Source organism: Pseudomonas sp. TE36184 (genome assembly GCF_054060055.1).
In genome coordinates this window covers 3,582,558-3,639,481 of the sequence record NZ_JBSSCU010000001.1, presented here as the reverse complement: position 1 = coordinate 3,639,481, position 56,924 = coordinate 3,582,558, and the positions used below count along the sequence as shown (strand labels likewise).

50 protein-coding genes, 5 tRNA genes and 1 pseudogene (2 of these 56 cut by a window edge) are annotated in these 56,924 nt (G+C 61.5%); 32 read left to right on the top strand and 24 right to left on the bottom strand.

Going from position 1 to position 56,924, the window contains the following annotated elements; all coding sequences use genetic code 11:
- From rluD to ACVWZP_RS16310, 7 genes are all read left to right on the top strand, one after another.
- Window positions 1–495, top strand: the 3' portion of a protein-coding gene (gene rluD / locus ACVWZP_RS16340; protein ID WP_017845479.1) for a 23S rRNA pseudouridine(1911/1915/1917) synthase RluD. It extends 468 nt beyond the left edge of the window; only the last 495 of its 963 coding nucleotides appear in the window; its start codon lies off the left edge, out of view; its stop codon occupies window positions 493–495.
- Window positions 492–1,217 (top strand): peptidoglycan editing factor PgeF, encoded by a 726-nt coding sequence (gene pgeF / locus ACVWZP_RS16335; RefSeq protein ID WP_017845478.1) that lies wholly within the window; start codon window positions 492–494, stop codon window positions 1,215–1,217. Before rluD ends, pgeF begins: the two co-directional genes overlap by 4 nt.
- 131 nt (window positions 1,218–1,348) lie before the next feature.
- Entirely contained in the window at window positions 1,349–3,913 is a 2,565-nt protein-coding gene (clpB, locus tag ACVWZP_RS16330; RefSeq protein ID WP_017845477.1) for an ATP-dependent chaperone ClpB, read from the top strand.
- 304 nt (window positions 3,914–4,217) lie between these two features.
- Window positions 4,218–4,293 (top strand) — tRNA-Asn (locus ACVWZP_RS16325).
- Between the two features lie 10 nt (window positions 4,294–4,303).
- Window positions 4,304–4,380, top strand: a tRNA-Pro gene (locus ACVWZP_RS16320).
- Window positions 4,381–4,385: 5 nt separating this feature from the next.
- A tRNA-Lys gene (locus ACVWZP_RS16315) sits at window positions 4,386–4,461 on the top strand.
- Between the two features lie 94 nt (window positions 4,462–4,555).
- Window positions 4,556–4,632: transfer RNA gene (locus ACVWZP_RS16310), tRNA-Pro, on the top strand.
- A gap of 176 nt (window positions 4,633–4,808) precedes the next feature.
- Here ACVWZP_RS16310 and ACVWZP_RS16305 read toward each other — a convergent pair.
- The 4 genes from ACVWZP_RS16305 to ACVWZP_RS16290 all read right to left on the bottom strand — a co-directional run bounded on the left by ACVWZP_RS16305 (window position 4,809) and on the right by ACVWZP_RS16290 (window position 8,128).
- Window positions 4,809–6,107: an NAD(P)/FAD-dependent oxidoreductase gene (locus ACVWZP_RS16305; RefSeq protein ID WP_017845476.1), complete on the bottom strand. Its 1,299-nt coding sequence runs from the start codon at window positions 6,105–6,107 to the stop codon at window positions 4,809–4,811.
- 60 nt (window positions 6,108–6,167) lie between these two features.
- Window positions 6,168–6,341: a DUF3094 family protein gene (locus ACVWZP_RS16300; RefSeq protein WP_016976295.1), complete on the bottom strand. Its 174-nt coding sequence runs from the start codon at window positions 6,339–6,341 to the stop codon at window positions 6,168–6,170.
- 90 nt (window positions 6,342–6,431) lie between these two features.
- The gene (locus ACVWZP_RS16295) at window positions 6,432–7,061 is read right to left on the bottom strand and encodes a DUF1780 domain-containing protein (protein WP_017845475.1); all 630 of its coding nucleotides are present in this window, start codon (window positions 7,059–7,061) and stop codon (window positions 6,432–6,434) included.
- Between the two features lie 164 nt (window positions 7,062–7,225).
- Entirely contained in the window at window positions 7,226–8,128 is a 903-nt protein-coding gene (locus ACVWZP_RS16290; protein ID WP_457369938.1) for a GntR family transcriptional regulator, read from the bottom strand.
- A 167-nt stretch (window positions 8,129–8,295) separates the two neighbouring features.
- Between ACVWZP_RS16290 and ACVWZP_RS16285 the strand changes: the two genes are divergently transcribed.
- From ACVWZP_RS16285 to ACVWZP_RS16270, 4 genes are all read left to right on the top strand, one after another.
- A complete protein-coding gene (locus tag ACVWZP_RS16285) occupies window positions 8,296–9,045 on the top strand; it encodes a hydroxypyruvate isomerase family protein (protein ID WP_102617159.1) in 750 nt (249 codons plus the stop codon).
- Between the two features lie 172 nt (window positions 9,046–9,217).
- Window positions 9,218–9,685 (top strand): hypothetical protein, encoded by a 468-nt coding sequence (locus ACVWZP_RS16280; protein ID WP_057005137.1) that lies wholly within the window; start codon window positions 9,218–9,220, stop codon window positions 9,683–9,685.
- On the top strand, window positions 9,682–10,371 hold the full coding sequence (locus tag ACVWZP_RS16275) for an energy-coupling factor ABC transporter permease (protein ID WP_126587498.1): 690 nt from the start codon (window positions 9,682–9,684) through the stop codon (window positions 10,369–10,371). The genes ACVWZP_RS16280 and ACVWZP_RS16275 overlap by 4 nt, the downstream gene beginning before the upstream one ends.
- Window positions 10,372–10,447: 76 nt before the next feature.
- Window positions 10,448–10,663 carry a hypothetical protein gene (locus ACVWZP_RS16270; RefSeq protein ID WP_003171680.1) on the top strand — a complete coding sequence of 72 codons (216 nt, stop codon included), beginning with the start codon at window positions 10,448–10,450 and terminating at the stop codon, window positions 10,661–10,663.
- Here ACVWZP_RS16270 and yacG read toward each other — a convergent pair.
- The 4 genes from yacG to ACVWZP_RS16250 are packed head-to-tail and all read right to left on the bottom strand — an operon-like array spanning window position 10,660 to window position 13,548.
- Complete coding sequence (yacG, locus tag ACVWZP_RS16265; RefSeq protein WP_017845472.1) at window positions 10,660–10,860, bottom strand: DNA gyrase inhibitor YacG; 201 nt, start codon at window positions 10,858–10,860, stop codon at window positions 10,660–10,662. The two genes, ACVWZP_RS16270 and yacG, sit on opposite strands and share 4 nt — an antisense overlap.
- Window positions 10,857–11,480, bottom strand: a complete 624-nt coding sequence (coaE, locus tag ACVWZP_RS16260) for a dephospho-CoA kinase (protein ID WP_046384731.1) — start codon at window positions 11,478–11,480, stop codon at window positions 10,857–10,859. The genes yacG and coaE overlap by 4 nt, the downstream gene beginning before the upstream one ends.
- Window positions 11,477–12,343, bottom strand: a complete 867-nt coding sequence (locus ACVWZP_RS16255; RefSeq protein ID WP_457369937.1) for a prepilin peptidase — start codon at window positions 12,341–12,343, stop codon at window positions 11,477–11,479. The genes coaE and ACVWZP_RS16255 overlap by 4 nt, the downstream gene beginning before the upstream one ends.
- Complete coding sequence (locus ACVWZP_RS16250) at window positions 12,340–13,548, bottom strand: type II secretion system F family protein (protein ID WP_457369936.1); 1,209 nt, start codon at window positions 13,546–13,548, stop codon at window positions 12,340–12,342. Before ACVWZP_RS16250 ends, ACVWZP_RS16255 begins: the two co-directional genes overlap by 4 nt.
- A gap of 201 nt (window positions 13,549–13,749) precedes the next feature.
- Between ACVWZP_RS16250 and ACVWZP_RS16245 the strand changes: the two genes are divergently transcribed.
- The 4 genes from ACVWZP_RS16245 (at window position 13,750) to ACVWZP_RS16230 (ending at window position 16,162) form a co-directional block, all read left to right on the top strand.
- Window positions 13,750–14,163 (top strand): pilin, encoded by a 414-nt coding sequence (locus ACVWZP_RS16245; RefSeq protein WP_017845468.1) that lies wholly within the window; start codon window positions 13,750–13,752, stop codon window positions 14,161–14,163.
- 35 nt (window positions 14,164–14,198) lie between these two features.
- Window positions 14,199–15,608 (top strand): O-antigen ligase family protein, encoded by a 1,410-nt coding sequence (locus tag ACVWZP_RS16240; protein WP_288077151.1) that lies wholly within the window; start codon window positions 14,199–14,201, stop codon window positions 15,606–15,608.
- A 39-nt stretch (window positions 15,609–15,647) separates the two neighbouring features.
- Window positions 15,648–15,723 (top strand) — tRNA-Thr (locus ACVWZP_RS16235).
- A gap of 133 nt (window positions 15,724–15,856) precedes the next feature.
- The gene (locus ACVWZP_RS16230; RefSeq protein WP_017845466.1) at window positions 15,857–16,162 is read left to right on the top strand and encodes a DUF6388 family protein; all 306 of its coding nucleotides are present in this window, start codon (window positions 15,857–15,859) and stop codon (window positions 16,160–16,162) included.
- Window positions 16,163–16,205: 43 nt separating this feature from the next.
- Here ACVWZP_RS16230 and nadC read toward each other — a convergent pair whose 3' ends face one another.
- Window positions 16,206–17,054 carry a carboxylating nicotinate-nucleotide diphosphorylase gene (gene nadC / locus ACVWZP_RS16225; protein ID WP_046384727.1) on the bottom strand — a complete coding sequence of 283 codons (849 nt, stop codon included), beginning with the start codon at window positions 17,052–17,054 and terminating at the stop codon, window positions 16,206–16,208.
- A gap of 242 nt (window positions 17,055–17,296) precedes the next feature.
- Here nadC and ACVWZP_RS16220 point away from each other — a divergent pair, with 242 nt between their 5' ends.
- The 6 genes and pseudogenes from ACVWZP_RS16220 (at window position 17,297) to ACVWZP_RS16195 (ending at window position 23,654) form a co-directional block, all read left to right on the top strand.
- Window positions 17,297–19,447 (top strand): DUF1631 domain-containing protein, encoded by a 2,151-nt coding sequence (locus tag ACVWZP_RS16220; RefSeq protein WP_256823454.1) that lies wholly within the window; start codon window positions 17,297–17,299, stop codon window positions 19,445–19,447.
- A gap of 61 nt (window positions 19,448–19,508) precedes the next feature.
- On the top strand, window positions 19,509–20,072 hold the full coding sequence (ampD, locus tag ACVWZP_RS16215) for a 1,6-anhydro-N-acetylmuramyl-L-alanine amidase AmpD (protein ID WP_017845463.1): 564 nt from the start codon (window positions 19,509–19,511) through the stop codon (window positions 20,070–20,072).
- Complete coding sequence (ampE, locus tag ACVWZP_RS16210; RefSeq protein WP_457369935.1) at window positions 20,069–20,905, top strand: regulatory signaling modulator protein AmpE; 837 nt, start codon at window positions 20,069–20,071, stop codon at window positions 20,903–20,905. The genes ampD and ampE overlap by 4 nt, the downstream gene beginning before the upstream one ends.
- A gap of 196 nt (window positions 20,906–21,101) precedes the next feature.
- Window positions 21,102–22,241: pseudogene (locus ACVWZP_RS16205) on the top strand (HAMP domain-containing protein); the annotation flags it as partial.
- Window positions 22,242–22,385: 144 nt separating this feature from the next.
- Complete coding sequence (locus ACVWZP_RS16200) at window positions 22,386–23,099, top strand: methyl-accepting chemotaxis protein (protein ID WP_371918421.1); 714 nt, start codon at window positions 22,386–22,388, stop codon at window positions 23,097–23,099.
- A 126-nt stretch (window positions 23,100–23,225) separates the two neighbouring features.
- Window positions 23,226–23,654, top strand: a complete 429-nt coding sequence (locus tag ACVWZP_RS16195; RefSeq protein WP_017845460.1) for a hypothetical protein — start codon at window positions 23,226–23,228, stop codon at window positions 23,652–23,654.
- Here the strand turns inward: ACVWZP_RS16195 and ACVWZP_RS16190 are convergent.
- Together ACVWZP_RS16190 and cra are read right to left on the bottom strand one after the other, a co-directional pair.
- Window positions 23,601–24,377 (bottom strand): TatD family hydrolase, encoded by a 777-nt coding sequence (locus ACVWZP_RS16190; RefSeq protein WP_046384722.1) that lies wholly within the window; start codon window positions 24,375–24,377, stop codon window positions 23,601–23,603. The genes ACVWZP_RS16195 and ACVWZP_RS16190 overlap by 54 nt on opposite strands.
- Before the next feature lie 2 nt (window positions 24,378–24,379).
- On the bottom strand, window positions 24,380–25,375 hold the full coding sequence (gene cra / locus ACVWZP_RS16185; protein WP_017845458.1) for a catabolite repressor/activator: 996 nt from the start codon (window positions 25,373–25,375) through the stop codon (window positions 24,380–24,382).
- A gap of 295 nt (window positions 25,376–25,670) precedes the next feature.
- Between cra and ptsP the strand changes: the two genes are divergently transcribed.
- From ptsP to ACVWZP_RS16165, 4 genes are all read left to right on the top strand, one after another.
- The gene (gene ptsP, locus ACVWZP_RS16180) at window positions 25,671–28,529 is read left to right on the top strand and encodes a phosphoenolpyruvate--protein phosphotransferase (RefSeq protein WP_193058802.1); all 2,859 of its coding nucleotides are present in this window, start codon (window positions 25,671–25,673) and stop codon (window positions 28,527–28,529) included.
- A complete protein-coding gene (pfkB, locus tag ACVWZP_RS16175; RefSeq protein ID WP_457369934.1) occupies window positions 28,530–29,471 on the top strand; it encodes a 1-phosphofructokinase in 942 nt (313 codons plus the stop codon).
- Window positions 29,472–29,482: 11 nt separating this feature from the next.
- On the top strand, window positions 29,483–31,201 hold the full coding sequence (locus tag ACVWZP_RS16170; RefSeq protein ID WP_017845455.1) for a PTS fructose-like transporter subunit IIB: 1,719 nt from the start codon (window positions 29,483–29,485) through the stop codon (window positions 31,199–31,201).
- A 191-nt stretch (window positions 31,202–31,392) separates the two neighbouring features.
- Window positions 31,393–32,934 carry an alkaline phosphatase D family protein gene (locus tag ACVWZP_RS16165; protein WP_457369933.1) on the top strand — a complete coding sequence of 514 codons (1,542 nt, stop codon included), beginning with the start codon at window positions 31,393–31,395 and terminating at the stop codon, window positions 32,932–32,934.
- 156 nt (window positions 32,935–33,090) lie between these two features.
- Here ACVWZP_RS16165 and ACVWZP_RS16160 read toward each other — a convergent pair whose 3' ends face one another.
- Entirely contained in the window at window positions 33,091–35,616 is a 2,526-nt protein-coding gene (locus ACVWZP_RS16160) for a PepSY domain-containing protein (RefSeq protein ID WP_457369932.1), read from the bottom strand.
- Window positions 35,617–35,750: 134 nt separating this feature from the next.
- Window positions 35,751–38,036: a TonB-dependent receptor gene (locus ACVWZP_RS16155; protein ID WP_017845452.1), complete on the bottom strand. Its 2,286-nt coding sequence runs from the start codon at window positions 38,034–38,036 to the stop codon at window positions 35,751–35,753.
- A gap of 204 nt (window positions 38,037–38,240) precedes the next feature.
- Between ACVWZP_RS16155 and ACVWZP_RS16150 the strand changes: the two genes are divergently transcribed.
- Together ACVWZP_RS16150 and ACVWZP_RS16145 are read left to right on the top strand one after the other, a co-directional pair.
- The gene (locus ACVWZP_RS16150; protein ID WP_017845451.1) at window positions 38,241–38,921 is read left to right on the top strand and encodes a Fe2+-dependent dioxygenase; all 681 of its coding nucleotides are present in this window, start codon (window positions 38,241–38,243) and stop codon (window positions 38,919–38,921) included.
- 2 nt (window positions 38,922–38,923) lie between these two features.
- Window positions 38,924–39,673 carry a tetratricopeptide repeat protein gene (locus ACVWZP_RS16145; RefSeq protein ID WP_457369931.1) on the top strand — a complete coding sequence of 250 codons (750 nt, stop codon included), beginning with the start codon at window positions 38,924–38,926 and terminating at the stop codon, window positions 39,671–39,673.
- 49 nt (window positions 39,674–39,722) lie between these two features.
- Here the strand turns inward: ACVWZP_RS16145 and ACVWZP_RS16140 are convergent, their stop codons facing one another.
- The 5 genes from ACVWZP_RS16140 to ACVWZP_RS16120 all read right to left on the bottom strand — a co-directional run bounded on the left by ACVWZP_RS16140 (window position 39,723) and on the right by ACVWZP_RS16120 (window position 44,846).
- Entirely contained in the window at window positions 39,723–40,886 is a 1,164-nt protein-coding gene (locus ACVWZP_RS16140) for a type III PLP-dependent enzyme (protein ID WP_017845449.1), read from the bottom strand.
- A 474-nt stretch (window positions 40,887–41,360) separates the two neighbouring features.
- On the bottom strand, window positions 41,361–42,518 hold the full coding sequence (locus ACVWZP_RS16135) for an osmoprotectant ABC transporter ATP-binding protein OsmV (protein ID WP_017845448.1): 1,158 nt from the start codon (window positions 42,516–42,518) through the stop codon (window positions 41,361–41,363).
- Complete coding sequence (locus ACVWZP_RS16130) at window positions 42,515–43,168, bottom strand: ABC transporter permease (RefSeq protein ID WP_017845447.1); 654 nt, start codon at window positions 43,166–43,168, stop codon at window positions 42,515–42,517. Before ACVWZP_RS16130 ends, ACVWZP_RS16135 begins: the two co-directional genes overlap by 4 nt.
- An 11-nt stretch (window positions 43,169–43,179) precedes the next feature.
- Window positions 43,180–44,073: a glycine betaine ABC transporter substrate-binding protein gene (locus ACVWZP_RS16125; protein ID WP_079442845.1), complete on the bottom strand. Its 894-nt coding sequence runs from the start codon at window positions 44,071–44,073 to the stop codon at window positions 43,180–43,182.
- A 20-nt stretch (window positions 44,074–44,093) separates the two neighbouring features.
- Window positions 44,094–44,846: an ABC transporter permease gene (locus ACVWZP_RS16120; protein ID WP_226926039.1), complete on the bottom strand. Its 753-nt coding sequence runs from the start codon at window positions 44,844–44,846 to the stop codon at window positions 44,094–44,096.
- Window positions 44,847–45,141: 295 nt separating this feature from the next.
- On the opposite strand from ACVWZP_RS16120, the gene ACVWZP_RS16115 reads away from it, so the two are divergent.
- The 5 genes from ACVWZP_RS16115 to ACVWZP_RS16095 all read left to right on the top strand — a co-directional run bounded on the left by ACVWZP_RS16115 (window position 45,142) and on the right by ACVWZP_RS16095 (window position 50,295).
- Entirely contained in the window at window positions 45,142–46,725 is a 1,584-nt protein-coding gene (locus ACVWZP_RS16115; RefSeq protein ID WP_017845444.1) for a peptide chain release factor 3, read from the top strand.
- 296 nt (window positions 46,726–47,021) lie between these two features.
- Window positions 47,022–47,240, top strand: coding sequence for a hypothetical protein (locus tag ACVWZP_RS16110; protein WP_232566240.1), 219 nt, complete (start codon window positions 47,022–47,024; stop codon window positions 47,238–47,240).
- 483 nt (window positions 47,241–47,723) lie between these two features.
- Window positions 47,724–48,725 (top strand): ABC transporter ATP-binding protein, encoded by a 1,002-nt coding sequence (locus tag ACVWZP_RS16105; protein WP_448119966.1) that lies wholly within the window; start codon window positions 47,724–47,726, stop codon window positions 48,723–48,725.
- Window positions 48,722–49,513 (top strand): ABC transporter permease, encoded by a 792-nt coding sequence (locus ACVWZP_RS16100; protein ID WP_134939554.1) that lies wholly within the window; start codon window positions 48,722–48,724, stop codon window positions 49,511–49,513. Before ACVWZP_RS16105 ends, ACVWZP_RS16100 begins: the two co-directional genes overlap by 4 nt.
- A complete protein-coding gene (locus ACVWZP_RS16095; RefSeq protein WP_057004228.1) occupies window positions 49,513–50,295 on the top strand; it encodes an ABC transporter permease in 783 nt (260 codons plus the stop codon). The genes ACVWZP_RS16100 and ACVWZP_RS16095 overlap by 1 nt, the downstream gene beginning before the upstream one ends.
- A gap of 28 nt (window positions 50,296–50,323) precedes the next feature.
- On the opposite strand, the gene ACVWZP_RS16090 is transcribed toward ACVWZP_RS16095, so the two are convergent.
- The 6 genes from ACVWZP_RS16090 to ACVWZP_RS16065 all read right to left on the bottom strand — a co-directional run.
- Window positions 50,324–51,529 (bottom strand): ISL3 family transposase, encoded by a 1,206-nt coding sequence (locus tag ACVWZP_RS16090; RefSeq protein ID WP_457369930.1) that lies wholly within the window; start codon window positions 51,527–51,529, stop codon window positions 50,324–50,326.
- Window positions 51,530–51,724: 195 nt separating this feature from the next.
- Window positions 51,725–52,696, bottom strand: coding sequence for a peptide ABC transporter ATP-binding protein (locus ACVWZP_RS16085; RefSeq protein ID WP_457369929.1), 972 nt, complete (start codon window positions 52,694–52,696; stop codon window positions 51,725–51,727).
- Window positions 52,696–53,664, bottom strand: coding sequence for an ABC transporter ATP-binding protein (locus tag ACVWZP_RS16080; protein WP_126587522.1), 969 nt, complete (start codon window positions 53,662–53,664; stop codon window positions 52,696–52,698). Before ACVWZP_RS16080 ends, ACVWZP_RS16085 begins: the two co-directional genes overlap by 1 nt.
- Before the next feature lie 10 nt (window positions 53,665–53,674).
- Entirely contained in the window at window positions 53,675–54,586 is a 912-nt protein-coding gene (locus ACVWZP_RS16075) for an ABC transporter permease subunit (RefSeq protein ID WP_026139829.1), read from the bottom strand.
- A gap of 10 nt (window positions 54,587–54,596) precedes the next feature.
- Window positions 54,597–55,607 carry an ABC transporter permease subunit gene (locus ACVWZP_RS16070; protein ID WP_301555785.1) on the bottom strand — a complete coding sequence of 337 codons (1,011 nt, stop codon included), beginning with the start codon at window positions 55,605–55,607 and terminating at the stop codon, window positions 54,597–54,599.
- A 76-nt stretch (window positions 55,608–55,683) separates the two neighbouring features.
- Window positions 55,684–56,924: the 3' portion of an ABC transporter substrate-binding protein gene (locus tag ACVWZP_RS16065; protein ID WP_177031524.1), read on the bottom strand. It continues 358 nt past the right edge of the window; the window shows 1,241 of its 1,599 coding nt (coding positions 359–1,599); its start codon lies off the right edge, out of view — the gene reads right to left on this strand; its stop codon occupies window positions 55,684–55,686.

The following is a 56,924-nucleotide window of genomic DNA, read 5'->3' as shown; positions in this document are numbered from 1 at the left end:
CTGGTTACACAGTTGCAGAGCCGCAGCGTCAGCCGGATCTACGAGTGCATCGTGATCGGCGTCGTGGTGGCGGGTGGCAAGATCAATGCGCCTATCGGTCGTCACGGCCAGCAGCGCCAGCGTATGGCGGTGATGGAAGGCGGCAAGCAGGCCGTCAGCCACTACCGTGTGCTGGAGCGTTTCCGGTCCCACACCCATGTGCGGGTCAAGCTGGAAACCGGCCGTACCCACCAGATTCGCGTACACATGGCGCACATCAACTTCCCGTTGGTCGGAGATCCGGCCTACGGCGGTCGCTTCCGTATTCCGCCGGCGGCCAGTGTCACCATGGTTGAATCGCTGAAGTCCTTCCCGCGTCAGGCGCTGCATGCGCGGTTCCTGGAGCTGGATCATCCGACGAGCGGTAAGCGGATGAGCTGGGAATCGCCTCTGCCGGACGATCTGGTCTGGTTGCTGTCGCTGCTCAGGCAGGATCGCGAGGCATTTATCGGATGAGTGACTGGCTGATTCCTGACTGGCCCGCGCCGGCTCAGGTCAAGGCCTGCGTCACCACCCGTGCGGGCGGCGTCAGCCTGGCGCCGTTCGACAGCCTCAACCTGGGCGATCACGTCGAGGACAGCCCCGAGGCTGTGCTTGAAAATCGCCGTCGCCTCACCGAAGTCTTTCATGTCCGGCCGGCCTGGCTCCGCCAGGTCCACGGCGTGAACGTGGTCGAGGCCGACCCCGAGCGCATTGCCGAAGCCGACGGCAGTTGGACCAGCACGCCGGGCATCGCCTGCACCTCCATGACTGCCGATTGCCTGCCTGCGTTGTTCTGCAACCGCGCCGGCACACGCGTCGCCGCCGCTCACGCGGGTTGGCGTGGCTTGGCCGCGGGCGTGCTGGAGGCTACCGCCGAAAGCCTGCAAGCCGAGCCTGCCGACATATTGGTCTGGCTGGGCCCGGCCATTGGCCCGCAAGCCTTCGAAGTCGGCCCGGAAGTGCGGGAAGCGTTCGTGCAGCAACTGCCGGGCACCGCCCAGGCCTTTGTGCCCAGCCGCAACCCCGGCAAGTTCATGGCCGATATCTACCAGTTGGCCCGTTTGCGCCTGGCTGCCCGCGGTATCACTGCCGTTTACGGTGGCGGGTTCTGCACCGTGAACGATCCGCGCTTCTTTTCTTTCCGCCGCAGTCCACGCACGGGTCGGTTCGCCTCCCTTATTTGGCTGGAGCGCTAGACTCTTCTGATCTACGTCAACTGTCCGACGCTTGAATCTCCCAGAATCGACCACATCTATAGGGCTATCTGGCAGGTTTCTTCATTCAGGATGTGTTTGTAGCTCCGGCCTGCTCAAAAGGAAGGTGACTAATGCGTATTGATCGTTTAACCAGCAAACTGCAATTGGCCTTATCGGACTCCCAGTCCCTGGCAGTCGGCCTCGACCACCCGGCCATTGAGCCTGCGCACTTGATGCAGGCGCTCCTGGAACAGCAAGGTGGTTCTATCAAGCCCTTGCTGATGCAGGTGGGCTTCGACGTCAACAGCCTGCGCAAGGAGTTGAGCAAAGAGCTCGACCAACTGCCGAAAATCCAGAATCCTACCGGCGACGTGAATATGTCCCAGGACCTGGCGCGCCTGCTCAATCAAGCGGACCGTCTGGCCCAGCAGAAGGGCGACCAGTTCATCTCCAGCGAGCTGGTGCTGCTCGCCGCCATGGACGAAAACAGCAAGCTCGGCAAATTGTTGCTGGGCCAGGGCGTCAGCAAAAAAGCCCTGGAAAACGCCATCAACAACCTGCGTGGCGGCGAAGCGGTGAACGACCCCAACCACGAGGAGTCGCGCCAGGCCCTGGATAAATACACTGTCGACCTGACCAAGCGCGCCGAAGAAGGCAAGCTTGACCCGGTGATTGGCCGTGACGACGAGATTCGTCGCACCATCCAGGTCCTGCAGCGCCGTACCAAGAACAACCCGGTGCTGATCGGTGAGCCTGGCGTGGGTAAAACCGCGATTGCCGAGGGCCTGGCCCAGCGCATCATCAACGGTGAAGTGCCTGACGGCCTGAAAGGCAAGCGCCTGCTGTCCCTGGACATGGGGTCGCTGATCGCCGGCGCGAAATTCCGCGGCGAGTTCGAAGAGCGTCTCAAATCCCTGCTTAACGAGCTGTCGAAGCAGGAAGGGCAGATCATTCTGTTTATCGACGAGCTGCACACCATGGTCGGCGCCGGTAAAGGCGAAGGCTCGATGGACGCCGGCAACATGCTCAAGCCTGCCCTGGCGCGGGGTGAGTTGCACTGCGTGGGTGCCACCACGCTCAACGAATACCGCCAGTACATCGAGAAGGATGCAGCCCTTGAGCGGCGTTTCCAGAAAGTGCTGGTGGAAGAGCCGAGCGAAGAAGACACCATCGCGATCCTGCGGGGCCTGAAAGAACGCTATGAGGTCCACCACAAGGTAGCGATCACTGACGGCGCGATCATTGCGGCGGCGAAATTGAGCCATCGCTATATCACCGACCGGCAGTTGCCCGACAAGGCCATCGACCTGATCGACGAAGCGGCCAGCCGTATCCGCATGGAGATCGACTCCAAGCCGGAAGTGCTCGACCGTCTGGATCGGCGCCTGATTCAACTGAAAGTCGAATCCCAGGCACTGAAAAAAGAAGAGGACGAAGCGGCGAAAAAACGCCTGGAAAAACTCCAGGAAGAAATCCTCCGCTTGGAGCGCGAGTATTCGGACCTCGAGGAAATCTGGAACGCGGAAAAAGCTGAAGTACAGGGTTCGGCACAGATCCAGCAAAAGATCGAGCAGTCGCGCCAGGAGCTGGAAACCGCACGCCGTAAGGGCGACCTGAACCGCATGGCCGAGTTGCAGTACGGGGTGATCCCGGACCTGGAACGCAGCCTGCAGATGGTCGACCAGCATGGTCACAGCGAGAACCAATTGCTGCGCAGCAAGGTGACCGAGGAAGAAATTGCCGAAGTTGTCTCGAAGTGGACCGGTATCCCCGTGTCGAAAATGCTCGAAGGCGAGCGCGACAAGCTGATGAAGATGGAAAGCCTGTTGCACCAGCGCGTCATCGGCCAGGAAGAGGCGGTGGTGGCGGTGTCCAACGCAGTACGGCGTTCCCGTGCCGGGTTGTCCGACCCGAATCGCCCAAGTGGCTCGTTCATGTTCCTCGGCCCGACCGGTGTGGGTAAGACCGAGTTGTGCAAGGCCTTGGCCGAGTTCCTCTTCGACACCGAAGAAGCCATGGTGCGGATCGATATGTCCGAGTTCATGGAGAAACATTCCGTGGCTCGCCTGATCGGGGCGCCACCGGGCTACGTAGGCTACGAGGAAGGCGGTTACCTGACCGAAGCGGTACGGCGCAAGCCCTACTCGGTGATCCTGCTGGATGAGGTCGAGAAGGCCCACCCGGACGTGTTCAACATCTTGCTGCAGGTGCTGGAAGATGGCCGGCTGACGGACAGCCACGGACGTACTGTGGATTTCCGCAACACGGTGATCGTGATGACCTCCAACCTGGGGTCGGTGCAGATCCAGGAACTGGTGGGCGATCGTGAAGCCCAGCGCGCAGCCGTGATGGATGCGCTGACCACGCACTTCCGCCCGGAATTCATCAACCGGGTCGATGAAGTGGTGATCTTCGAGCCTTTGGCGCGGGATCAGATCGCGGGCATCACCGAGATCCAGTTGGGCCGCCTGCGCAGCCGTCTGGCCGAGCGCGAGCTGGCGCTGGAGCTGAGCCCCGAGGCGTTGGACAAGCTGATCGCGGTCGGTTACGACCCGGTGTATGGCGCACGGCCGTTGAAGCGTGCGATCCAGCGCTGGATCGAAAACCCGCTGGCCCAGTTGATTCTGTCGGGCAGCTTTATGCCGGGCACCAGCGTCAAGGCCACGGTGGAAAACGACGAAATCGTCTTCCACTGAGTTCGGTCGGTCGGGCTATAAAGAGAGGGCCTCGCGTTGCGAGGCCTTTTTTTTCGATAGGGCGTTGAACTGTAAGGCAAAGGCTTGTAAAGTGCGCCCCGCAGCAACGTCAGCCCACGGGTTTCTTCTCCCCAAGAAGAAATCAGAAAGAAGCGCAAATCATTGTCTTAAAAGCAATTTAAAGGGTTGACAGGGGTTTTTAAGATTGTAGAATAGCGCGCCTCAGAGACGCGAACGTAGCGATACGGACGCATCGAAGAGAAGGTTACACCGCAGTAAAAGTTGTACATTTGAAATGTGTAGTTCCGTGATAGCTCAGTCGGTAGAGCAAATGACTGTTAATCATTGGGTCCCAGGTTCGAGTCCTGGTCACGGAGCCAATTTCAAAACCGGGGTATAGCGCAGTCCGGTAGCGCGCCTGCTTTGGGAGCAGGATGTCAGGAGTTCGAATCCCCTTACCCCGACCATTTTTGGGTCGTTAGCTCAGTTGGTAGAGCAGTTGGCTTTTAACCAATTGGTCGTAGGTTCGAATCCCACACGACCCACCATTTTTGAAACCAGTTAACGCTGGAATCAGATCTTAAGATCATCGGCCAAAAGCCCTGATCGAAGAAGGCGGCTGAGAGGTCGCCTTTGTTTTACCGGGGTATAGCGCAGTCCGGTAGCGCGCCTGCTTTGGGAGCAGGATGTCAGGAGTTCGAATCCCCTTACCCCGACCATATTAAAAATCCTCGTATCGAAAGATACGGGGATTTTTTTTGCCTGAAATTATCCCAAATCCAACACAACACCAATGTGGGAGGGGGCTTGCTCCCGATAGCAGTGTGTCAGCCACTCATTATTTAGCTGACTCACCGTCATCGGGAGCAAGCCCCGTCCCACATTGACCGCGTGTTTAGTGAAGTTTGAGACGTGGCTCAGTTCCGCGTCCAATCCGGCTGCCCAGCATCAGCATCGCCGTGCGGAAGACGCCATACAGCGCCATCTGGTGCATGCGGTACAGCGACACATAGAACATCCGCGCCAACCAGCCTTCCAACATCACGCTGCCTGTGAGGTTGCCCATCAGGTTACCCACCGCCGAGAAGCGCGACAGCGAGATCAGCGAGCCGTAGTCGGTGTACTTGTACGATGGCAGGTCCTTGCCTTCGATCCGCAGCTTCAACGATTTGGCCAACAATGAAGCCTGCTGGTGCGCGGCCTGGGCGCGTGGCGGTACGTTGCGGTCGGTGCCGGGTTGCGGGCAGGCGGCGCAGTCACCGAAGGCGAAGATGTTTTCGTCGCGGGTGGTTTGCAGTGTCGGCAGCACCTGCAGTTGATTGATGCGGTTGGTTTCCAGGCCGTCGATGTCCTTGAGGAAGGCGGGCGCACGGATGCCGGCGGCCCACACTTTCAGGCTGGCCGGAATCACTTGGCCGCTGCTGGTGATCAGCGCGTCGGCCGTCACTTCGCTGACCGCCGAGTTGGTCAGCACCGTCACGCCGAGCTTCTCCAGGGTTTTATGCACCGGTCCGCCGATCCGCTCTGGCAGGGCAGGCAGGACCCGTGGGCCGGCTTCGATCAGGGTGATGTGCATGTTTTCCGGTTTGATCCGGTCCAGCCCGTAGGCTGCCAGTTCATGGGCGGCGTTATGCAGTTCGGCCGCCAGTTCAACCCCGGTGGCGCCAGCGCCGACGATGGCCACGCTGATCTTTTCCACCACGTCGGTTTGTCCGGCATGGGCGCGCAGGTAGTGGTTGAGCAACTGCTGATGGAAGCGCTCCGCCTGTTTGCGCGTGTCGAGGAACAGGCAGTGTTGCGCCGCGCCTTCGGTGCCGAAGTCATTGGTGGTACTGCCGACCGCGATCACCAGGCTGTCGTAGCCCAGCACGCGCGCAGGCACCAGTTCGCGGCCTTCTTCGTCGAGGGTCGCGGCCAGTTGGATTTTCTTCTGTTCACGGTCGAGCCCGCTCATGCGCCCCAGCTGGAACTCGAAGTGGTTCCATTTGGCCTGGGCGACATAATTGAGTTCGTCTTCCGAAGAGTTCAGCGAGCCTGCGGCCACTTCGTGCAGCAGCGGTTTCCAGATATGGGTCAGGTTGGTGTCCACCAGCGTGATGCTGGCGGTGCCGCGCTTGCCCAGAGTCTTACCCAGGCGGGTAGCCAACTCCAGGCCGCCGGCGCCGCCGCCGACGATAATAATACGATGGGTCATGGGGATATCTCGCAAGGCTAAAAGAAATCGAAGCGGTTACCCCCGCGAGCGCCAGGCAGCTCATAGCGTCAGGTAACTCAAAAGGCGGCTCAGCAGGCCGAGCCCGATCACCACCACCAGCACCACACCAAGGAGCAGCCACGGCCGGAAAGGCTTGCGCTCGACTCGGTTCTGGGAGAGTTGCAGGTACTCTTCGACATGCTGTTGGTCGTCGGGGTTCAGGCGGCTGGTCATATAAGGCCTCGTCAGGTAGACGTTGCAAAAGGGCGCCACGTTACAGTCAGGGGGTTGGCGGTATCGCCATAAGCGTAGCCTGTGCTCGCGTCACAGGCTGATGCCCACGTCGAACACGATGCTGCGCCCCAGATTGTTGCGCAAGAAATCCGGCGCGTCCGGGTGGGCGAACAGTACCCGGGCAAACGTCGGCCCCACCAGCGACAGCGAGCGCCAGCCCTGGCGCAAGTATTCGGTGGGCGGTGGGAAATGACTGTTGAGGTCCAGCACCTCGCGCTTGAGGCTGGCGAAGGCGACGATATCCAGCTCGCCCAGGTCCATCCCGCGTTCTTTGTAGTTGTGCGCTTTTTTGCGCAGGGTCGGCGCCAGGCGCAGCAGGAATTCATGGGCCGGAATCCGCCGCGGCTTGGCTTCGCGCCTGACCAGTTGGCTGAGGGAAAACGCACTGCGTCGACGCAGCAATTCGTCGCGCCACTCATCGTTCAGACGGCGTCCTTCGTCCAGCACGAAAAACACTTCGAAACTGGCGTCACGAAACAGCACGTCCGGCGGTTCTTGCCCGGCGGCATGAAACTCTTCGGCGCGGTACGGCACGTTCAAGCCTTGCAGCAGGCGCTGGCAGACCCAACGCTCACGCTCCCATTTACGGGCATTGGACAGGAACGCATTGGCTTGTTCGGCTGCCACGGTGAGCAGGCGCAAATAATCTGAGTCATCCATGCGTGCAGCTTAGCGCCCAAATGTGATCTTAAAAACATACTCCGTCGCGAAAAAATAAAGTCTGTCGTTCGCTGTTTTGTATTTTGTTATCGCAGGGAACAATCATGCTAAGCTGATGTGCGAATTTCAGAGCGCGCGCGGTTCATCGATGCCAGCGGTGCTCTCTAGATCCCATCACTTTTTGGCAGGATGCCCTGATGAGTTTTGAGTCGGCCCACTTCGTCCAGGTGCCTCCAGAGAAACTGCGCGGCTTCTTCGCGGCGACCGGACTCGATGAGGTTGAGCAAATGGATGTGCTCCTGGCATTGCGTCACAAGGCGACTGCGATCGACGTTCGCTTTGTAGCTCATGAAGCGCCGGAGCTGGTTCTGCTGGCGGAGAGCATCCATGAAAAAGACATTCCCCGAGCACTGCACGATCAGTTCGTGGAACTGGGCGCCGATTTGGAACAGTTGGGCGCGGGACAGCGTGTTGATGCCCCCGTCGATCAGGGCCTGTTGTTGCTGCCTGGCTTGGGCAAATGCGGTTTGGTTGACCTGATAGCCGGGTTCGAGCAGGGCCGCCGGCTCGATAGCCATGCGGAAACGGTAGCTCTGGATGTGAGCCGTCGTGCTATGCACGAAGTCTTTGAGCTCCCATCCTTGCCCCGGTTTGCGCTCCACCATGGCTTCGCCAGCCAGTCGGTTCAATACCTTGAGCAATTGCCCTCGAGGCACGTCGTAACGCCGCAACAGTTGGGCTTCGAAAAACTGGGCGGGTATTTCACCAGCCAAAATATCGTCGACTACGCGAAGATAAAAGTCTTCGAAAGGGTCGCTGGCCAGAGGGAATGCGGACTCCTGGATATCCCCAGCGTCTTGCTTCAGAAAGTAGCCGCGATTGGGTTCTTGAGTCGCAAGATCCCACTCGGCAAGCAAGGCAAACACTCGTCGGATAGGCGAGCGCGAAACGCCCAGCGCTTGAGCGAACGTCTGCTCGCGCAATGGCTCGCCGGCCCGCATCGAGCGGGCGCGAACCATGCCGATGACCTTCGGTGCCAGCTGCAAGGCAAGGTCTTTCTTGATCACAGGCTCTCTCTTGAATGGTCGGCGTCAGTCCGTGCCTGTCGGGGCAGGGCCACATCGAACTGGGGTGGGAAAATACCATACCCGGAAGCGCCGAGTATCTGCGCCGAAGACGCAGGAACTTGTGGAACAACTTTTTAAAGCTCCTTTCCAGGACGGATACCTGCCTTATGCTGAAATTCAACGCTCACCTTGGCTTTCAATTCAATGAATTGCCATTTCTGCAACGCATCGAAGCCGCCGCCGCCGCTGGTTTTCGTGCGGTTGAGTTCCCGTCGCCTTATGAGTTCGACGCAAGTCTGCTTGCAGATCATTTGGCTCAACACAACTTGCCGTTGATTCAATTTTCCGCTCCGGCGGGCCTGACCAAAGGCATCGCGGCCTTGCATGGCAAGGAAGGCGATTTTCGCAGTGGCTTGCTCCAGGCCGCCAACTATGCAAAGGCGCTGGGCTGTTCGGACGTCCACATCATGTCGGGCATTACCACTCGGGATGACGCGGCGCTCATCTACGAGAGCAACCTGGAATACACCGTCAAGTATTTTGAAGACCAGGGTTTGCGGCCATTGATCGAAGTCATCTGCGCGCAGGAAATGCCGGGCTATTACATGTCCGACTTCAGCAAGGCGCAGCACGTTCTGGAGACGTTCCCGAGTGTCGGGCTGATTCTTGATCTGTACCACGCTCAGCGCCTGACTGGAGACGCGGCGGATGTCCTGGCGCGGTTTTACGAACGAACCGCGCATGTGCAAATCGCCGACTGTCCGGGGCGTCATCAGCCGGGCACGGGGAGCATGGATTTCTGCGCGCTGTTCACCACATTAGAACAGCGCGGTTATCAGGGATGGATCGGCTGTGAATACCGCCCGACCGGCGTCACGGTTGAAAGCTTGGATTGGATCAAGCCGTTCACTGCTTAGTTGGCGATGCGTCGGAGGCGCAACCAGGGGCGGCAAGAGCATCCTGATTGCTCAGTGTTCGCTTGCTGCCCGCGCTGTGGTTTTTCCGCATTCGTTCAGACTGCAGGAGGTCCCAGGGAGAAAGCCCGGTGTAGACTGTCGACTCGGTTTTTTCCCAAGCATGAGGTGTGCAGTGAAGTTTTTCGCCGTGCTGTTGTTGAGCCTGTTGCCCGTGTGGGCCCAGGCGGTTGAAGTGGGTGAGCGCGTGGCGCCCTGGACGCTGCTGGATCAGTTCGATCAGGCCTACACCCTGGATGACCAGGCACAGGTCCTGTTGGTGGCCCGCAGCATGGATGCCGCCAAGCTGGTGGACGCCGCCCTGCAAGGCCAGCCCAAAGGCTATCTCGAAGCACGGCATGGGGTGTTTGTCGCGGATATCCAGCGCATGCCTCGGCTGGTCGCCAAGCTGTTCGCGGTGCCGGCCATGCAGTCCTACAACTACCGGGTCATGCTGGACCGGGACGCACGCATCGCTCCGCGTTATCCCGCGCCTGTGGATAAGGTGCTGTGGCTGCAACTGAATAACGGCAAGCTGACAGCGCGCCACGAGTACGGCTCTGCGGCTGAACTGCGCGAGGCTCTGGAGCAGGTGAAACCGTGATCAGTGCCGCGGTGCTGGCGCCGGGAACCCTCGGCATCGGCTGGCTGTTGTACGCGCCGGTGCTGTTGTGGGCGATCTTGCGTTCGCCGTGGGTCGAGCTGTTTACTGACCGGCGGCGCCAGCATTTGCTGTTCGGTACGGTGTTCGCGTTATTCATGTTGTGGTTGGTGAGGCGGGACTTCGATACCGGGGTCTCCTACCACTTTATCGGCATGACGGCCGTGACCCTGCTGCTCGACTGGCCGCTGGCAATCGTCGGCGGTTTCGCCGCGCAGTTGGGCTTGCTGTTGCTGGGTCGCCAGGACCTGGCGGCCGTGGGCCTCAACGGCCTGCTGCTGGTCGTGCTGCCGGTGCTGGTCACTGAAACCTGCGCGGTGCTTGTCGAGCGGGCACAACCGCGTAACCCGTTCGTCTACATCTTCTGTTCTGGCTTTTTTGCCGCCGCTTTGTCGGCGTTGCTCTGCCTATTGGCCGGGCTGGGGGTGTTGTGGTTCGACGGGCGTTTCGCGATGCCGGAATGGCTGGAGGATTTTGTCGGTTACCTGTGGCTGATCATCTTCCCCGAGGCCTTCATCAACGGCATGGTCATCAGCGCCCTGGTGGTGTTTTGCCCGGAATGGCTGGAGACATTCAACCGCACGCGCTACCTCTCGGCGCCCTGGAAAGACGACAATTCGCAGACTTGACTCAGATCAAATCGCGCCCAGCGTGGCGGGCCCATGCTTTGCGAAACTTTTCCTGAGCAAGATGGGAGCACGGATCATGAGTGTGTATGAATGGGCACGTCAGGAGTTGCGCAGAAGCCAGGACGCGGCACAAGAAATCGGCTTTGATCCAGGCTTGACCTTGCGCGCGATGCTCAGCGCGGTGGTGCAGCAGAGCAAGGGCGTGCGCAGTTTCGAAGACCTGGCCGACGAGTTGCAATACCTGGCAGAGAACCTCGACGACCAGCAGGAATATGCCTTTATGCGGCCTTAATGGCGCGGTGGCAGGTCTTCGGAAAACAGCTCGTCTTCGGCGTCCGGCGCCACGGGGATCTTATGTTCCTCAGCGGCCCAGGCACCCAGGTCGATGAGCTTGCAACGGTCCGAGCAGAACGGCCGGTTGAGGTTGGTCGCTTTCCATTCCACGGGTGCGCCGCAGGTTGGGCATTCGACGGTCAAGGGTTGGCTCATGATCGGCCTCCACGCAAAGTAAGGTAAAAGTGGTGCAGTCGTTCGACCTCGCTGTGCAACCAGGCGAGGTCGCGGTCATTGACCAGCACGTCATCGGCATGGCTCAGGCGCTCTTCGCGGCTGGACTGGGCCTTGAGTATCGCCTGCACCTGTTGTTCGCTGATGCCGTCGCGCTGCAGGGTACGCTGAATCTGCAGGGATTGCGGCACGTCGATCACCAGGATGCGTTGGGTCATGCTGTGCTGGCCGGATTCGATCAGCAGCGGCGACACCAGGATCGCGTAAGGCGAGCGCGCACGCGCCAGGTGGTTGCGAATCTCTTCGCCAATCAACGGGTGCAGCAAGGCTTCCAGCCAGCGGCGTTCTTGCGGCACTTCAAAGATCAACTTGCGCAATGCGGCGCGGTCCAACTGGCCGTCGGGCTGCAGCACGCCGGCACCGAAGTGTTCGACAATGCTGGCGAGCGCCGGCCGGCCGGGTTCGACCACCCAGCGCGCGGCGTGATCGGCGTCTACCAGGTCTACGCCGAGGTCGCTGAAGTGCTGGGCCGCGGCGCTCTTGCCGCTGCCGATGCCGCCCGTAAGGCCAAGAATCCAGGGTGTTGCAACAGGAGTGGTCATTTGAAACCGACAGACTGCAAATAGAAGTCGGTTATTTGACCACCCCAGAGCACGGCAGTCCAGCCGGCAATTGCCAGATAGGGACCAAACGGCATCGGCGTGGCCGCCTGGATCTTGCTCCGACGCAGCAGGATCAGCCCGCCGCACACGCCCACCAGCGATGACATCAGCAGCGTCATCGGCAGGATTTGCCAGCCACCCCAGGCGCCGAGCAGCGCCAACAACTTGAAGTCGCCGTAGCCCATGCCGTCCTTGCCGGTGGCCAGCTTGAACAGCCAGAACACCGTCCACAGGCTCATGTAGCCGATCACCGCACCCCACAGTGCATCGGGGAGGGGCACCAGCAGCTCGACGCTGTTAAGCATCAGCCCCAGCCACAACAGCGGCAGGACCAGCACGTCGGGCAGCAGTTGGTGGTCGACGTCGATCAGGCTCATCGCCAACAAGCCCCAGCTCAACAGCATCACTGCGCCCGCTTGCCAGCCAAAGCCGAAATGCCAGGCCACCACGGCCGAGATCAACCCGCACGCCAGTTCGGTCAAGGGATAACGCGCACTGATCGCTTCGCGGCAATGGGCACAGCGGCCCCGGAGCATCAGGTAGCTGAGTAGCGGGATGTTTTCCCACGGCCGAATCGGCTGATTGCAGTGTGGGCAGCAGGAATTGGGCTGCATCAGGTTGTATCTCGGCCCGACGGGGTCGCCGGGCAAACCGAGCACTTCATGGGCCTGTGCGCGCCATTCCCGTTCAAGCATTTTCGGCAGGCGCCACACCAGCACGTTGAGGAAACTGCCCACGATCAAGCCCAGCACCATTGCCATGGCGACAAAAGCCCACGGCTGCTGGCTCAACAGCAGGCTCAAAATGCCGTACCGAGTTGGAAGACCGGCAGGTACAGGGCGATTACCAAAGCGCCGACAATCCCGCCGAGCACCACCATGATCAGCGGTTCCATCAGGCTGGTGAGTTGGTCGACCAGCGTGTCGACGTCCGACTCATAGTGGCTCGCGACTTTTTCCAGCATGTGTTCCAGGGTGCCGGATTCTTCACCAATCGCCGTCATCTGGATCGCCATGCCAGGGAACAGACCGCTGGTAGCCATGGCCCGATTCAACGGCATGCCTGTGGATACATCGTGACGCATATGTTCGATAGCCTGTTTGAATAGCTGGTTGCCGGCAGCGGCGGCCACTGAATCCAGGGCCTGCACCAAAGGCACTCCGGCCGCGAACGTAGTTGAAAGCGTGCGCGCGTAGCGGGCGACCGCCGACTTTTTCAGCAGTGTGCCTGCCAGGGGCGCTTTCAACAAACCGGCATCCAGCCAATGACGAAAACCCGGCGATACGCGATAGGCCCGGCGCAACCCCAGACCTCCCACGCCCAGGCTGAGCGCCAGCATCCACCAGGCTTGTTGCAGGAACTCGGACAAGGCAATCACGTACCGAGTAAAACCGGGCAACTCGCTGTCGACGCTGGTGAACAGGTTCTGGAATTGCGGCACCACATGGATCAGCAAGAGACTGCTGACGAGGCAGGCGACCACGATGACCGCGATGGGGTAGGTCATGGCCTTCTTGATCCGGGCCTTGAGCCGTTCGCTCTTTTCCAGGTGATCCGCCACCCGCTCCAGAAGGGTTTCCAGGGCGCCGGCCTGCTCACCCGCTGCCACCAGGTTGCAGTACAGGTCATCGAAGTAGCGCGGCTGTTTGCGCAGGGCCGACGCCAGGGTATTCCCGGCGCCGATCTCCTGTTTCAGGCCTTTTACCAGCCTGTACATGTGGCGGTTGTCGAAGCCTTCGCTGATCACGTCGAGGGCTTGCAGCAAGGCAATGCCGGCCTTCAGCAGTGTCGCCAGTTGGCGGGTGAACAGGGCAATGTCCGCCGGTTTGATCGGCGCAGCGAGGCTTGGCAGGCCGGCGGATTGTTTGCGCACGCGGCCAGGGCAAATCCCCTGCTGGCGCAGATGTGCCTTGACCCGCGCGAGGTCGTGGCCGACGGTTTGCCCGGACACCCTGCGTCCCTGGCGGTTGATGCCTTCCCAGGCGTATGTCGTGGCAGCGTTGGTCATGTCTCTGTTCCGCACACAGGTCGTCGAATCTTTATAGCGTAGCCAGGTGACGGATTCGGATTGCTCGGCGTTCAACGATAAAATGTCAGATTGTGCGTCTTGGACGCGATTGGCCGCTCGCGGGTGAGTACACTGGCGCGGCTGCACGATACGGGGCGCAGGACGCGCCTTGTCATGGGTTCTGTTCTGGAGAGGAATGTGATGCGTCAGAAAGGTTTTACTTTGATCGAGTTATTGATCGTCGTGGCAATCATCGGCATTTTGGCCACCATTGGCTTGCCCATGTACACCACGCATCAGGCCAAGGCCAAGTTCACGGCCGGGCTGGCTGAAATCACCGCGTTGAAAGCCGGCTACGAGGATGTATTCAACCAAGGCACAGTACCAACCGTGGCATTGATCGGTGGCACCAGCCCGACCGCCAATTGCAAGATCGATGTGGCAGGGGATGTCGCCACCGGCGCCGGTTCCATCAGTTGCGAAATACTCGACGCCCCGGCACCGGTACTGGGCAAGACCATTACCCTGACGCGCAGCGCCACCGCCGGCTGGAAATGCGCCACGACGGCAGAGGCCAAGTACGCCGCCAAAGGGTGTGGCGCCGACGGGGCATGACTGCCAAACCCTGCGCACGGACGTAAAGGTGGCCGATGTCGTTATCCCCGCAGCAGCGCGACAAGACGTTCCTGGTGATTGCAGCGTGCTTGCTCGCGCTGGGTATCTGCGCACCGTTCAGCGGGCATGACTGGCAGCGCGCAATGCAGGTGGCCATGGGCCTGGGCGCGGTGGTGTATGGGCTGACGGTCGTTCCCGTCGAGCGTCTGGTGGACCGGCCGACGGCCCTGGGCCTGGTGCTGATCGTTGGGCTGGGCCTGGTGTCATCGGCACTGGCCCATCAGCCGCTCTGGGCCTTCACCGAGGTCGCGCTGTTCATCAGCTGTGGGGCGATCGCCGTCGCGGTTGCCCTGCTGCGCCGACGCGCGGGTGAGCCGTTGGACCGCGTGCTGATCCTGATGGTGGTGCTGCTGTGCCTGATCAAGTCGATCCAATACCTGTATGCCGGCGCGCTCGCCTTCGCCAGTGGTGCGCGGGTTCTTGATCCGGACGCGTTGCTGTCCGGGTTTTCCAACAAGCGCTTCTACGGTCAATTCCAGACCTTCACCCTGCCATTGCTGGCGCTGCCCTTGCTGATGCCCAAGGTCTCCCGCTCCGTGCGCGGCGCGGTGTTTGCGTTGCTGTGTGTGTGGTGGTTGATCGCGATCAGCGGCGGCACCCGCGGCACCTGGCTCGGCATGGCGGTGGCCGGGGTGGCATTGGCGCTGCTCGGGCCGTGGGGGCGACGCTGGTTGGCCTGGCAATTGGCTGCGGTGTGCGGCGGTTTGTTGCTGTATACGGCGTTGTTCACGCTGTTGACGGGTGCGCTGGGTGTCGAGGTCGGCAGTGGCGTCAGCGATCGCCTCACCACTTCGCTGTCGGGGCGTGGCCCGATCTGGTGGCAGGCCTGGCACATGATCGTCGAGCGTCCGTGGCTGGGGTTCGGGCCGATGCATTTCGCGGATATCGCCAACCCGATCGCCGCGCACCCGCACCAGGCAATCCTGCAATGGGCCAGCGAGTGGGGCGTTCCCTCGGCCTTGTGCGTGGCTGCCTTGGCGTGGCGCGGTGGCTGGGCCACCCTCCGCGTGTTGCGGGCGCGGGCTTGTTCTACAGAGCGCGTGGACTTGCTGCGCGGGTGCCTGTTCGCGGCATTGCTGGGCGCGCTCACGCAAGCAATGGTCGACGGCGTCATCGTGATGCCCAACTCGCAGGTCTGGTTGGCGCTGGTGGTGGGCTGGTTGATGGCGCTGCACGTGTGGCGCGCCGCTCCTGGCGCGTCGCTGCCGTGGGCCTGGGCAGGGTGGCGGGTGGCGGCGGTGCTGTCCGTTGGCCTGCTGGTGTGGGTCGTGATGCGTGATGCCCCGCACATCGAGCAAGCCCAGCAAGACTATCTTGAAGGTGGCAACCAACACCTGCAGCCGCGCTTCTGGGCCCAAGGGGTGATTGCCCTGCGACGTCAGTGAGTTGCCGGACGCCCGATGCGGTGCTAGCTTTAGCCCACCGCCCGTGTAGCTCAGCCGGTAGAGCAGCGCACTCGTAACGCGAAGGTCGCAGGTTCGATTCCTGTCTCGGGCACCAAAGCAACACCGTTTTCAGATGATCCCAGAATGGTTCTGAAGGCCAGGCGAGTCGGCATTCGTGCCCGCTCTTTTGTATCTGCGCAACCTTGATGACCCAGATGCATCCCCATTCCTCGATCTAAGAGAACAACATGACCACGACTGAAATGACCCAGGAAGTTCGGCACCAAGCAGCCCTCGACAAATACCTCGGGGAATCGCCGCAGCTTAAAGAAGAGATCAAGGACCTGAGCGCTGACGATCAGCGCGACCAGATCCAGTGGGCATTCGAGGACGAGGCCGAGAGCCAGGGCCTCCAGCCATGGGAGCTGAGCCTCAAGTACACCTCGTCAGCGGACGAGTTCGAAGCCGCACGGCTGGCCTTGCACCAAGAGGCGGCTGAAGTGCTCGGTGTCGAATGGGAAGAGTATTGCGAGATGAATAACCTGGTGGTCTGAACCGCTGTTGCAGGAGCCGGCAACCCGGCTCCTGCAACGGGCTTCAGATACTGAGGCGCATCGACAGGTCCACCGCTTTCACATCCTTGGTCATCGCGCCGATGGAGATGTAGTCCACCCCGGTTTCAGCGATGGGCAGCAGGGTTTTTTCGTTGATCCCGCCGCTGGCTTCCAGCTTGGCTTTGCCGCCGTTCAGGCGCACGGCTTCACGCATGTCATCCAGGCTCAGTTCGTCGAGCATGATGATATCGGCGCCCGCCGCCAACGCTTCGCGCAATTCGTCCAGGCTTTCCACTTCGACTTCCACCGGTTTGCCCGGGGCGATCTTGTGCGCGGCCGAAATCGCCTGGGCGATACCGCCACAGGCGGCGATATGGTTTTCCTTGATCAGGAACGCGTCATACAAACCGATGCGATGGTTGTGGCAACCGCCACAGGTCACGGCGTATTTCTGCGCCAGACGCAGGCCCGGCAGCGTCTTGCGCGTGTCGAGCAACTTGACCTGGGTGCTCGCGACGCTATCCGCCAGGTACTGGGCGCGTGTGGCGACGCCGGAGAGCATCTGCAGGAAATTCAGCGCGCTGCGTTCGCCGCTGAGCAGCGAACGTGCCGGGCCTTCGAGGTGGAACAGTGCCTGGTTGGGGCTGACGCGTTCACCGTCGGCCACCAGCCAATGCACCGCGACCCGCGGGTCCAGTTGGCGGAACACCGCGTCCACCCAGGCCGTGCCAGCGATAACGGCCGCATCGCGGGTGATGATCGTGGCCTTGGCCAGCCGTTCGGCCGGGATCAATTGCGCGGTGATGTCGCCGCTGCCGATGTCTTCGCGCAGTGCGCGGCGCACGTTGGCTTCGATTTCGGCGGTGAGGTCGGCAAGACGGAGATTCGGCATAACAGGCTCCACAAACAAAGTGCGCCGATTATAGGGGCTGTGCGCGTTTGAACCCAGTGGCGTGCTCATTTACAGCGCTATGACAGAGTTCGCTGGCGCAACGACCCCCATTTGCAAGATAATCTCGCGCCTTGCAATTGGCGTCATAGCTTTGACGTCCTGGTGGTAACCGGATATTCGCAGTGCCCAACTGGGCCTGCCCCGACTTTGCCCTACCCACACCGCCGTTTCAGGAGGCCTGGATGCACAACGACGGAAAGGTGGTGCCGATCAATAAGGCACAGACCACGCCATCGCCGCTCGCGCGCCTACCGGTGGTGTTGCTGCAGGTTCGCGACAAGGCTGCGCAGCAACTGCAGCAAGGTTTGCAGGAGCTGTTCGATAACGCCGACGACACCCTGTTCGAAATGGCCGACAAGGCCCTTAACAACGTCGACCACCATATTTTCTTTGAAGCCATGCGCGACCTGCGTCTCAAGCGCAAGAATTTCGAGCGCGTGTTCATGGGGCAACTGTTCGAGGCCTTCGCCAACCTGGGCGGGGCAGGGCGCGGTGAACGGCAGTTGGTGCCGGTGGTGTCCTACGACAAGGTGCCCGGCATCCTCAGGGACGACCTGGAAAAAGCCCTGGCGCTGGAGGCAATGCTCGGGCGGGTGCAGCATCGCGACGGCCTCGCCCTGGGGCAACTGACCACTCGCCTGGGCGCCTTGCTCGACAGGTCCATGGATGACTGCGAGAACCCCCTGGGGCCGGCGCTGCTGTGCGAGTTTTTCCTGCGCGCGGGGCGCAGCCTGGGCGTGGAAATTCGCGTCAAGCTGGTCATGCTCAAGCTCTTTGAAAAGTACGTGCTCAGCGACGCCGACCACCTGTACGGTGAGGCCAATCAGTTGCTGGTCGCCACCGGCGTGCTGCCTGAACTCAAGGCGGTGCCGGCCCGTCGTTCCGGCGGGCGCGTACCGTGCAAGCACACGCGCGAAGCCCGGTTGCCGAGCGCCGACCAGCCAGTCGACGAAAATGGCGAGCACGCCTTTTCTACCTTGCGAGCGCTGCTGGGCGCCGTGCGCGGCAGTGTCGCGCCGACCCTGGAAGCCAGTGCCGAGCCCCAGCCCATTGCCACCCGCGACCTGCTGCGGCTGTTGTCCCATTTGCAGCAATACGTGCCGGAGCCGGATGTCGAGGACGACTTCGATCTGCGCAACCAGTTGAAGCAACTGCTGACCCGAGTCAGCGTCAAGAGCGGCAAATCCCGGGTCGTGGAAGAGGCCGACGAAGACGTGATCAACCTGGTCGCGCTGTTGTTCGAATTCATCCTCAATGACCATGCCGTCCCGGACGCCTTCAAAGCCTTGATCGCCCGGTTGCAGATCCCGATGCTCAAACTGGCGGTGCTGGACAAGAGCCTTTTCAGCCGCGCCGGCCATCCGGCGCGGCGGCTGCTCAACGAAATCGCCGGTGCCGCCATCGGTTGGAGCCCGGCTGAGGGTAACCCGCGTGACAGCCTGTACCTGCGCATCGAGCAGGTGGTGCAGCGGTTGCTGAATGATTTTGCCGAAGACCCGGCGATTTTTTCCGAACTGCTGTCGGAGTTCTGCGCGTTTACCGCTGACGAGCGCCGGCACAGTGCATTGCTCGAACAGCACACCCGCGATACCGAGGAAGCGCGCCTGCGTAACGAGGCGGCCCGACAGCGCGTGGCCGACGTGCTGAACCGGCGTTTGCTGGGCAAGGTCCTGCCGCGCTCGGTGGTGCAGTTTGTGCAACAGGCCTGGAGCCAGGTGCTGTTGCTGGCCAGCCTCAAGCACGGTGAGCAATCGGTGCAGTGGCAGGCGGGGCTGCGCACCCTGGACGAGTTGATCTGGAGCGTTAGCCTGCACGACGACACCGAGGCCGGGCGGCATCTGCTGGAGCAGTTGCCGGCGTTGCTCAAGGCCTTGCGCGACGGGATGAGCGGCGCGGGGTTCGACCCTTTCAGCACCCGTGAGTTCTTTGTTCGGCTGCAGGCCTTGCATGTTCAGGCGTTCGAGGGCGGCGAGAGGTTGATCGAGGTGCAGGAGCCCTTCGTGTTCGACTCTGGCTTGCCCGATGCCGCGCAGGACCTGGCCGCGGATGATCCCGACCTGCTCAAGGTGCGCCAATTGCGCGTCGGCGTTTGGCTGGAGTTCCTGGAACCCGAGGAAACCGCTCTGCGCGGCAAACTGAACGCGATCATGGCACCGGCCGATCGCTATGTTTTCGTCAACCGCGCCGGGCTCAAGGTACTCGAGCGCAGCGCCGGCCAACTGGCCCTGGCGTTCAAGCGTGGTGCGTTGCGTATCCTGGACGAAGCCCTGCTGTTCGAGCGTGCGCTGGCGACGGTGGCGGGTAACTTGCGTCAACTCAATCGCGGCAAGTGATCGCAACCATAGGGCTGAACGCGGCATACTGGTCAGACTTAGTCACGTTCAAGGAACCTGTATGCAGTTGGACCCCGCCAGCGGTTGGTGCCAGGGCGTTCGTCATTGCCCTTCGCCCAACTTCAACGAGCGCCCCGCAGGTGAAGTCTCGCTGTTGGTGGTGCATAACATCAGCCTGCCGCCGGCGCAGTTCGCCACCGGCAAGGTGCAGGAATTTTTCCAGAATCGCTTGGATGTCACGGAACATCCTTACTTTGCAGGGATTGCCGACCTACGCGTGTCAGCGCATTTTCTGATTGAACGCGACGGAGGGGTGACGCAGTTTGTGTCCTGCCTCGACCGCGCCTGGCATGCCGGGGTTTCCAGCTTCGAGGGGCGCGAAACGTGCAATGACTTTTCCCTGGGGATCGAGTTGGAAGGTACGGATGACCTGCCGTTTACCGATGCCCAATATGCGTCACTGATCGACCTGACACGTCAGTTGCTGGCGACTTACCCGGGCATCACCCGTCAGCGCATTTGTGGTCACAGCGATATCGCCCCGGGGCGCAAGACCGATCCCGGGCCCGCTTTTGATTGGATGCGCTTTCGCAGCGCCCTGCAGGATGGAGGACACGCACAATGAGTTTCCTGGTGTTGGTGCTGGCGGTCTGGATCGAGAAATTCTCGGCCTTGCGCCAAAAGTTGCAGCGCGACGGCAGATGGCTGCGCGAACTGGCCAGATTGGAATCGAGCCCGCGCCTGGGCGAACAGCCCTGGTTGATTCTGGCGCTGCTGGTGTTGCTGCCGGTGGCCGTGCTGGCGTTGTTGCTGCTGGTGCTGGAACCGGTGGCCTACGGCCTGTTGGCGCTGCCGGTGCATTTGCTGGTGCTGATCTACAGCCTGGGGCGCGGTGATCTGCTGGCCGGGCTTGGCCCGTTCCGCGATGCCTGGCGGCGCGGCGACCTGCAGGCCGCCGAGCATGTGGCCGAGCGTGACCTGAAGGTCGCTGCCGACAGTGGCGAGCAGTTACTGGAGCGTGTCCAGGGGTATCTCTTGTGGCAGGCCTATCAGAGCTTCTTTGCGGTGATCTTCTGGTATTTCCTGTTGGGCCCGGTCGCTGCCCTGGCCTATCGCCTGCTGGCGCTGGCCAGCGAACACAGTCAGAACCCTCTGGTGGCCGAGCGTGCCGCGCAACTGCGGCATGCCTTTGACTGGTTGCCGGTGCGCTTGCTGGCGGCGAGCTTCGCCTTGGTGGGCAACTTTGTCGCGGTCAGCCGAGTGATGCTCCACGAGCTGTTGAGCTGGGACATCAGTGCCGCGCAACTGGTGAACAAAGTCGGCCTGGTGGCCGCCGAAATCCCGCCGCCGGTGGCGGGGGCCGACGGCATCAACAGCCTGGATCGCCTGTGGGAACTGCTGCTGCGCGCGGCGGTGCTGTGGTATGCCGGTTTCGCCATCTGGACCGTGTTGCCCTAGCGGTCACGCTCAATCCCTGTGGGAGCAAGCCTGCTCCCACAGCGCGTTAACTTTACGTTACAAAACTCCCTTGCGATTTGAGCTATACAAGCAGAGCGCCAAATAGTGGCTATCTGCCGCCGCCCTGCGCCTCAAATAAAAATAATAGGAAGGGAGTTCACCTGTGAAGAGCTTGCTCTATCCCGCCGTCGCGCTGATGAACCGCCTGAGCTTCGGCATGAAGTTCAGTTTGATCAGCGTGTTGTTCCTGTTGCCGATGCTGGCGACCAACTATTTCCTGGTGCGCGATTCCTGGCGTGAATTCCAGGGCACCCGCATCGAACTGCAAAGCCTGGATTTGCTCGGCAGCAGCCTGGCCTTGCGCCGTGACCTGGAAACCCTCAACAACCAGGTGCAGATCAACGCGACCCTCGGCCAATCCGGCAAGGCGGGCGATCTGGAGGGCGCGATCAACACCCTGGAACAGAGTGTGCTGGCGCGCCTGCAAGGCCTGAGCGCGATGGCCACCGACCCCGAGCAAGTCGCCGTCTTCGACGCCAAGCGCGACGAACTGGTCGGCGCCTTCAAGGCACAGCAACAGGAGTCATCGCTACAGAGCAAAAGTGCGCTGATCGGCAAACTGCTGAACAAGGCGCAGATGCTCAGCCAGATCATCGCCAGCCAATCCGGCTTGAGCCGCGACCCCCAGAGTGATCTGCGCCAGCTCAGCGAACTGATCACCGGCGTCACGCCGCAAGTCACCCAGACGTTGGGCGAAGGGCGGGCAATGGGCGCGTACTCCCTCGGCCAGGGTTTTCTCAACTCCTCCTCCAGCACGCGCTTCGACGAGCTGTTGCAGCAGTTGGAAAAACTCCAGGCCGAATACGGCTTGAAGCTGCAGGACGCCCTGGGCTCCAGCAAAGCCGCCCACACAGCGCTCGACAGCCTGGCCAAGGCCAGCAACGCGAGCCTAAAGCAAGGCAGTGAACTGTTTGAAGAGCAGGTGGTGATGGCCGAAACCCTCGACGCACCGTGGCAGGGCTTCTACGACGACGTGAGTCAACTGATGGCCCAGACCTACCAACTCAATGAGGCCACCCTGGGTTTCCTCGGACAACAGTTGGAGCAACGGCTGACGCAAAACCGCACGCACATGGTCGTACTGGTGTCGGCCCTGGCGGCGGTGTTTTTGCTGATCTTTTATCTGTACGCCGGTTTCTATGCCTCGACGCGCACCACGTTGCGGCGCTTGGGGGCGATGATGGACAAGGTGGCGGCGGGCGATATGACCGTCACGTTTGTCGCCCGCAGCCGCGACGAGTTGGGCGAACTGGGCCAAGTGTTCAATGGCACCGTGGCCAAGATCCACGACCTGATCGAGCGCGTCGGGCACACCGTCAGCCAGGTTGAGTTGCAGGCCGGCCAGGTCGAGGCGGTCTCGGCCCGCAGTAACCAGGCGGTTTCCGGGCAGCGCAGCCAGATCGAACAGGTGGCGACGGCCATGAACCAGATGTCCTCCACCGCCCAGGAAGTGGCACGCAGCGCGGCCGCGGCGGTGAGCAGCGCCCATAGCGTCAACGATGAAACCGTCAGCGGCCGTGGCCTGGTGCAGTCCCAGCAAGGCAGCATTGCGCGGTTGGCATCGGAGATCGATGAGTCGGTACGCGTGATCAATCAACTGGCCACCGACAGCCAATCCATCAGCAGCGTGCTGGAAGTGATCAAGAGCATCGCCGAGCAAACCAACCTGCTGGCGCTCAACGCCGCGATCGAAGCGGCCCGCGCCGGGGAGCAGGGCCGCGGCTTTGCGGTGGTGGCCGATGAAGTGCGGACCCTGGCCCGGCGTACCCAGCACTCCACTGAAGAGATCGAGCAGATGATCAGCCGCTTGCACAGCGGTGTCGGCGCGGCGGTCAAGGCCATGGGCACCAGCCATGCCATGGCTGAAGGCACCGTGGGCCAGTCGGAAAAGGTCCAGCAGGCCCTGGAAAATATTCTCGGCGCCGTCGGCATGATCGTGGATCAGAACCAGCAGATTGCCGCCGCCGTCGAGCAGCAAACCGCGGTCGCCCACGACATTGACCGCAACATCGTCGAGATCAACCGCGCCGGAGAGCATGCGGCCGACGGTGCGTACCAGACCGAAGCGGCCAGCCGGCAGTTGTCGCAGCAGGTGATCGAGCTGAAGCAACTGATCGGCGCATTTCGGGTGTAGGGCCTGTTAGTAGGATTTGTCCTTTGTGGTTGTGGTGTTTGTCTTAATTTTGCGACGTATCTTTTCTGGCGGCGTGAATAGGTGAAAATTTGTTTCACCTGGTCACAGTCCCAAGGAGGCACGGCGATGATTGCTGCATTCGGTATCAGAGGGCGCTGTGCCCGATGCGACATGACGTTTGAACTCAAGCCTTGGCAGTTGAACGCGATTGCCATCGACGAGCCGTTCGAGTGCGTGTATTGCCAGTCGGGCCTGCAGTTGCGGTGTCGCAAACAGCAGCGTCAATTTCGTGCGCTGGACCAGTGGGCGCTGGTTCGCCCGAGCATGATCATCCTGACCTGCGTGACCTTGCTGGTGGCACTGGTGGCGGAGTGGGTGGGGTTGCTCAGTGTGATCGAGCAGCTCAACCTTTCACTGGTGACGGTGCTGATCCACTGCCTGGTGCTGCGTTTTGCCCGCCATCGGCAACGCATGACCCTGGACCTGCAGGCCGTCAGCCCGCTACCAATTGAACAGCTCGCACGCGTTGCGTGTGCTCGCCTGCGCCAGCGATAACGGGCTCAGGCCCATGCGCTCGGCCAACGCGGCGCAGATCTCGGGCAGGTGTTCCGGGCTGTTGCGCTGGCCGGGGTGCATGGCGGGGGCCATGTCCGGTGCATCGGTTTCCAGTACCACGGCTTCCAGGGGCAGTTGCGCGAGTACTTTGTGCATGCGCAGCGCCTGTGGCCAGGTGGCCGCGCCGCCCAGGCCCAGTTTGAACCCCAGCTTGATGTACTCGCGCGCCTCTTCGCGGCTGCCGGCGAAGGCGTGGATGATGCCGCCCCGTGGCAGGCGGATGCGCTTGAGGGTGGCGATCACGGCGGCATGGCTGCGGCGCACATGCAGCAGGGCCGGCAGTTGGAAATCCACGGCCATCTTGAGTTGGGCTTCGAACAGGTGTTGCTGGCCTTCACGGTCGAGATGTTCGAGGAAGTAATCCAGGCCGATCTCACCCACCGCGCACAATTGCCGATGGCCCCGCAGGCGGGTCAGCCAGTCGCCCAGGGCCGTCAGGTCGGCGGGGCGATGCTCGTCGAGGTACACCGGGTGCAGGCCGAAGGCTGCGAACAAACCTTCATCGTCTTGCACCAGATCCCACAGTCGTTGCCAATTTTGCTGATACACCCCCAACACCACCATGCGCTTTACGCCGAGTTGGCGGCTGTGCGCGAGGACTTGCCGGCGATCGCTGTCGAAGTCCGGGAAGTCCAGGTGGGTGTGGGTGTCGATCAGCTCCACGCTCAAACCTCGTGAATGCGCTGCTTGAAGGTGCGGCCGATGGCGTTTACGCCGGGTTGATACTGTTGTTCTTCAATCGCAGCCAGGGCCAGGCGCAGCGCGGTGTCGGCGATCAGTTGATGTTGCTGGGCCATGGCATTCACCGGCAGCGGCAGGAAATCCAGCAGTTGGGTATCACCGAAGGTGCCCAGGCGCAGCGGCCGCGTTTTGAGCGGGAAGTCATGCAGTGCGTCGAACACGCCTTGCAGCAGCACGTAGGACGTGGTCACCAGCGCGTCAGGCAAATGCCCCAGGCGCTGCAGTAATTGCTCCATCAGTTGCCGGCCGCAGTCGCGGCTGAACGCCTCGCCGTGTTCGACGATCACTTCACCGCCGAACCCCTGCAGCGCTTCACGGAAACCGGCGGCGCGCGCCTGGCTGATACTCAGCTCGGGCCGCGCGCCGATCAGCGCGATCTGCTTGGGCAACGGTTGCAGCAGGCTGCTGGTCAGTTGCTGGCAGGCCTGGCGGTCGTCGCTGACCACCGAGCAGAACTGCGCGGGGTCCATCTCCCGGTCGATGGCGATGACCGGCAAACCCTTGGCTTGCAGCTCGCGATAACTGTCGTCGCTGGCCGGCAGGCAGCTGGCAACGAACAGCGCGTCGCAGCGTCGGGCGCGGAACAGTTGCAGCAACTGGCGCTCGCTGTCGGCGTCATCGTCGGAGCTGGCGATCAGCAATTGATAGCCTCGCGCGCGCGCGCCCTGTTCCAACAACTTGGCAATTCGTGCGTAACTGGGGTTTTCCAGGTCTGGCAGGATGAAACCCAAGGTGCGCGTATGCCGGCTGCGCAGTCCCGCAGCCTGGGGGTTGGGCGTGAAACCATGGGCTTGGACCACCGCACGCACGCGCTCGACGGTTGCGCTGCTGATGCGTTGTTGTTCGGCTTTGCCATTGATGACATAGCTGGCGGTGGTCACGGACACACCGGCGAGACGGGCGATATCACTGAGTTTCAAACCGGGATTTCCTTGTTTTCTGGAGCTTGCCCCGACATTTTGTCCAATCGTAACCGATTACTGCAGACGACCAATGTCTCAGCTCAAGTGCCGAGTGGGTCTTCAAGGATGCGCAATTAACGCGTAATCTGCCACGAATTCTAGATTAAACGTTTCAGCAGGCGTATTTTTGCGATGTTCGCTACTGAGTGGCTACTGCCAACCGACTGCTCAGTCAGTTTGTTCATGAACGACTTTAGACTGATTTATTCAAAACAATACCTAGTGCGCCCGACGCACTAACTAGGAGAACGGCATGCTTGAGCTCACCATAGAGCAGATTTCCATGGGCCAGACGGCTGTGGACAAATCTGCTGCCTTGCACCTGCTCGCTGACAAACTGGTGGCCGACGGCCTGGTCGCCGAGGGTTATCTCAGCGGCTTGCAAGCCCGTGAAGCCCAAGGTTCGACCTTTCTCGGTCAAGGCATCGCGATCCCTCACGGCACCCCCGAAACCCGCGATCAGGTATTTTCCACCGGCGTGCGCCTGCTGCAGTTCCCCGAAGGGGTGGACTGGGGCGATGGCCAGATCGTCTACCTGGCCATTGGCATTGCCGCCAAATCCGACGAACACCTGCGCCTGCTGCAACTGCTGACCCGCGCCCTCGGGGAAACCGACCTGGGCCAGGCACTGCGCCGCGCCGCTTCCGCCGAGGCCCTGCTGAAACTGTTGCAGGGCGCGCCGCAGGAACTGGCATTGGACGCGCAAATGATCGGGCTCGGTGTGTCCGCCGATGATTTTGAAGAGCTGGTGTGGCGTGGCGCCCGCCTGCTGCGCCAGGCCGATTGTGTGAGCAATGGCTTTGCCGCCGTGTTGCAGCAGGTCGATGCGCTGCCCCTGGGCGATGGCCTGTGGTGGTTGCACAGCGAGCAGACCGTCAAGCGCCCGGGGCTGGCGTTTGTCACCCCGGACAAACCCATGCGTTACCTCGGCCAGCCCCTCAATGGTCTGTTCTGCCTGGCCAGCCTCGGCGAAGCGCACCAGACCTTGCTCGAACGCCTGTGTGCGCTGTTGATTGAAGGGCGTGGCCAGGAACTGGGCCGCGCCACCAGCAGCCGTGCGGTGCTTGAAGTATTGGGCGGCGAGCTGCCACCCGACTGGCCCAGCGCACGCATTGCCCTGGCCAATGCCCATGGCCTGCACGCGCGGCCGGCGAAGATCCTCGCGCAACTGGCAAAAAGTTTTGACGGCGATATTCGTGTACGCATCGTCGATGGCGCGGTGGGCGCCGTGTCGGTGAAAAGCCTGAGCAAGCTGCTCAGCCTCGGCGCCCGGCGTGGCCAGGTGCTGGAGTTTGTCGCAGAGCCGACGATTGCCGACGATGCGCTGCCTGCCTTGCTGGCCGCGGTACAAGAGGGGCTTGGCGAAGAGGTCGAGCCGCTGCCTGTCGCGAGTGCACAAGCCGCCGCCGTGGTGCTCGAACCGACGCTCAGCGCGCCCCTGGCCGGCAGCCAGATCCAGGCCATCGCCGCCGCACCGGGCATCGCCATCGGCCCGGCGCATATCCAGGTGCTGCAACCGTTCGACTATCCGTTGCGTGGCGAGTCCTCGGCCATCGAGCGCCAGCGCCTGCACGCCTCACTGGCCGATGTGCGCGGCGATATCCAGGGCCTGATCGAACGCAGCCAGGCCAAGGCGATCCGCGAGATTTTCATCACCCACCAGGAAATGCTCGACGACCCGGAACTGACCGACGACGTCGACACCCGCCTCAAGCAGGGTGAAAGCGCCGAAGCCGCCTGGATGAGCGTGATCGAAGCCGCCGCCAAGCAGCAGGAATCGTTGCAGGACGCCTTGCTCGCCGAGCGCGCCGCCGACCTGCGCGACATCGGTCGCCGTGTGCTGGCGCAGTTGTGCGGTGTCGAAACCGTCCAGGAACCGAACGAACCCTACATCCTGGTGATGGACGAAGTCGGCCCGTCGGATGTGGCGCGCCTCGACCCGGCGCGCGTCGCCGGCATTCTCACCGCCCGTGGCGGCGCCACCGCCCACAGCGCCATCGTCGCCCGCGCCCTGGGCATCCCCGCCTTAGTGGGCGCCGGCCCGGCCGTGTTGCTGCTGGCCGCCGGTACGCCGTTGCTGCTCGACGGTCAGCGCGGCCGCCTGCATGTCGACGCCGACGCCGCGACCCTGCAACGCGCCAGCGTCGAACGCGACACCCGTGAACAACGCCTGCAAGCCGCCTCGGCGCAGCGCCATCAGCCGGCCCTGACCCGGGATGGGCACGCCGTGGAAGTGTTTGCCAACATCGGCGAAAGCGCCGGCGTGGCGAGCGCGGTGGAGCAGGGCGCCGAAGGCATTGGCCTGCTGCGCACCGAACTGATTTTCATGGCCCACCCCCAAGCGCCGGACGAAGCCACCCAGGAAGCTGAATACCGCCGCGTGCTCGATGGCCTCGGCGGTCGCCCGTTGGTGGTCCGCACCCTGGATGTGGGCGGCGACAAACCGCTGCCGTATTGGCCGATCGCCGAGGAAGAAAACCCCTTCCTCGGCGTGCGCGGCATTCGCCTTACGCTGCAACGCCCGCAGATCATGGAAGCGCAATTGCGCGCACTGCTGCGCTCGGCGGATAACCGGCCGCTGCGCATCATGTTCCCCATGGTTGGCAGCGTCGATGAGTGGCGCGCTGCGCGGGACATGACCGAGCGCCTGCGCCTGGAAATCCCGGTGGCCGACCTGCAACTGGGGATCATGATCGAAGTGCCGTCCGCCGCGTTGCTCGCGCCGGTGCTGGCCAAGGAAGTCGACTTCTTCAGCGTCGGCACCAACGACCTGACCCAGTACACCCTGGCCATCGACCGTGGCCACCCGACGCTGTCGGCCCAGGCCGATGGCCTGCACCCCGCCGTGTTGCAACTGATCGACATCACCGTGCGCGCCGCCCATGCCCATGGCAAATGGGTTGGCGTGTGCGGTGAGCTGGCCGCCGATCCGCTGGCGGTGCCGGTGCTGATCGGTCTCGGCGTGGATGAGTTGAGCGTGTCGGCCCGCAGCATTCCCGAGGTGAAGGCGCGGGTGCGAGAATTCAGTCTGAGCGAGGCCCAGGGCCTGGCGCAACAAGCACTCGCGGTGGGTTCGCCCGCTGAAGTGCGAGCCCTTGTGGAGGCCGTGTAGATGGCAAGGATTTTGACCCTGACGCTGAACCCGGCGTTGGACCTCACGGTACGCCTGGCGCGCCTGGAACCCGGTGAAGTCAATCGCAGCGAGACGATGCTGACCCACGCGGCCGGCAAGGGCGTGAACGTCGCCCAGGTGCTGGCCGACCTCGGTCATCAGGTCACCGTCGGTGGTTTTCTCGGCGCGGACAACCCCCAGGCCTTTGACGCGCTGATCGCGCGCCGTGGGTTTGCCGATGCGTTCATCCGCGTGCCCGGCGAGACCCGCAGCAATATCAAGATCGCCGAACAGGATGGCCGCGTCACCGACATCAATGCGCCGGGGCCGCTGGTCAGCGAGCAGGCGCAGCAGGCGTTGCTCAACCAACTCACGCTGATCGCCCCGGGGCACGATGCGGTGGTGGTCGCCGGCAGCTTGCCGTGCGGTGTCAGCCCGCAGTGGTTCCAGGGCTTATTGGTGCTGCTGAAAGACCTCGGCTTGAAAGTTGCCCTGGACACCAGCGGCGCTGCCCTGCGCGCCGGGTTGCAGGCCGGCCCGTGGTTGATCAAGCCCAATACCGAAGAACTTGCCGAAGCGCTGGACTGCCCGACCGACTCCGTCGACCAACAGGCCCAGGCCGCCGTGCGTTTGCATGCCAGCGGCATCGAGCATGTGGTGATTTCCCACGGTGCCGACGGCGTCAACTGGTTCAGCCCCGGCACGGCGCTGCATGCCACGCCGCCGAAAGTCAGCGTCGCGAGTACGGTCGGCGCGGGCGATTCGCTGCTGGCCGGGATGCTCCACGGTTTGCTCGGTTTCGATCTGCCCGAGACCACCTTGCGCCGCGCCACGGCGATTGCCGCGATGGCCGTCACGCAGATCGGGTTTGGCATCAGCGATGATGCGCAATTGGCGCGTCTCGAAAGCGGCGTCCATGTGCGCCCGCTGACAGAACAATAAGAGGGTTTGTGATGAATTTAGCCATTGTTACCGCCTGCCCGAACGGCATGGTCACCAGTGTGCTGTGCGCCCGTTTGCTCGACGCCGCCGCGCAGCGCCAGGGCTGGAGCACCAGCGTCGAAGTGGTGGACGTGCAGCGCCCGGAACGCCAGTTGTCCCAGGCCACGCTCGATGCTGCCGAGTGGGTGTTGCTGGTCAGCAGCACGCCGCTGGATATGCAGCGGTTTGTCGGCAAGCGCGTGTATCAGAGCACCCCGGCGCAGGCCTTGCAGGACGTCGAGGCGGTGTTGCGGCGCGGCGCCGAAGAGGCTCAGGTGTATGTCGCCAGCGAAGCCCCGGTGGCGGCCAAGCAAGCCCCGCGTATTGTCGCGATCACCGCCTGCCCGACCGGCGTGGCCCACACCTTCATGGCCGCCGAAGCGTTGCAGCAGACCGCCAAGCGCCTGGGCTATGACTTGCAGGTAGAAACCCAAGGTTCGGTCGGCGCGCGCACGCCGTTGAGCCCGCAAGCGATTGCCGAGGCGGATGTGGTGCTGCTGGCGGCGGATATCGAAGTCGCCACCGAGCGTTTCGCCGGCAAGAAGATCTACCGCTGCGGCACCGGCATCGCCCTCAAGCAAGCCGAAGCGACCCTCAACAAGGCCCTGGCCGAAGGCACCGTGGAAAGCGCGGCGAGCGGGGCGGTGGCCAAGTCGGAAAAAACCGGGGTCTACAAACACCTGCTGACCGGCGTGTCGTTCATGTTGCCGATGGTGGTGGCGGGCGGTCTGTTGATCGCCTTGTCGTTCGTGTTCGGCATCCATGCCTTTGAAGAAAAAGGCACCCTGGCGGCGGCGCTGAAAACCGTCGGCGACCAGGCCTTCATGCTCATGGTGCCGCTGCTCGCGGGCTATATCGCCTATTCGATTGCCGACCGCCCCGGCCTGGCCCCCGGCATGATCGGCGGCTTGCTGGCCGGGACGTTGGGCGCGGGCTTTATCGGCGGGATTATTGCCGGTTTCCTCGCCGGTTACTGCGTCAAGCTGATCACCGGCGCGGTGCGCCTGCCGCAAAGCCTGGAGCCGCTCAAGCCGATCCTGATCATCCCGTTGCTGGCGAGCCTGTTCACAGGCCTGGCGATGATCTATCTGGTAGGCCCGCCGGTGGCGCGGCTGCTCACCGGGCTGACCGACTTCCTCAGCACGATGGGCACCACCAATGCCGTGCTGCTCGGCATCCTGCTCGGCGGCATGATGTGCGTTGACCTGGGCGGGCCGATCAACAAGGCCGCGTATGCGTTCTCTGTCGGCTTGCTGGCGGCGTCCAGCGGTGCGCCGATGGCGGCGACCATGGCGGCCGGCATGGTGCCGCCGATCGGCATGGGCATCGCGACCTTCCTGGCCCGGCGCAAGTTTGCCCAGACCGAACGCGAGGCCGGCAAGGCCGCGATGATTCTGGGCCTGTGCTTTATCTCCGAAGGCGCGATCCCGTTTGCTGCCAAGGACCCGCTGCGGGTGATCCCGGCCAGCATCGCCGGCGGCGCGTTGACCGGCGCGCTGTCGATGTACTTCGGCTGCAAACTGGCCGCACCCCACGGCGGCTTGTTTGTGCTGGTGATCCCGAATGCGATGAACCATGCGCTGCTGTACTTGCTGGCGATTGCCGCCGGTAGCGTGTTGACGGGGTTGGTGTACGCGCTGATCAAACGCCCGGAAGCGGTGGAGCTGGCGGTCACACCCGCCCAAGCCTGACGCTGTGGAAAATGTGGGAGGGGGCTTGCCCCCGATGGCGATGTGTCAGTCACCCATGAATGGACTGACCCACCGCCATCGGGGGCAAGCCCCCTCCCACATTAGGATCTGCAAGGCTTTGAAGGCGGTGTCATATCGGCTTCATCCCTGCGTGTTCTAGTTGCCCTTTTGATACTTAAGAGGGCATCTGCATGAGCCATTTCGATCTCGGCCGTCGCCGCGTGATGCAAGCCGTCGGCGCGGGCCTGTTGTTGCCGGGGCTGGCACCGGCGGTGATTGCGTCGGTGAAGGACCGGCCGCAACTCACCGATGGCGTGCAGTCCGGCGACCTGCTCGGCGACCGCGCGATGATCTGGAGCCGCAGCGACCGCCCGGCGCGGATGGTGGTGGAATGGGACACCCGCAGTGTGTTCAGTAACCCACGCCGATTCGTCTCGCCGCTGGCCGACAACCGCAGCGACTTTACCGCCCGCGTCGAACTCACCGGCCTGCCCGCCGACCAGGCGATTTTCTACCGCGTGCATTTCGAAGACGCCCAGACCGGCGTCGCCAGCGAGCCCTGGTTCGGCCACCTGCGCAGCGTGCCGCAACAGCGTCGCGATATTCGTTTTGTGTGGAGCGGCGACACCGTCGGCCAAGGCTTCGGCATCAACCCGGACATCGGCGGCATGCGGATCTACGAAGCCATGCGTTTGCGCCTGCCGGACTTTTTTATCCACAGCGGCGACACCATCTACGCCGACGGCCCGGTGCCGGCGCAACTGACCACCGAAGGCGGGCGCATCTGGCGCAACATCACCACCGAGGCCAAGAGCAAAGTCGCTGAAACCCTCGATGAGTATCGCGGCAATTACCGCTACAACCTGCTGGATGAAAACGTGCGGCGCTTTAACGCCGAAGTGCCGCAGATCTGGCAGTGGGACGACCACGAAGTGGTGAACAACTGGTCGCCGAGCAAGCAGCTCGATGAGCGTTACCAGACCAAGGACATCAACACCCTGGTCGGCCATGCGCGTCAGGCCTGGCTGGAATATTCACCCATGCGTCGGCAAAGCGCCGACGGCGGCGGGCGGATTTATCGCAAGCTCAGTTACGGCCCGCTGCTGGATGTGTTCGTGCTCGACATGCGCAGCTATCGCGGGCCCAACGATGACAACCTGGGCGGCGCCAAACCCTTCCTCGGCCGAGAGCAACTGGACTGGCTCAAGCGCGAACTCAAGGCGTCCCAGGCCCAATGGAAGGTGATCGCCGCCGACATGCCGATCGGCCTCGGCGTGCCCGACGGCGAAGTCAGCCCGGGCGTACCGCGCTGGGAAGCGATCGCCAACAACGACCCCGGCCCGGCGCAAGGGCACGAGTTGGAAATCGCCGAGCTGCTCGGGTTTCTGCGCGCGCAGCAGGTGCGCAACCATGTGTGGTTGACGGCGGATGTGCATTACTGCGCGGCGCATCACTACCACCCGGATCGGGCGGCGTTCCAGGACTTCGAGCCGTTCTGGGAGTTTGTCGCGGGGCCGTTGAATGCGGGGAGCTTCGGGCCCAATCCGCTGGATAAAACCTTTGGTCCGCAGGTGGTGTTCGAGAAAGCACCGCCGGCGCAGAACACCTCGCCGTTTGCCGGTTTCCAGTTTTTCGGCGAAGTGCAGATCGATGGGCAGACGGCGGAGTTGACGGTGATGCTGCGTGATCTGGATGGGGTTTCAGTGTTCGAGCAAAAGCTGCAACCGGTCTGATTTGGACAGCAGTAAAAAACTGACTTGGAATACAGTCAAAACTGTGGGAGGGGGCTTGCCCCCGATAGCGGTGTGTCAGTAACCCATGAGTTGACTGATCCACCGCCATCGGGGGCAAGCCCCCTCCCACATAGGTTCTTCAGTGGTTAGAGGATCTCAGTAGACATCGCGGCGATAGCGGCCCTGTTCGATCAAGCGCTCCACCGCCTCACTGCCCAGCACCTCATGCAGCACCTGATCCACCCCTGCGGCCATCCCCTGCAAACTGCCGCACACGTAAATCGCCGCGCCGTCCGCCAGCCATCGACGCAACACGTCCGCCGATTCGCGCAGGCGATCCTGCACGTAGATCTTTTCCTCCTGGTCGCGGGAAAACGCCAGGTCCAGCAGCGCCAGGTCACCGCTGGCCAGCCAGCCTTGCAGTTCGTCCTGGCACAGGTAGTCGTGGGCGATAGTGCGTTCGCCGAACAACAGCCAGTTGCGCTGCTGGCCGTCGGCAATGCGTGCCTTGAGCAAGCTGCGCAAACCGGCCAGGCCAGTGCCGTTGCCCAGCAGGATCAACGGCGCAGGCGCGTCCGGCAGGTGGAAAGCGCTGTTGCGGCGCAGGCGCAGGCTGATGCTCGAGCCGAGGGCCGCGTGTTCGGTCAGCCAGCCCGAGCCAAGGCCGAGGGTGCCGTCCGGATGACGTTCCTGGCGCACGATCAACTCCAGCACGCCGTCGCTGGGAATCGAGGCAATGGAGTATTCGCGCATGCCCAGGGGCGCCAGCGCGTTCACCAGCGCTTGGGCATGCAGGCCCACCAGATGGGCGCGGTTGTCCGGCAGTTGGCGGGTGGCCAGGGCCTGGTCGAGGGTGTGGGCCAGGCCGTCGATCAGCACGCTCTCGCTGCCGGCCAGGCCCAGGCCTGCGAGGAACTGCGCGATGGCCCGGCTGCCGTTGCGCGGCAGGATTTCCACCAGGTCGCCGGCCGTCCAGCGTTGCCCTGACGGCACGCTCAGCTCCAGCAGGTACACAGCCGAACCGACACTGCCAGGGTTGAGCAAGGTGCGTTGGTTCAAGCTGCAGTTTTCATACTGTGCGCTCGGCCACGCCGCTGTCGGTGCGTGCCCGGTGAGTTGCCCCAGCTGTTGTTGCCAGTGCTGCAGGGCATGGGTGTCGCCGCTATCGACTTCCACGGGGGCGAACAACGGGGTGCCGCCCTGGTTGGTCAGCCAGAAGTGCAGGCGCCGCGCAAAGCCGCAGAAGTGCTGGTACTGGCGATCGCCGAGGGCCAGTACCGAGTAGTTCAAGCCTTTGAGGGACAGGTCCTGCCCGAGCACGCTGCGCTCGAAGCCACGGGCGCTGTCGGGGGCTTCGCCGTCGCCGAAGGTGCTGACCACGAACAGCGCATTTTCTGATTGGCGCAGTTGGTCCTGGCTGACGCTGCCCAGCGGCTGCACGTTCACTGGCAAGCCCGCGGCCTGCAGTTGCCCGGCGGTCTGCCAGGCCAGTTGTTCGGCAAAACCGCTCTGGCTGGCGAAGCCGATCAGCCAGGCCGGCGCATGGCTGTGATTGGCGCTGAGGCGCTCGCGGGCATCGCGTACCTGGCGCTTTTTACGGCGACGGTCGAGGTACAGCAGCCAGCCGGTGATGAAGAACAACGGCATGCACAGCGCGCTGACGGTGAGGATGATCCGCCCCACCAGGCCGAAGTAACTGCCGGTGTGCAGCGCGTAGAGGCTGGTCAGCAATTGAGCCTTGAGGCTCTTGCTGGCGTAGCGCTCGTGGGATTTCACCACGCCGGTGGCCGGGTCCAGGTTGATCTGGTTCAGCGCGCGGTCGTGGGGCGAGTTTTTCAGCAGGTAAAACACCGTGGCCGGCTGCCCGGCGACTGCCGGCATGCGGATGTTGTAGGCACTCAAGTCGGGGCCGGCGCTGCTGTAGATGCTGCTCCAGATCGCCGCGTAGTTGGCCTCCGGCGTCGGGCCCGCGGGCGGTGGGCCGCGTTTGCGCATCCGTTCGTTCTGCGGGGCGTCGGACAGCAGCTTGTTCAGGCCCTGGTTGTACCACTCGTAGGACCACGACAGGCCGGTCAGCGCCGCCAACAGATAGAACAACAGGCACCAGGTGCCGAACACCGAGTGCAAGTCCCAATTGAAGCTGCGACCTTTTTTGCGCCAGTCCAGGGTCAGCCACACGCGCCAGTTCGCCACCTGGCGCGGCCAGCGCAGGTACAGGCCGGACAGGCAGAAGAACAGCAGGATCAGCGTGCAGGCCCCGGTGATTTGCCGGCCGGTGTCGCCCATGGCCAGGAAACGGTGCAGTTGCAGGAGAAACCCGAACACGTCCTGGCCGACGGCGTCGCCCATGTAGTCGCCGGTGTAGGGGTCGAAGTAACGCATCTGGCCGCGCCGTTCACCCGGCGGCGGGGTGAAGAACACGCGTGCGGCGGTGCCGCTGTCGGTTTCCACCCACAGCATCGACACGCGCTTGCCTTCGCTGGCTTCGAGCTTGCGCACCAGCTCGGCGGGCGGCAGTACCCCGGCGTCGCGTTTTGCCACGCTCAGCACGCTGGGGTTGAGCGCGCGCAGTATTTCATCCTGGAACGACACCGCCGCCCCGGTGATCCCCATCAAGGCCAGCACCAGCCCGGCAGTGATGCCGAAGAACCAGTGCAACTGGAACAGGGTTTTCTTCAACACGTCGGACCGCCTCGCTCATCTGGATATCTGTAGCACGGCGCGCATTATGCCGTGGGTTGTCGAGAAACTTTGTTGTTTAACACGCAAAAGCCCCACGCATCGATGCGTGGGGCTGTTGGCTGCGGGTTGACCGTTTAGAAGTGGAAGCTGGTGGTCAACAGTGCGGTGCGCCCGGCTGCCTGGTTGGCGAAGTGGGTCGAGAAGGCCTTGTCGTAGTAGGTTTTGTCGGTCAGGTTCTGCACGTTCAGTTGCAGATCGACGTTCTTGGTCAGCTTGTAGCTGGCCATGGCGTCGTAGCGCGTGTAGGACGGTACATACACGGTGTTGCCGGCATCGCCGTAGACCTCGTCGACATAGAACGCACCGCCGCCGATGGTCAGCTTCGACGTGATGTCGTAGGTGGTCCACAGGCTGAAGGTGTTCTTCGGCGTATTGGGCATTTGGTTGCCCTCGCTGGAGCCGGCGCTGAGCACCCCGTTGCGCCCGTTGCGTCCGGATTTGACCAGCTCGCTGTCGAGGTAGCTGTAGCCGGCGAACACTTGCCATTGATCCGTGAGTTTGCCGCTGGCCGAGAGTTCGAGGCCATCGACGCGGGATTCACCGGCGTTCTCGTAGGTCAGGGCATCCACCAGAATGCGCGTGTTCTTCTTCTCGGTGCGGAACACGGCAGCCGTCAGCGAAAGGCGGTCGTGGAACAGATCCCACTTGGTGCCCAGCTCGTAGTTGACGGTTTCTTCCGGTTGCAGGTCGCTGGTGGCGGCGCCGGCGGACAGTGGGTTGCCGTCGGAGCCTTCACCGACCAGACCACCGGCCGGTGTGGCCGAGGTGGCGTAGGACGCATAGATGCTGGCGTTCTCCACCGGCTTCCAGACCAGGCCGGCCTGCCAGTTGAAGAACTGGCTGTCGTCTTTGATCTTGGTGCGCCCGGCGGTGGCGTTGGTGTTGGCCTCAGTGTCGAAGGTGTCGTAGCGCAGGCCGACGTTCAGCAGCCATTTCGGGTCCAGTTCGATGGTGTCGAACACGTAGGCGCCGCGGCTGGTGGCTTTGGTGTTGGTGCCGTTGTAGTTGCGCGCGATGCTGCCGGTCCAGGCGTCGTCCGGGTTCGGGTTGCTCAGCGAGGTGCATTGGCCGCCCAGGCTGCCTTTGGCCACGGTGCAGACCGGGTTGGCGTTGGGGCTGATGGTGTAGCTGCTGACACGGGTTTCTTCGCCGGTGAACTCGAGGCCGGTGGAGTAGGTGTGCTTGAAACCCAGCGCGTGGAAGTTGCCGAACAGATCGGTCTGGTTGGTGGTGGTCTCGGTGGTCGACACGCGGCTGTTGGCGCGGCGCCACACAGTACCGAACTTGTTGACGTTGAGTTTGCTGTCGTCCGGTTGCGTGAGGATATAGTCCTGGCCGGTGTTGCCATGGCGCAGGGTGTTTTTCAGCGTCATGTTGTCGTTCAGGTCGTGTTCGACGGAGACCGTGCTGATATCGGCGCGGGTCTTGCGGAAGTCGCGACTCTTCAGGCCGTAGAAGTTATTGCTGTCGCCGCCGTCGTTGGGTTTGTCGTGTACGTGGGCGGTGGCGGTCGCGGAGCCGTAACCGTAGGGGATCCCCGAATCCGGCAGGTCGTCGCTTTCCATGTGGTAGTAGCTGACGTTGACGCGGGTCGGCGTGCCCAGGCCAAAGGTCAGCGACGGCGCCACGCCCCAGCGGTCGTAATTCACCGCGTCGCGGCCGGCGACGTTTTGTTCGTGGCTCATCAGGTTCAGGCGGAACGCGGCGCTGTCGTCGAGGAATTGGCGGTTGACGTCGAGCACGTAGCGGCGGGTCTGGTCGGAGCCGTAGGTGAAGCCGCCGTTGGTGAAGTCGCGCGCCTGGGGTGTCTTGCTCACCAGGTTGAGGCTGCCGCCGGCCGAGCCACGCCCGCCGAACGAAGAGTTCGGGCCTTTGCTGACTTCGATCGATTCGATGTCGAAGATCTCACGGCTCTGGCCGCCGGTATCGCGCACGCCGTCCAGGTAGGTGTCGCCCTGGGCGTCAAAACCGCGGATGAACGGGCGGTCGCCCTGGGGGTTGCCGCCTTCACCGGCGCCGAAGGTAATGCCGGGCACGGTGCGCAAGGCATCCTGCAACGAGGTGGCGGCGGTGTCCTTGAGCACTTGCTGTGGCACCACGGTGACCGAGCGCGGCGTGTCCACCAGCGGCGCGGTGTACTTTTGCGAAGAGGCTTTTTCGACCTGATAGGAGGTGGCGTCCTGTGCTTCCCCGGTGATGCTGGTGGCGCCCAGGGAGATGCTGTTGCGCTGGCCTTTCTGTTCGGTGTCGTCGGCCGCTTGCGCCAGATGGGCGACAGAGCTGGCGCCGAGTGCAACGCCGATGGCCGAAGCCAGCAGGCGTGGTGAACTGGCAGGTGTTTTTATGCAAGTGCGCGACATGACGTGTCCTTTCCCCAAGGATGTGAGGCCGCGGAATATAGGCTGAACAAGACTTTGTATCAATTGCGACTTATTGCTATTCGTAGCTAATTTACATTCTTTACACTTTTTCCTTACGGTTTTTACGATCTCGTTCGTCTTCGGGTTTTACAGAGAGGATAAGAATCAATACCATTAACGTCTTTCCGCTCTCAGGTAGTGCTCATGTTGCTGCATATTCCCGGCCTGTTCTCTCGTGAGGAAGTGCAGCGCATTCGCCAAGCCCTGGAAACCGCCGACTGGGCCGACGGTAGAATCACCGCCGGGCACCAGTCCGCCAAGGCCAAGCACAACCTGCAATTGCCCGAAGGCCACCCGCTGGCCAAGGAAATCGGTACGGCGATGCTGGAGCGGTTGTGGCAAAACCCGTTGTTTATGTCGGCGGCGTTACCGCACAAAGTCTTCCCGCCGCTGCTCAACTGCTACACGGCCGGGGGCAGTTTCGACTTTCATATCGACAATGCCGTGCGCCAGCCCAAGGGCAGCCAGGAGCGGGTGCGTACCGATCTGTCGTCCACGCTGTTCTTCAGCGACCCGGAGGACTATGACGGCGGCGAACTGGAGATCCAGGACACCTTCGGCGTGCAACGGGTCAAGCTGCCCGCCGGCGATATGGTGCTGTACCCCGGCTCCAGCCTGCATAAAGTCAACGCCGTGACCCGTGGTGCGCGCTACGCCTCGTTTTTCTGGACCCAAAGCCTGGTGCGCGAAGACAGCCAGCGCACCCTGCTGTTCGAGATGGACGGTGCGATCCAGCAACTGACCGCGGCGGTCCCGGACCACCCGGCGTTGATCCAGCTCACCGGCACTTACCACAACCTGTTGCGTCGCTGGGTCGAGGTCTGAGCATGGGCTTTTTATTGCGCCGTGAAGAAGTGCTCAACGTCGAGCAGTTGCAGCGCATGCTCGACGACTCGCCAGTGCGCGCGGCCCAGGCGATCCTGATCGCGGCCAGGGAGGGCGTGGTGGATGCCCAGGCCTTGCTCGGGCAGATCCTGCTGGAAGGGCGCGGCATCGAGCGCGATGAAGCGCTGGCACTGCGCTGGTTCCAGATCGCGGCGCAGGGCGGGCACCTGATGGCGCGCAATATGCTGGGGCGTTGCCGCGAGCATGGCTGGGGCTGCGTCGCCGACGAAGCGGCGGCGGCGCGGGACTATCGGCTGGCGGCCGAAGCCGGGTTGGACTGGGGGCAATACAACTACGCCAACCTGCTGGCCACCGGTCGCGGTGTCGCCGAGGACCAGGCGCGCGCGCTGAGGTGTTATCGCCAGGCGGCGGAGCAGGGCCACGCCAAGTCGATGAACCTGTTGGGGCGCTATCTGGAAGAGGGCCGGTTTTGCCCGAGGGATCCGGACGCTGCCGTGGCGTGGTATCGACGCTCAGCCGAAGCCGGGGATTTCCGTGGGCAGTTCAGTTACGCGGCGGTGCTGGCCGACAGCGGCCAGATCGAGGCGGCGCTGGCGTGGTTGCGCAAGGCGCTGGCAGGCGGCAATCTGAAGTTTTTGCGGGTGGCGCACAAGGCGCTGGTACAGGCGAATGATCCGCGGATTCGGGCGATGGCCGATGCCTATGAGCAACATGCCATGACCTGTTTCTGAGCGATAAAAAAACCCATGACAGGTCATGGGTTTTTTGTTCGCCGCCGTCTTACACGTAATACGACTTCAACGGCGGAAAGCCATTGAACTCAACCGCGCTGTAGCTGGTGGTGTACGCGCCGGTCGACAACCAGTACAACCGATCACCGATCGCCAGGTTCAACGGCAGGCCGTACTTGTAGTTTTCGTACATGATGTCGGCGCTGTCGCAGGTAGGACCGGCGATCACCACTTCTTCCATCTCGCCTTTCTTCTCGGTCCAGATCGGGAACTTGATGGCTTCGTCCATGGTTTCGATCAGGCCGGAGAACTTGCCCACGTCCGTGTACACCCAGCGCTCGACGGCGGTGCGCGATTTACGTGCCACCAGCACCACTTCGCTGACCAGGATGCCGGCGTTGGCGATCAACGAACGGCCCGGTTCCAGGATGATTTCCGGCAGGTCGTCGCCGAAGTCTTCCTTGAGGAAGCGGATGATTTCTTCGGCATAGGTTTCCAGGCTGTTGGTGCGGGTGATGTAGTTGGCCGGGAAGCCGCCGCCCATGTTGATCAGCTTGAGGTGGATGCCGTCTTCTTCCTTCAGGCGCTCGAAGATCACTTTGACCTTGGCGATCGCCGCGTCCCACACGCTGATGTCGCGCTGTTGCGAGCCGACGTGGAACGAGAGGCCATACGGCACCAGGCCCAGGTCGCGGGCGAGGATCAGCAGGTCCATGGCCATGTCGGTCTGGCAGCCGAATTTGCGCGACAGAGGCCAGTCAGCCGTGGTCGAGCCTTCGGTGAGGATACGCACATAGATTTTCGAGCCCGGCGCGGCCTTGGCGATGTTGCGCAGGTCGGCTTCGGAGTCGGTGGAGAACAGGCGCACGCCCTTCTCGTAGAAGTAGCGGATGTCCTTGGATTTCTTGATGGTGTTGCCGTAGCTGATACGGTCGGGGCTGACGCCGCGGGCCATGACCTTGTCCAGCTCGTAGATCGAGGCGATGTCGAAGCTCGACCCCTTGTCTTTCAACAGGTCGATGATCTCGACGGCCGGGTTGGCCTTGACTGCGTAATAGATTTTGGCGAATTCGAAACCGGCGCGCAGGTCATCGTAGGCCTGGCTGATCATCGCGGTGTCGATCACCACGAACGGGGTTTCTTGCTTGTCGGCGAACGCCTTCATTTTGTCAAAAGTGGCGCGCGCGAAATAATCTTCGACGTTGATCGACATGCTGGGAACTCCTAAGGGCAAACTAAATTGATCAATGGGTGCAAATGAACGTCCTCCGTATCCCCACTTTGGTTCGCCTACTTCCCAAGGCATGTCGCCGAAAGCAAAAAGGCCATGGGATAAGCTTCCCTTGGCCTTGCTGTCTCGTCGTCAGTACTTGAGCCGGATGGATCGTTTCCAGCATGGACGTTCGGCGCGAACTTTAGGGCGTGAGGGGCTTGAGATCAACTAAAAATGTCGCGTTTTTGCACGCGTTCGTCGCGGGACCGGGTGCAGCTACTTATGTAACCGACCGGTGTGACGGATTGATGTTCCCCGCAGGCGGATAATCAGGGGGATTTCCCTGACACACCACGGACCAAATGTGGGAGGGGGCTTGCCCCCGATGGCAGTGTGTCAGTCATGAATATATTGACTGATACACCGCCATCGGGGGCAAGCCCCCTCTCACAGTTTTAAGCGTGTTGTGTCAGATCAGGCCAGGGCGGTCTCGGCGGGCGAAACGATACTGGTCTTGCCGCCACGCGACTTGCCGGAGCTCAGGTACTCGGCAATCGATTCCTGGGTCACTTCACCCAAAAACACCCGCTCGGCGTCCATCACCGGTAACCACGAACGGTTGAACTCGTACATGCGCGACAACAGGATGCGCAAGTGCTCGTCATACGCGGCCGTGGCGTTGAATTCGCGCAGGTATTGACCGCAAGTGCCGGTCTGACGGTGCAGGTCGCGACGGCGCACATAGCCCAGCGCCTTGTTGTCGGCGCAGGTGACCACCACATAGCGGCGGTCGAGTTCGTCCATCAGCTCCAGGGCATCGGCCACCGGGGTTTCCGGGCTGACCGACGGGGCGTTGTCTGCCGCGTCTTCGGCTTTTACCAGCAGCAGACGCTTGAGGGTGCTGTCCTGGCCGACGAAGTTGCTGACGAACTCATCCGCCGGGTGCGCCAGCAGGGTGTCCGGGTGGTCGATCTGCAGCAGTTTGCCAGCGCGGAAGATGGCGATCTTGTCGCCCAGCTTGATGGCTTCGTCGATGTCGTGGCTGACCATGATCACGGTCTTGTTCAGCGCGCGCTGCATTTCGAAGAACTCGTTCTGGATCATCTCGCGGTTGATCGGGTCGACCGCGCCGAACGGCTCATCCATCAGCAGTAACGGTGCATCCGCCGCCAGCGCACGGATCACGCCGATGCGCTGTTGCTGGCCACCGGACAGCTCACGCGGGTAGCGGTGCAGGTACTGCTTGGGCTCGAGCTTGATCATGCTCATCAACTCGCGGGCGCGGTCGTGGCATTTCTGCTTGTCCCAGCCCAGCAACTTGGGCACGACCACGATGTTTTCCTCGATGGTCATGTTCGGGAACAGACCGATCTGCTGGATCACGTAGCCGATGTTGCGACGCAGGGTCACTTCGTCGAGGTCGGTGGTGTCTTCGCCGTTGATCAGGATCTTGCCCGATGTGGGCTTGATCAGGCGGTTGATCATTTTCAGCGTGGTGCTCTTGCCGCAGCCCGAGGGGCCGAGGAATACGCAAATCTCGCCTTCGTTGACGGTCAGGCTTACGTCGTTCACGGCGGAGACAGTCTTGCCGTTGCTTTGGAAAGTCTTGGTCAGGTGTTGAAGTTCGATCATTTGAGCAGTCCTTTTGGAGTCAGCGAGCGTTGCAGCCATTGCAGAAGCAGGTCGGCGAAGATGGCCAGGAGACTGACCAGCACGGCGCCGACGATCAGCATCGACATGTCGCTGCGGCTGATGGAAGCCAGAATAAGTACACCCAGGCCGCCGGCGCCGATGGTGGCGGCGATGGTCATCACGCCGATGTTCATCACCACGGCGGTGCGTACACCGGCGAGGATCACCGGTACGGCGATGGGCAGTTCGACCATGCGCAGGCGCTGGCCGAAGGTCATGCCGATGCCTTTGGCGGCTTCGCGGATGCCCGGCTCCACGCCGGTCAGGGCCAGGTAGGTGTTACGCATGATCGGCAGCAGGGAGTAGAGGAACACGGCGGTGATCGCCGGCATTGGCCCCAGGCCCTGGCCGAATTTGGAGTAGAACGGCAGCAGCAGGCCAAACAGGGCGATGGACGGTACGGTCAGCAGCACGGTGGCGCTGGCTTGCAGCGGGCCGGCCAGGCTCGGGAAGCGGGTCATCAGCACGCCGAGGGGTACGCCGACGACAATCGCGAGGATCACGGCAATGCCGACCAGGGTGATGTGCTGCCAGGTCAGGTGCAGGACTTGGGCCCAATCAAGATGGGAAAAGGCGTTTAAAAATTCCATGTCTTCTCCTCTTAGTTGAGTGGATGCTGGCGCAGGAAGTCGGCGGCGACGGCGGATGGGCTTTCATGGCCGACGTCGACCCGCGCGTTCAGCTGGCGCATGGTTGCGTCGTCGAACAGGGCAGCCAGCGGCTTCAGATCGGCGGCCAGTTCAGGATGGGCGTCGAGATAAACCTGACGCACCACCGGCGCGGCGGTGTAGTCCGGGAAGTAGTGCTTGTCGTCTTCGAGCAGCTTCAATTTGAAGGCATTCAGGCGACCGTCGGTGGTGTAGACCAGGCCGGCAAACACCTGGCCGTTACGCAACGCGGTGTAGACCAGCCCGGCGTCCATCTGCCGGGTGTTTTTGCGGGTCAGGTTCATGCCGTACAGCTTGACCATGCCGCCCATGCCGTCGGAACGGTTGGCGAACTCGGTGTCCAGGGCCACCAGGCGCGTGGCCTTGGTTTTTTCCGCGAGGGCTTGGGTCAGATCGCTGATCGTGTTGATCTGCGGGAATTCCTGGGCCACGTTCTCAGGCAATGCCAGCGCGTAGGTGTTGCTGAATTTCGATGGCGACAGCCAGACCAGGCCTTTTTTCGCGTCGAGTTCTTTTACCCGAGCGTAGGACTGTTCGCTGTCGAGCTTCTCGTCCACATGGTTGTAGGCCACCAGCGACACGCCGGTGTATTCCCAGATCAGGTCCAGTTGCCCGCTTTCCTGGGCACTGCGCGCCAGGTTGCTGCCCAGGCCGCCGGTCACGCGGGTGTCGTAACCCTTGGTGCGCAGGTACTGGGAAGTGATTTCGGCGAGCAGGGTCTGTTCAGTGAACACCCGTGCGCCGATGCGGATGACCGGTTTTTCAGCGGCTTGCGCAACCCCTGCAAACAGCAGGACGCAGCTCAATATCAATGTCAGTTTTTTCATGTGAATTCCTTTGCCGAGCCTTAAGACGCACGCACTCCGCGTTCCAGCCAGAGGCGGCTGCCCATGGTCACCAGACCGTCGAGCAGCAGGGCCAACAGCGCGGTACACGCGGCGCCGAGCAGCAATTGCGGCTGATTGTTCAGGGCGATGCCGGGGAAGATCAGGCTGCCCAGGCTGTTGGCGCCGATCAGGAATGCCAGCGGCGCGGTGCCGACGTTGATCGCCAGGGCCACGCGCACGCCGCCGATGATGATCGGCACGGCGTTCGGCAATTCGACGCGAAACAGCACCTGGCGCGGGGTCATGCCGATGCCGGTGGCGGCTTCTTTCAGCGAGCCCTGGACGTTTTTCAGGCCTTCGTAGGTGTTGCGCACGATGGGCAGCAATGAAGCGAGGAACAGCGCGAAGATCGCCGGGCCGCTGCCGATGCCGAGGACGCCGAGGGCGATGGCCAGTACGGCCAGGGGAGGGACGGTGTTGCCGATGTTGAAGATCTGCATGAAGCGTTCGGCGCGCCCGACCATGTTCGGGCGGCTGAGCAGGATACCGGCGGGGAGGCCCACAATCAGGGCGGCCAGCATGGAGACTAGGACGAGAATCAGGTGAGCTTGCAGGTAAAACAACAAATCGTCGCGGTACAGTTCGATGGTGTTGATGCCGATCCAGTGGATCAGCAGGGCCAGGAGAGCGACGACAACCGCTCCTCCTATCAGCCCTTTGCCATAGCGAATAGCCACAGGCGGACTCCTTTTTTCTTCTGTCGGCGAACACATTCCTGCGTGGCATGCCACTGCTGGCTGCCGTTGAATGTGGTCGCGAAAAGCAGCTCGCCCATGCCGGCAAAAGCGGCATGAGGTCAAGCCATGAGCGCAGCCTCGTCAGGCTAACTTGCTGATTTTTCAGCCCCTGTTTCGAGTGCGGTTGCAGGGGAGTGGACGTCTCTACCTTTTAAAAGGTTCCATACTTGGCAGTATTTAGCCACCCCCAACCGGGTGAACGGTGGTCCGGCACCCTGGGTTTGCGCTATACTCGCCGCCCTTTTTTGACTCACCTGCCAGGCGATTTCCCATGACCCACCAGGCCGCCGAAGTCGCGAAACGCCGCACTTTCGCCATTATTTCCCACCCCGATGCCGGTAAAACCACCATCACCGAGAAGCTCTTGCTGATGGGCAAGGCGATCGCAGTGGCCGGCACGGTGAAATCCCGCAAATCCGACCGCCATGCCACCTCCGACTGGATGGAAATGGAAAAACAACGGGGTATTTCCATTACCACGTCGGTCATGCAGTTCCCGTATCGCGATCACATGATCAACCTGCTCGACACCCCGGGCCACGAAGACTTCTCCGAAGACACCTACCGCACCCTGACCGCGGTGGACTCGGCCTTGATGGTCCTCGACGGCGGTAAGGGCGTCGAGCCACGCACGATTGCGTTGATGGACGTCTGCCGCCTGCGCGACACGCCGATCGTCAGCTTTATCAACAAACTCGACCGCGACATCCGCGATCCGATCGAGCTGCTCGACGAAATCGAAGCGGTGCTGAAGATCAAGGCGGCGCCGATCACCTGGCCGATCGGTTGCTACCGCGACTTCAAGGGCGTGTACCACCTGGCCGACGACTACATCATTGTCTACACCGCCGGCCACGGTCACGAACGCACCGATGTGAAAATCATCGAGAAGCTCGACTCCGACGAAGCCCGCGCCCACTTGGGCGATGAGTACGACCGCTTCGTCGACCAGCTGGAACTGGTGCAGGGCGCCTGCCACGAGTTCAACCAGCAGGAATTCCTCGACGGCCAACTGACCCCGGTGTTCTTCGGTACCGCATTGGGCAACTTCGGTGTCGACCACGTGCTCGACGCCGTGGTGGACTGGGCCCCGCGCCCGCTGGCCCGGGTCGCCAACGAGCGCACCGTGGAGCCGGTGGAAGAGAAATTCTCGGGCTTCGTGTTCAAGATCCAGGCGAACATGGACCCCAAACACCGCGACCGTATCGCCTTTATGCGAATCTGCTCCGGCAGATACGAAAAAGGCATGAAGATGCGCCACGTTCGCACCGGCAAGGACGTGCGAATCGGCGATGCCCTGACGTTCTTCTCCTCCGAGCGTGAACAGCTCGAAGAAGCCTACGCCGGCGACATCATCGGCCTGCACAACCACGGCACCATCCAGATCGGCGACACCTTCACCGAAGGCGAAACGCTGGGCTTCACCGGCATCCCGCACTTCGCCCCGGAACTGTTCCGCCGCGTGCGCCTGCGCGACCCGCTGAAATCCAAGCAACTGCGCCAAGGCTTGCAGCAACTGGCGGAAGAGGGCGCGACCCAGGTGTTCTTCCCCGAGCGCAGCAACGACATCATCCTCGGCGCCGTCGGTGTGCTGCAGTTCGATGTGGTCGCCAGTCGCTTGAAAGAGGAATACAAGGTCGAATGCTCCTACGAGCCGATCACCGTGTACTCCGCGCGCTGGATCGAGTGCAGCGATAAGAAGAAGTTGGAAGAGTTCTCCAACAAAGCCGTGGAAAACCTCGCGGTCGACGGCGGCGGTCACTTGACCTACCTGGCGCCGACCCGGGTCAATTTGGCGCTGATGGAAGAGCGCTGGCCGGATGTGAAATTCCGTGCGACCCGCGAGCACCATTAAGCTCTGAGCGGTTGATGGAAGGGCGAAGCTGTCATGGCTTTGCCCTTTTTTATGTCTGCCGAAAATCCAAAATGTGGGAGCAGGCTTGCCTGCGATGCAGGCACCTCAGTCCATCAGGCACACCCAGTGGATGCCATCGCAGGCAAGCCAGCTCCCACAGTCAGGTTTTCATTAGTCAGGGGAATTGGCGCTAACCCCGCTTCCGGTCTAGCGTTTCGACTACGACACCCACTCACCGACGGAAATAGGAGACAAGGGGGCGTATAACTAAACGTGCCATTCCCCTGGTGCTACTGGTGTCCTTGGGGATCTCAAGCGCCGGGGCACATGGGCTGCAACTGGCCGACGCCGGAACGCCCCAGTGGAAAGACACTGGCCCCGTCACCAAGAAAAAACAGAAGGAGGTCAACTCCGGCGGCTGGCAGCCGCAGTCCCAACCCGCGCCCAAGGAGGATGCGGAAAACCCTTATAATGAAGGCGAAGACAGTGAAACCTACGACGATGGCGACAGCTAGTCGTAAATTCCGGGCAATAGAAAACCCCTTCTTCCCCGGCTGATGCGCAACAAGGGAGAAGGTTTTTTCAACGGATCAAAATCACGCTGTAGGATTTTTCTGTACGATCTTTCCCTGTCATTTGTGGTTCTACTCTTCTTTTGCGTGACCTCGCGTTTTGCTCTCGACGCTGAAGTCACTATCGATTAGTTTCTAATCCATTGGCAAATCTGAAAAAGCAAAGAGCCGCGGGCTAGAGTGTTCCGCGTTACTATCATCGAGTCTGGCTTCATTAATCGATGGGCTTGCGCGAGATGTCAATCAAGCGTCGATAAGTGCAATCATAAATCAGTACTGTGAATTCAGAATTTAAATGTGTAATAACGTTTCTTGATGACGTGGATCGGTGCGTGATATTCAAGTCGGCGTTGAAACGATATGCGCAATGGATAGCTCATTTTCTTCAAGGTCTCGCATGCGATGGATTGTATTAGTGTAAAAAATTTGTCCAAAACCTACCTGATTAAAGAGCGCTCGGAAGGGCCGCTCGGTTGGCTGACAAGTCTGGTATCTCCCAAGAGTTCAGAGAAGACGGCTGTTGACGATATTTCATTTACGGTCAAGCAGGGTGAGGTCGTAGGCTTTCTCGGACCGAATGGCGCAGGTAAAACCACTACATTGAAAATTCTGTCGGGGCTGCTCTATCCGACGGCAGGACAAATATCGGTTCTCGGTTATCAACCACAATTGCGGAGCAAGGAATTTCTCAAGTCCATCTCGCTGATCATGGGGCAACGTCAACAGTTGATCTGGGACTTGCCGGCCATGGAAACTTTCCGGCTGAATCAGAAGATATTCGAAATCTCCGATGAACAGTTCAAGCAGACCTATGGCTATCTGGATGAATTGCTTAAGGTATCGAAGTTGGCCAAGGCGCCGGTGCGAACCCTGTCGCTTGGCGAAAAAATGAAGTGTGAGCTGGTCGCATCGTTACTTCATGACCCCAAGGTTCTTTTTCTCGACGAGCCGACTATCGGACTCGATGTCGGGGTGCAAAGGATAGTTCGTTCATTTATTCGGGACTATGGCCGCGAGCGCAATGTGAGCGTTCTGCTGACGTCGCATTACATGCAGGATATTGAAGCCCTGTGTGAGCGAGTCGTTGTCGTTTCCGATGGCAAGATCTCCTTCGATGACACCCTGGAGTCGCTGCGTAAACGCATGTCGGATCACCGTATCATTACGGTGGAATTGTCTGAAAGCGTTATGGCTTCGGCACTTGGCCGGTACGGTCTGGTGCGCTCCGCAGACGGCTTTGTGCATGAGTTGCTGGTGCCGGCTGCCGAGGTGGTGGGTGTCTGTTCGCAGGTTCTGGCCGAGCAGCCGGTCATCGACATTTCCATCGGTGATCCACCGATCGAAGAGGCTCTGCTGAAGCTGTTCATGGCCTCTCAGGCCGACGCCGGGCAAAAGGTCAAGGGTGCGCCCGGGGAGTGTGTCGCGTGAGCCGGTTTGCCATGAAAGTCGCAGGCGTTGCGCGCACAGCCATTCGTCGCAAGGTTGCGCATCGCGCAGAGTTGTTTGTATTGGTACTCGCCTCTTTGGTGCCGTTATTCATGATGGTCATCTGGATGGGCATTGCAAAGGATGCCGCACTGGAAGGTTTTACCCCGGCCAGGTTTGCCGCTTACTTTGCGCTGGTATTTCTGGTTGGCGAAATCGTCTCCAGTACAGCTGCTGAAGAAGTAGAGAGTGACATTCATTCGGGGGATATTGGCAGTTTCCTGTTGAAGCCGTTCAATATTGCCTTCTATTACTTTCTGGGTGAAATGGCTTCGGCGATGGTCAGAGTCATACCGATATTTTTCCTGGTGGCTGGCGTATTCCTATTTTCCGAAGCGGGTAAGTATTTGCACCTGAGCTATCTGATGCCTGCACTGCTCGGAGTCATACTGGGTTTTGCCATCAACTATTTACTTTATTTCATCGGCGGGCTTGCGGCGTTCTGGTCCGATCAGGCAAGTGCCTTTGATCTGGTGTTGACTTACATGCTCACGCTGTTTGGTGGGGTCCTTGCTCCGTTGACGCTTTATCCGGGCTGGATGCAGTCGGTACTTGAGTGGTCACCGTTCCCTTACATTATTAACTTTCCAATCAGAATCATCATGGGCGAGTTGACAAACGAACAGTTGGTTAATGGATTACTATTTCAGGTTGTGCTGGTTGCTGCACTTTCGTTGTTGGCTAATTTTATCTGGGCCAAAGGTGTAAAACGTTATTCGGTGTTCGGATAATGAAGACGTTGAGCGCAGTCAAGGCGCTTCTGACAGCAAGGTTGCAGGCCAATATGAAAGACCGCGTGCCGGTCTTTGTCAGCCTGTTGAATACAGCCCTACTGGGATTGTCCGTTTATGTCGTGATTGAGATTTTCTTTGGGAATGTCGAGACAATTGGTGGCTGGAATAAACAGCAGTCGATTGTGTTGTATGGTGCCTTTATCCTTATTCGCTCCTTTGTACAAATGGTGGTATTGCCCAACTGCGAGGCCGCCTCGAAGTTGATCATCAGCAAGTCCATTGATACTTATTTGTCCAAACCGGTTGATGTGCAAACCATTCTGGCCTTTGGGCAGTTGCGCCTCTGGCATATTTTCGGGGTCCTGCTGGGGCTGGGTCTGATGCTGGGTGGCAGTCATGCGCAAGGGCAACTGACATTGCAGACGCTCGGCGCTTTCTTGGTCTTCATGGTCCTCGCGTGTGCGCTGGTTTATTCGGTCTGGTTCAGCATTGCCAGTCTGGCGTTCTGGACCAAGAAAACCGGCAACATTTCCCACCTGTTGTTTATGTTTCTGACCACCGGACGGTTCCCGTCCGGCGCGTATCCGGAGTGGATCCAGGTCGTGATCATGACCGTAGTCCCTGTCTTTTTCATCATGGAAGTGCCCGCGCAATCAGCGATGGGGATGACGACGGGGCGGTCTTTGGCGGGCGCTGTACTGGCGACTCTGGCCTTCTTGCTGTTGTCTCGATTGCTTTGGCATTGGGGGGTCAAGAAATACCTTCGAGAGGGCGCCTGACACTCGCAACACCGAAATTTAGGGTTCTTCACGGATTGCCGGGAAAGACGCTCTTGATCTTCATGAAAAAGAATTCGCTGTCCCGGTAACCGTACGCCATTCGTTTGATGACCTTTATTCGATTGTTTATTCCTTCCAACTGACCGGTGTGCATTGGCCAGCGCACCCGGTTCACGATGCCCCGCCAGTAGCCCTTTAGTCGCTTTGCGAATTGGATCAGTGCGGGTATTTTGCTTTCTTGAGCGTGACGCAGCCACTGCTTCCAGGCTGATCTCCAGTCCCAGGCATCGCTCGGTGCCCAGAGCATTTTGAACTCGGCCTTCATCAAGTAGACCGTCATTAACGATTGGTTGGCGGCCAGCAGATCCTGCAAATGAACCTGCTGTTCCGGTTTTTTCAGGTTCTCCCGGTTACGCAATAGCAACCATCGCGCTTGCTTTATGACCTTTCGAGCGGGCTTGTCATGGCGCAGTCGGTTCGCCTCGTCAACGCGAACACGATCAATCACTTCTCGGCCATATTTGGCGACCACATGGAAAAGGTCATAAATCACCCGTGCTTTTGGGCAGTGTTGGCGAACTTCCAGGTCATAAGCCGTGTTCATGTCCATCGCTACCGCTTCAATTCGGGCGCACCCCTCTGGCCCCAGTTCTTTGAAAAACGGTCTGACTGCCGCTCGGCTACGGCCTTCGCCGATCCAAAGAACTCGCCGAGTATCAGCGTCCAACACCACGCTGGCGTAGCGATGACCTTTGAATAACGCGAACTCGTCCATTATCAAGCGCAGTGGCTGAGCCTTGGGCAAGGTACTCAACGCCGCTTGCAGAGCGCGCCGCTCCGGCAACCGAACGGTGTCCCAATGCAGCCCGAACATCTGCGCAACATGCAGTGTAGGAAGGCGTTCGCAGGCTCGAATAACGGCCTCTGCCAGCCGGCGCGTCATGCGGGCGTAGCGATCCAGCCAACTGACGACCTCCATGCGTTTGCCACAATCACGGCAACTAACACGCCTGAGCTGAACGTTGAGGCGGACTGCGCGACCGAGAATCGGCAAGTCACGCACGACTCGATCGCAGTACTCATGAGTTGTTGAACAGAGCTTTTGGCAGCCACCACAGGTGGGAAATCGCGTGGCCTGGGGGATCAGATCGATTTGAAGGGCATCGCCGTCAGGTTTGATCGCGACGACAGAAAAGCCCTCCCAAAAAGGAAGGAAAGTATTAATATCGCGCATAAGAACGCCGGTTTTTTAGATGTGTTTGCTCGCACGAACATCATCCATCAAATCGGCGTTCTTGTTTCTGTGTTTCCCGGGATTCCGTGAAGAACCAAAAAAAAGCCCCTCCCGCCAGGCTGATGCGCAACCTGACGGGAAGGGCTGTAGAACGCTGTGTCACCGCGCCCCCCACAGGGGAGCGCGACGCTCGTTTCAGGCGACGAACTGCTCCGCATAGTGGCAAGCCACCTGGCGGTTATCCAACGCCCGCAACTGCGGCTCCTCGCTGCTGCACCGCGCCGTCGCATACGGGCAGCGCTTGTGGAAAGCGCAGCCGGACGGCGGGTTCAGCGGGTTGGGCAGCTCGCCGACGATTTTGATCTTCGGCTTGTTCGGGTCCGGGTGGATGGTCGGTGTGGCCGACAGCAGCGCCTGGGTGTACGGGTGCAGGGGGCGCGCGTAGATGTCGTCCTTGGGGCCGACTTCCACCGGGCGCCCGAGGTACATCACCATCACGTCGTCGGCGACGTGTTGCACCACCGCGAGGTTGTGGGAAATGAACACGTAGGCGGTGTTGAATTCCTGCTGCAAATCCATGAACAGGTTAAGCACCTGGGCCTGGATCGACACGTCCAGTGCCGAGGTCGGCTCATCCGCCACCAGCACTTTGGGTTGCAGCATCATCGCCCGGGCCAGGGCGATCCGTTGGCGCTGGCCGCCGGAGAACATGTGCGGGTAGCGCTGATAGTGCTCAGGGCGCAGGCCCACCTGCTTCATCATCGCCTGGACCTTTTCGCGGCGTTCGGCGGCGGACAGGTGGGTGTTGATCAGCAGCGGTTCAGCCAGTTGGTCGCCGACTTTCTGCCGTGGGTTCAACGAGGCATATGGGCTCTGGAATACCATCTGCACGTCTTTGCGCAATTGCTTGCGCTGCTCCTTGTCGGCGCCGGCGACTTCCTGGCCGGCGATTTTCAACGAGCCCGACGACGGCTCTTCAATCAGCGTCAGCGCACGGGCCAGGGTGGATTTGCCGCAGCCCGACTCGCCCACCACGGCGAGGGTCTTGCCGGCTTCCAGTTCGAAGGACACGCCATTGAGGGCGCGCACGGTGGCGTGGCCCTTGAACAGGCCTCGGGACACTTCGTAGTGACGGGTCAGGTCGCGGGCGGTAAGAACGACGGCCATTACGCCACCTCCTGGTTCAAGGGGTAGAAGCAGCGCGCGAGGCTGTTCGATTTAGGGTCCAGGCCCGGGCGGGTCTGGCGGCAGCTGTCTTGCACGTAGGGGCAACGCGGCGACAGCAGGCAGCCTTGCGGGCGGTCATAACGGCCGGGCACGATGCCGGGCAGCGTGGCCAGGCGCGCGGCACCGAGGCTGTGTTCCGGAATCGCCTTGAGCAGCGCTTCGCTGTAGGGATGCGCCGGAATGTCGAACAGTTGCGGCACCTGGCCGACTTCCACGGCTTGGCCGGCATACATCACACACACGCGCTGGGCGGTTTCCGCGACGACCGCGAGGTCGTGGGTGATCAGCACCAGGCCCATGTTCTGCTCTTTCTGCAGGGCCAGCAGCAGGTCCATGATCTGGGCCTGGATGGTCACGTCCAAGGCGGTGGTCGGTTCGTCGGCGATCAGCAACTTCGGCTCGCCGGCAATCGCCATGGCGATGGCCACGCGTTGGCTCATACCGCCGGACAGTTGGTGCGGGTAGGCATCCATCCGGCTGGCGGCGCCGGGGATCTCGACTTTTTCCAGCAGTTCGATGGCACGCTTGCGCGCTTGCTTGCCGGACATCTTCAGGTGCAGGCGCAGCACTTCTTCGATCTGGAAACCCACGGTGTAACTGGGGTTCAGCGCGGTCATCGGGTCCTGGAACACCATCGCCAGGTCTTTGCCGACGATCTGCCGACGCTGGCGGTTGCTCAGCTTGAGCATGTCCTTGCCGTCGAAGTTCAGGGCGTCGGCGGTGACGATGCCGGGGTGTTCGATCAGGCCCATCAGCGCCATCATGGTCACGGATTTACCCGAGCCCGACTCGCCCACGATCGCCAGGACTTCGCCTTTGTCGACGCTGATGTCGAGGCCATCGACCACCGGCACGGCGGTCTTGTCGCCGAAGCGCACGTTGAGATTCTTGATTTCTAACAGTGACATGGGAATCTCCTCAGGCGGCGTTCTTGAGTTTCGGGTCCAGCGCGTCGCGCAGGCCGTCGCCCATCAGGTTGATTGCCAGCACGCTGAGCAAAATGGTCAGACCCGGCAGGCTCACGACCCACCAGGCGCGTTCGATGTAGTCACGGGCCGAAGCCAGCATGGTGCCCCACTCCGGCGTTGGCGGTTGCACGCCCAGGCCGAGGAAGCCCAGCGCGGCGGCATCGAGAATCGCCGAAGAGAAACTCAGGGTCGCCTGCACGATCAGCGGTGCCATGCAGTTGGGCAGCACGGTGATGAACATCAGTCGTGGCAGGCCGGCGCCGGCGAGGCGGGCGGCGGTCACGTAGTCGCGGTTGAGTTCGCCCATCACCGCAGCGCGGGTCAAACGCACGTAGGACGGCAGCGACACGATGGCGATGGCGATCACGGTGTTGATCAGGCCAGGGCCGAGGATCGCGACAATGGCAACGGCCAGCAGCAGTGATGGCAGGGCGAGCATGATGTCCATCAGGCGCATGATGGTCGGGCCGAGCAGGCGCGGGAAGAACCCGGCGAACAGCCCGAGCAGGATGCCCGGAATCAGCGACATCACCACCGACGACAAACCGATCAGCAGCGACAGGCGCGAGCCTTGGATCAAGCGCGAGAGCAAGTCACGGCCGAGTTCGTCGGTGCCGAGCAGGAACTGGATCTGCCCGCCTTCCAGCCACGACGGCGGGGTCAGCAGGAAGTCGCGATATTGTTCGCTGGGGTTATGCGGCGCCACCCACGGGGCGAACAGCGCGCAGAACACGATCAGCAACATGAACAGCAGGCCGGCAACCGCGCCTTTGTTCTTGGAGAAGGCTTGCCAGAATTCTTTGTACGGCGACGGGTACAGCAGGCTCTGATCGACTGCTGACACTGGAGTAGGTGTGGTCATGGTCATGATCTCAGCGCTGGTGACGGATGCGTGGGTTGACGAAGCCGTAGAGGATATCCACCACGAAATTCACCAGGATCACCAGGCAGGCGATCAGCAGGATGCCGTTTTGCACCACCGGGTAGTCCCGTGCGCCAATGGCTTCGATCAGCCATTTGCCGATGCCGGGCCACGAGAAGATGGTTTCGGTCAATACCGCACCAGCCAGCAGGGTGCCGACTTGCAGGCCGACCACGGTGAGCACCGGGATCAGCGCATTCCGCAGGCCATGGATGAACACCACGCGCGCCGGCGACAGGCCTTTGGCCTTGGCGGTGCGGATGTAGTCTTCGCGCAGTACTTCGAGCATCGACGAGCGGGTCATCCGCGCAATCACCGCCAGCGGGATGGTGCCGAGCACGATAGCCGGCAGGATCAGGTGGTGCAGGGCGTCCCAGAACGCATCTGGCTCGTTGGCCAGCAGGGTGTCGATCAGCATGAAGCCGGTGCGCGGCTCGATGTCGTAGAGCAGGTCGATACGCCCGGAAACCGGGGTCCAGCCCAGGCTCACCGAGAAGAACATGATCAGGATCAGGCCCCACCAGAAGATCGGCATCGAATAGCCCGCGAGGGAGATGCCCATCACCCCATGGTCGAACAGCGATCCTCGCTTCAAGGCCGCGATCACCCCCGCCAACAGGCCCAGGATACCGGCGAACAACAGGGCGGCCATGGACAGCTCCAGGGTCGCCGGGAAGAGTGCGGTGAACTCGGTCCACACGCTGGTGCGCGTGCGCAGGGATTCGCCAAGGTCGCCTTGGGCCAGCTTGCCGATGTAGTCCAGGTACTGCGCATACAACGGCTTGTTAAGGCCAAGGCGTTCCATTGCCTGTGCGTGCATCTCGGGGTCGACCCGGCGTTCGCCCATCATGACTTCTACGGGGTCGCCTGGAATCATGCGGATCAACGCAAACGTCAGCAACGTGATGCCGAAGAAGGTGGGGATCAATAACCCCAATCGGCGGGCAATAAAACTAAACATCTTGTGGTGTACCTCAATCAGCCGGTTAGGCAGGTTCGACACCGTCAACGTCGACGGTGTCGAGCGTTCTTCTTATTTACTTCACCTGGGTGGTGGCGAAGTTATTGGTCGTCAGTGGGCTTTGGGTATAACCCTCGACGTTTTTGCGCATGGCGGTGAACATTTTCGGATAAGCCATGGGGATCCACGGTTGATCCTTGCCAAAGACGTCCAGTGCTTGTTCATAGAGTGCAGCGCGCTGGGTGGGTTCAGCGATGGCGCGCGCCTTGTCGATCAGGTCCTGAAATTCTTTATTACACCAACGGGCGTAGTTTTCGCCGTTCTTGGCCGCATCGCAACTCAGGTTCGGGGTGAGGAAGTTGTCCGGGTCACCGTTATCGCCGGCCCAGCCTGCAGAGACCATGTCGTGCTCGCCCGCTTTGGCGCGTTTGAGCATCTCGCCCCACTCCATCACCTTGATGTTGACCTTCAGGCCGATCTGGGCCAGGTCCGCTTGCATGCGCTGGGCGCCGAGCATCGGGTTGGGGTTGGTCGGGCCGCCGCCGTTACGGGTGAACAGGGTGAACTCGGTGCCCTCCGGCACGCCGGCTTCCTTGAGCAGGGCGCGGGCCTTGTCGAGGTCGCGTGGCGGGTTTTTCAACGTGTTGTTGAAACCCAGCAAAGTCGGCGGATACGGACCGGTGCCGACAACTGCGTTGCCTTTGCCGTACAGGGCCTCAGTGTAGCCGGCCTTGTCGAACGCGATGTTGATCGCGTGACGCACCCGCGCGTCGCTCATGTATTTGTGGGTGGTGTTCAAGGCAGTGTAGCTGGTGGTCATGGCCGCCAGTTCATCGACTTTCAGGTTCGGGTCTTTCTTGATGCTCGGGATGTCGTCGGGCTTCGGATACAGCGCGATCTGGCATTCGTTGGCCTTGAGCTTCTGCAGGCGCACGTTGTTGTCGGTGGTGATCGCCAGGATCAGCGGGTCGGCCGGCGGCTTGCCGCGGAAGTAGTCCGGGTTGGCCTTGAAACGCACCTGGGCGTCCTTGGCGTAGCGGGTGAAGATGAACGGGCCGGTGCCGACCGGCTTGGCGTTGAGGTCATCGGTCTTGCCGGACTTGAGCAACTGGTCGGCGTATTCGGCCGAGTGAATCGACGAAAACGCCATGGCCAGGTCGGCCAGGAACGGTGCTTCCGGACGGGTCAGGGTGAAGACCACGGTGTGATCGTCGGTCTTCTCGACGCTCTTGAGCAGTTCCTTGAAGCCCATGCTTTCGAAGTACGGGTAGCCCACGTTGGACTTGGTGTGCCACGGGTGTTTCGGGTCCAGCTGGC

Coding starts and splice junctions, on each gene's coding strand:
- ACVWZP_RS16150 (WP_017845451.1), top strand. CDS start 38,241: ATGTTGCTGCATATTCCCGGCCTGTTCTCTCGTGAGGAAGTGCAGCGC.
- ACVWZP_RS16240 (WP_288077151.1), top strand. CDS start 14,199: ATGTCGTTATCCCCGCAGCAGCGCGACAAGACGTTCCTGGTGATTGCA.
- ACVWZP_RS16295 (WP_017845475.1), bottom strand. CDS start 7,061: ATGGATGACTCAGATTATTTGCGCCTGCTCACCGTGGCAGCCGAACAA.
- ACVWZP_RS16170 (WP_017845455.1), top strand. CDS start 29,483: ATGAATTTAGCCATTGTTACCGCCTGCCCGAACGGCATGGTCACCAGT.
- ACVWZP_RS16125 (WP_079442845.1), bottom strand. CDS start 44,073: ATGAAAAAACTGACATTGATATTGAGCTGCGTCCTGCTGTTTGCAGGG.
- ACVWZP_RS16245 (WP_017845468.1), top strand. CDS start 13,750: ATGCGTCAGAAAGGTTTTACTTTGATCGAGTTATTGATCGTCGTGGCA.
- yacG (WP_017845472.1), bottom strand. CDS start 10,860: ATGAGCCAACCCTTGACCGTCGAATGCCCAACCTGCGGCGCACCCGTG.
- ACVWZP_RS16195 (WP_017845460.1), top strand. CDS start 23,226: ATGATTGCTGCATTCGGTATCAGAGGGCGCTGTGCCCGATGCGACATG.
- ptsP (WP_193058802.1), top strand. CDS start 25,671: ATGCTTGAGCTCACCATAGAGCAGATTTCCATGGGCCAGACGGCTGTG.
- ACVWZP_RS16090 (WP_457369930.1), bottom strand. CDS start 51,529: ATGCGCGATATTAATACTTTCCTTCCTTTTTGGGAGGGCTTTTCTGTC.
- ACVWZP_RS16300 (WP_016976295.1), bottom strand. CDS start 6,341: ATGACCAGCCGCCTGAACCCCGACGACCAACAGCATGTCGAAGAGTAC.
- ACVWZP_RS16095 (WP_057004228.1), top strand. CDS start 49,513: ATGAAGACGTTGAGCGCAGTCAAGGCGCTTCTGACAGCAAGGTTGCAG.
- clpB (WP_017845477.1), top strand. CDS start 1,349: ATGCGTATTGATCGTTTAACCAGCAAACTGCAATTGGCCTTATCGGAC.
- coaE (WP_046384731.1), bottom strand. CDS start 11,480: ATGACCACTCCTGTTGCAACACCCTGGATTCTTGGCCTTACGGGCGGC.
- ACVWZP_RS16285 (WP_102617159.1), top strand. CDS start 8,296: ATGCTGAAATTCAACGCTCACCTTGGCTTTCAATTCAATGAATTGCCA.
- ampE (WP_457369935.1), top strand. CDS start 20,069: ATGAGTTTCCTGGTGTTGGTGCTGGCGGTCTGGATCGAGAAATTCTCG.
- ACVWZP_RS16080 (WP_126587522.1), bottom strand. CDS start 53,664: ATGTCACTGTTAGAAATCAAGAATCTCAACGTGCGCTTCGGCGACAAG.
- ACVWZP_RS16305 (WP_017845476.1), bottom strand. CDS start 6,107: ATGACCCATCGTATTATTATCGTCGGCGGCGGCGCCGGCGGCCTGGAG.
- ACVWZP_RS16145 (WP_457369931.1), top strand. CDS start 38,924: ATGGGCTTTTTATTGCGCCGTGAAGAAGTGCTCAACGTCGAGCAGTTG.
- ampD (WP_017845463.1), top strand. CDS start 19,509: ATGCAGTTGGACCCCGCCAGCGGTTGGTGCCAGGGCGTTCGTCATTGC.
- ACVWZP_RS16130 (WP_017845447.1), bottom strand. CDS start 43,168: ATGGAATTTTTAAACGCCTTTTCCCATCTTGATTGGGCCCAAGTCCTG.
- ACVWZP_RS16070 (WP_301555785.1), bottom strand. CDS start 55,607: ATGTTTAGTTTTATTGCCCGCCGATTGGGGTTATTGATCCCCACCTTC.
- ACVWZP_RS16085 (WP_457369929.1), bottom strand. CDS start 52,696: ATGGCCGTCGTTCTTACCGCCCGCGACCTGACCCGTCACTACGAAGTG.
- ACVWZP_RS16230 (WP_017845466.1), top strand. CDS start 15,857: ATGACCACGACTGAAATGACCCAGGAAGTTCGGCACCAAGCAGCCCTC.
- ACVWZP_RS16200 (WP_371918421.1), top strand. CDS start 22,386: ATGAACCAGATGTCCTCCACCGCCCAGGAAGTGGCACGCAGCGCGGCC.
- nadC (WP_046384727.1), bottom strand. CDS start 17,054: ATGCCGAATCTCCGTCTTGCCGACCTCACCGCCGAAATCGAAGCCAAC.
- ACVWZP_RS16165 (WP_457369933.1), top strand. CDS start 31,393: ATGAGCCATTTCGATCTCGGCCGTCGCCGCGTGATGCAAGCCGTCGGC.
- ACVWZP_RS16075 (WP_026139829.1), bottom strand. CDS start 54,586: ATGACCACACCTACTCCAGTGTCAGCAGTCGATCAGAGCCTGCTGTAC.
- ACVWZP_RS16115 (WP_017845444.1), top strand. CDS start 45,142: ATGACCCACCAGGCCGCCGAAGTCGCGAAACGCCGCACTTTCGCCATT.
- pgeF (WP_017845478.1), top strand. CDS start 492: ATGAGTGACTGGCTGATTCCTGACTGGCCCGCGCCGGCTCAGGTCAAG.
- ACVWZP_RS16270 (WP_003171680.1), top strand. CDS start 10,448: ATGAGTGTGTATGAATGGGCACGTCAGGAGTTGCGCAGAAGCCAGGAC.
- ACVWZP_RS16220 (WP_256823454.1), top strand. CDS start 17,297: ATGCACAACGACGGAAAGGTGGTGCCGATCAATAAGGCACAGACCACG.
- pfkB (WP_457369934.1), top strand. CDS start 28,530: ATGGCAAGGATTTTGACCCTGACGCTGAACCCGGCGTTGGACCTCACG.
- ACVWZP_RS16155 (WP_017845452.1), bottom strand. CDS start 38,036: ATGTCGCGCACTTGCATAAAAACACCTGCCAGTTCACCACGCCTGCTG.
- ACVWZP_RS16135 (WP_017845448.1), bottom strand. CDS start 42,518: ATGATCGAACTTCAACACCTGACCAAGACTTTCCAAAGCAACGGCAAG.
- ACVWZP_RS16120 (WP_226926039.1), bottom strand. CDS start 44,846: ATGTGTTCGCCGACAGAAGAAAAAAGGAGTCCGCCTGTGGCTATTCGC.
- ACVWZP_RS16140 (WP_017845449.1), bottom strand. CDS start 40,886: ATGTCGATCAACGTCGAAGATTATTTCGCGCGCGCCACTTTTGACAAA.
- ACVWZP_RS16250 (WP_457369936.1), bottom strand. CDS start 13,548: ATGACCAACGCTGCCACGACATACGCCTGGGAAGGCATCAACCGCCAG.